Raw genomic sequence first — 50,856 nt, 5'->3', positions numbered from 1 at the left:
GAAAGCAATAGTGCCCGACACGGCCGTGCGTGACGAGCACCCCCCCCCGCGCATGACACAGCCCAACAATGCCCTGACAACCAATGCCCGCCACCCGCGCAGTGAACGAACCCCTTGTCCTAACCAACCCCCCCAACCAAAAGGAAGACTCCCCCCCCCCCGCGGGGGGGGAAGAGGGTCCAAACGGGGGGTGGGGGGCGAACGGAGCCTGCCACCCATCGCGCCACCGCACAGGCGCAACGCGCGATGCACTGACGCCCGCCCCCCCGTGTCGACAACGAGAAGCGCCCCTCATCCGCCCTCCGGGCACCTTCTCCCCGCACGCGGGGAGAAGGACAGCCATTCACTCGTTGCGCACATCCAGCCACCCGCGGTAATGCACCAGCAGGCCGGCGAGCGGCAACGAGGCCCACACATCGAACGCGTAACGCTCGCCGTCCGCGGACTCGCGCGCGCCGACGCCGGTGAACCAGCGGGGCGGTAGCGACACGCCGAACACGCGGACCCGCACCACGCGCCAGACTATCGCCTCGTTCACGACCTCCAGGTGGAACCCGAACGTCGCCACGCCCAGCCGCTCGCACAGCACGCTACCCTCGCGCCACAACCGCGAGGGCATGGCGCGGCCGCCGATGTAGCGGGTCCAGTACTCCTGGGACGGCGAGGCCTCGATCTCCACGCACAGCGGACCCGATCCGGCCGGCGGCAGACGCGTGGCGAAGACCGCCAGGCGAGACAGCAGGCCCGATCCGCGTTCGACCTCGACCGCACCGGCATAACGGCGCCGGCCCTGCGCGACATGCAACGCGCGCACCGGCGCCGGCAGCGCGTCGAACGCCGGCCCCAGTACCTGCGCGAACAGCGACCTTACGGCTGCATCCATGCCAGCGTGGCGATGCGTCCGCTGCGGCCGTCGCGTCGATGCGAGAAGAAGCGCGCGGGTTCGTCCATCGTGCAGAGATCGCCGCCGTGGATGTCGGCGGGCGACATGCCGCGTGCTGCCAGCCGTCGACGGGCAAGCGCCGGCAGGTCGGCCAGCCAATGGTCCGGCCGTGTCGGAATGAAACAGCCTGCAGCACCGGCGTCGTGGGCGACGAAGACGTCGAACACGTCCTTGCCCACTTCATAGCGCGCCGGCCCCGCCGCCGGACCGATCCAGGCGACGACGTCGGCCGCAGGCGTTTCCATCGCCGCCAGCGTGGCCTCCAGCATGCCTTTCGACAGCCCCGGCCAGCCGGCATGCGCCGCCGCGATCTCGCGGCCGTCCTTCGCGGCGAACACCACCGGCAGGCAGTCGGCGGTGAGGATGGCGAGCACGGCGCCCGGCGTCGAGGTCACCAGCGCGTCGGCGACGGGTTCTGTGGATTCCGGATCGGCCGGCGCGTCCACGCGCAACACGTCGATGCCGTGGACCTGTTTCAGCCAGTGCGGCGTCGACGGCAGTCCGGCCAGGTCGACCAGCAGCGCGCGGTTGCGTGCGACCATGGCCGGATCATCGCCATCGGCCGCATACCTGTTCCCGAGATTGAACGTATCGAACGGCGCGGCCGAATAGCCGGCCCCGTGCCGAAGGGTGGTGAATGCGTGCACGCCGGCAGGCGCCGGCCAATCCGCCGCCACCGCCGGTGCGCGATTCATCCGCGCTTGGCCTGGCTGTCCGCGCGCAAGGCAGCCAGCAGAGCCACCATGTCCGCGGGGACGGGCGCCGTGACCCGGACCGGCTCGCCACTGACCGGATGCGCGAATTCCAGCGTCTCCGCATGCAACGCCTGCCGGCGGAAGCTGCGCAACACGGCGATCAGTTCGTCGCTGGCGCCCTTCGGCAGGCGCAGCGGTCCGCCGTACAGCGGGTCGCCGACGATCGGGTACTTGATGTGCGCCATGTGCACGCGGATCTGGTGCGTGCGGCCGGTTTCCAGCCGGCATTCCAGCGCGGTGTGCGCGCGGAAGCGTTCGCGCAGGCGGTAGTGCGTGACGGCATCGCGACCATCCTCGCGCACCGCCATCTTCAGGCGGTCACGCGGATGGCGGTCGATCGGCGCATTGGCCGTGCCGCCGGACACCATCGCCCCGACCACCACGGCCAGGTACTGGCGGTGCACGTCGCGCGAAGCGAGCTGCACCACCAGCGAGGTGTGCGCCGGCAGCGTGCGCGCCACCACCATGACGCCGGAGGTGTCCTTGTCGAGGCGGTGCACGATGCCCGCGCGCGGCAGCGCCGACAGCGACGGGTCGCGGAACAGCAGCGCATTGACCAGCGTGCCGGTCGGATTGCCAGCACCGGGATGCACGACCAGCCCGGCCGGCTTGTCCAGCACGAAGACGTGTTCGTCCTCGTACAGGATGTCCAGCGGGATGTCTTCCGGCTCGGCGTGGGTCTGGGTATCCAGCACCACGTCCAGGCTGGCGGTCTCGCCGCCGCGCACGGGGGCGCGCGGACGCACCACCTGGCCGTCGAGCAGGGCGTTGCCGGACTTGATCCACTCGGTCAGGCGCGAACGCGAGAATTCGGGGAACAGCTCCGCCAGGGCGGCGTCGAAGCGGCGGCCGGCGGCGCTGGCGGGCACGATGGCCGTGCGCGGGGCGTCTGAGGTGTCGGGGGAATCGGGTTCGGTCATGCGGAAAGACGTCCAGGGAGGCCAGGATCCGGTCCGTATTGGCCGAATGTTCATGGCGAAGGCGGCGCCTAGGCTATCATCGACGGCCTGTTTCCCTGCCGCGGCCTGCCGCCAGCCCATGACCCAGCGTGCCTTCCCCCGCTTCTCCCGCTCCTTCGCGACCTCCCGCTTCGTCCTGCTGGCCCTGGTCGTCGCCTTCGCCGGCACCGGCTGCGGCAAGATCTTCAAGAAGAAGGCAGCGCCCGAGAACCAGCCCGTCGAGGTGATGTACGAGGAAGCCCACGGGGCGATGGTCAACAACAACTGGGACCGCGGCCTGCAGAACTTCCGCCGCCTGATCGCGCAGTACCCGTACGGCCCGTACACCGAGCAGGCGCTGATGGAAACGGCCTACGCCGAATACAAGGCCGGCAAGCTGGACGACGCGGTCACCACCATCGACCGCTTCATCCGCACCTACCCGACCCACCGCAACATCCCGTACATGTATTACCTGCGCGGGCTGGCCAACTCCAACCGCGACACCGTCTTCCTGCAGAAGGTATGGCGCCTGGACGCCAGCCGCCGCGACCTGGCCACGCCCATGCAGGGCTACAACGACTTCGCCCGCGTCGCCGAGAACTACCCGAACAGCCGCTACGCCGCCGACGCGCGCCAGCGCATGATCCTGCTGCGCGACCAGTTCGCGCTGCACGAGCTGGACACCGCGATCTACTACCTGCGCCGCGACGCATGGGTGTCGGCCGCCAGCCGCGCCCGTTACCTGCTGGAAACCTACCCGCAGAGCAGCTACCAGTACGACGCCGTCGCCGTGCTCGCCGAGGCCTACACCCACCTGGGCAACCAGACGCTGGCCGCGGACGCCAAGCGCGTGCTGGAACTCAACGATCCTCAGCACCCCTGGCTGGTGGGCAAGTTCCCCGACTATCCGTGGATGGTGCGCCGCCTGAACCCGTTTGCCGGCGAGAAGTCGAGCAACACCGTGGAAAAGCGCAACAAGGACTGACCGGTCCGCACCCGGACAGGAAACGAAAAAGGGCCTCGCGGCCCTTTTTCTTTGCGTGCGCTCCGACGCGATGCGGTCAGTCGGCCGCGGCGGCCTTGTCCCAGTCGAAGCGGGTCAGCACCGCCAGCTGCTGCGGTTCCATCACACCGTTGTGTTCGATGCCGTCGATGACCCAGGTCGGGAACACCGTGACGCCGGCCGCTGCGCAGGCGGACACCATCGGCGTGTTGCGGCCGCCGGGCGAGCACTCGACGTAGGGCAGCCGGTCCGCCGCATGGCCGAAGTGCCGCTTCTGCCGGCTGCATTCCACGCACCACGACGCGCCGTAGAACTTCGCGCCGTAGTCGGTCAGGTGCTGCGCCAGCGCGGCCGCGCGGCGGCTCTCCGGCCGCTGGTGCAGCAGGCCGCTCTGATGCACGTGCAGCAGCGCCACGACCAGCAGCACCGGCACCGCCTGCATGCCCCACCAGCGACCCCACGGCTGGCCCGGCGCGGCAGCGGGACGACGCACCTGCAAGCACGCGAACATCGCGATCAGCACGGCCAGCGACGCCAGGCAGCCGATGCAGAACGCATCCAGCACCAGCTTGCCGACGGCCGTCAGGTACAGGCTGATCGCCAGCCCCAGCAGCACCAGCCGCCATTGCCGCTGCCAGCGCAACAGCAGGGAGGCTTTGCGCGACAACGACACCAGCGCGACCACCGCATACAGGCCGAAGCCCCACAGCGCCATCGGCAGGCCGAGCAGCGTGGACCAGCCGCTGCGCTGGATGGCATCGCAGCTGCCATCGCCGGTGCAGAACGCGGAGGCCGATCCGCTGCCTGCGGTCCAGGCCAGATAGCCCGTGATCAGCAGGCCCAGCACCGCCATTGCCAGCATCACCCGGTCCGGCGGCGTTGCCGGACGCGGTGCGGGCGATGCCGGACGGTCGCGATGCGCCGTGCGCTTCTTCTTCCTTGTCATGCGGGTCTCCGTGTCGCGTCGCGCGGGAACGTGCTCACAGCGCGTACTTGTTGGTGATCGGATAGCGGCGCTCGCGACCGAAGGCGCGGCGCGAGACCTTCGGTCCGGGCGCGGCCTGGTGGCGCTTCCACTCGTTGATGCGCACCAGCCGCAGCATGCGGTCGACGGTGGCGGCGTCGAAGCCGGCGGCGACGATCTCGTCGCGCGACTGCTCCAGGTCCACGTAGCGGAACAGGATGGCGTCCAGTACGTCGTACGGCGGCAACGAATCCTGGTCCTTCTGGTTGTCGCGCAGTTCCGCCGACGGCGGACGGTCGATGACGGCCGGCGGGATCACCGGCGCGCCACCGACGGTGTTGCGCCAGCGCGCGAGCGCGAACACCTCCGTCTTGTACAGGTCCTTGATCGGCGCATAGCCGCCGCACATGTCGCCGTAGATGGTGGCGTAGCCGACGGCGTACTCGCTCTTGTTGCCGGTCGTCAGCAGCAGCCCGCCGAACTTGTTGCTCAGCGCCATCAGGATGACGCCCCGACTGCGCGACTGCAGATTTTCCTCGGTGGTGTCCGCGGGCTTGTCGCCGAACAGCGGGCCCAGCGCCTCGAGGAAGCCCTTGAACGGCGCCTCGATCGACACCGCTTCCAGCTTCACCCCCATTGCCGCGCACTGCTCGGCCGCCAGATCATTGGACAGGCCCGCGGTATAGCGGGACGGCAGGCGCACGGCAGTGACGTTCTCCGCACCCAGTGCGTCGACGGCGAGCGCCAGCACCAGCGCCGAATCGATACCACCGGACAGCCCCAGCCACACCTTCGAAAACCCGTTCTTGCCGCAGTAGTCGCGGATACCGCGCACGATTGCCCGCCACGCCAGTGCGTCGCGACTCTCGTCGCCGTCGTCCATCCACACGACCGGGCTGAACTTGCGCGTCGCCACATCGAAATCCACCACCAGCCACTGGTCGGTGAACGCCGCCGCGGCCGGATGCACCGTGCCGTCGCCGTCGGCGACCACGGACGCGCCGTCGAACACCACCGCATCCTGCCCGCCCACCACGTTGAGGTACGCCAGCGCCATGCCGGTCTCGCGCGTGCGCTCGGCGATCAGCGCATCGCGCTGCGCATGCTTGTCACGGTCGAACGGCGAGGCATTCGGCACCAGCGTCAGCACCGCGCCCGCCTCAGCGGTATCCGCCAGCGGTTCGGGGAACCACAGGTCCTCGCAGATGACCAGGCCCAGCGACACGCCCTTCACCTCGAAGGCGCAGGCGCCGCCATCCGGATCCACATCGAAGTAGCGGCGCTCGTCGAACACCGCGTAATTGGGCAGTTCGCGCTTGCGGTAGGTCGTTTCGACCACACCATCGCGCAGCACGCTGGCCGCGTTGTAGACCACGCTGCCGGCGCTCTGCGGCCAGCCGACCACCGCGACGATGCCGTGCGTGCTGGCGGCGATCTCCGTCAATGCGGTTTCGCAGTCGGCCAGGAAGCGCGGCCGCAGCAGCAGGTCTTCCGGCGGATACCCGCTGACCGCGAGTTCGGGGAACAGCACCACGTCCGCTCCGTACTCGTCGCGCGCCTCGGCGATCATGCGCCGGATGCTGGCGCTGTTCTGCGCGACGCCACCGACCGGGAAGTCGAACTGGGCCATGGCGATGCGGAGTGTCTGGGTCATGTCGGCCTTCTGGATCTGCCCCTTCCCCCGCGTGCGGAAGAAGGCTGGGATGGGGGCGAGTGTCCGAGCCGGCGGAGTATCAGCGCGCGGACACCGTCGAGGTTCGCCATGACCTCATTATTCCAGAAGCGCAGTACATGAAACCCTTCGCACTGCAGGAAGCAGTCGCGGGTGCGATCCGATGCGGCATCCATGTGCTGGCCGCCGTCGACTTCGATGATCAATCCGGCCTCGAGGCAGGTGAAATCGGCGATGTAGGGACCTATCGGAACCTGCCGACGGAAGCGGAAGCCTTCCAGTTGCCGCCGGCAGAGAATGCTCCAGAGCCGGCGTTCCGCAAGCGTCATGTCGCGCCGCAGTTCGCGGGCGCGGTCGCGTTTCTGTCCTTGGCGCATGGGCACGTCCTGTGCGGTGGCAGCGGACGCATTCTGCCCCCATCCCAGCCTTCCCCCGCAAGCGGGGGAAGGGGCTGACCGCGCCCGGATCAGGATCAGGATCAGGATCAGGATCGGGATCGGGATCGACAGGAGCAGCAGGAGCATGACTTGGATCTGGGGAACCTGTCAGATCGGGAGAATCTGCAGACCCTCCGGACAAGCCCCCTCCTCCGCTCGCGGGGGAGGGCTGGGGTGGGGGCGGACGGAGCCGATCTTCTTGGCGACCCGGCGACAGATCGAACGCCTTCCTTTCAGTCATCTGCACAGAAAGCAGAAAGCCGCCCGAAGGCGGCTTTCTGCGATACCCGACTGAGGCGAGCCTTACTTACTTCTTCAGACGCGCCGCAATCGCCGCACCCAGATCGCCCGGCGAACGCACCGTGGTCACGCCCGCGGCTTCCATCGCCGCGAACTTGCCTTCGGCCGTGCCCTTGCCGCCCGAGGCGATCGCGCCCGCGTGGCCCATGCGCTTGCCGGCCGGAGCCGAGGCACCGGCGATGAAGCCGACGACCGGCTTCTTCACGTGGTTCTTGATGTACTCGGCGCCGGCTTCCTCGGCGTCGCCGCCGATCTCGCCGACCATGATGATGCCTTCGGTCTGCGGGTCTTCGTTGAACAGCTTCAGGCAGTCGACGAAATTCAGGCCGTTGATGGGGTCGCCACCAATGCCGATGCAGGTGGACTGACCCAGGCCCACTTCGGTGGTCTGCTTGACCGCTTCATAGGTCAGCGTGCCCGAACGCGACACGATGCCGATCTTGCCCGGCAAGTGGATGTGGCCCGGCATGATGCCGATCTTGCACTCGCCCGGGGTGATCACACCGGGGCAGTTCGGGCCGACCAGCACGGTGTCCGGATGGGCGCGGGTCAGCACGTTCTTGACGCGCAGCATGTCCAGCACCGGGATGCCCTCGGTGATGCAGACGATGACCTTGATGCCGGCCGCGGCCGCTTCGAGGATCGCATCGGCCGCGAACGGCGGCGGCACGTAGATGACGGACGCGTCGGCGCCGGTGCTCTTGACGGCATCGGCGACGGTGTCGAACACCGGCAGGTCGATGTGGGTGGTGCCGCCCTTGCCCGGGGTGACGCCGCCGACGACCTGGGTGCCGTACTCGATCATCTGGGTGGCGTGGAAGGTGCCCTGCTGGCCGGTGAAGCCCTGCACGATCACCTTGGTGTTCTTGTTGATCAGAACGCTCATGGAATCTGTCTTCCTGTAGGACGGGCCCTGGCCCGCCGTCGTGATGTCTGGATCTGTCGATGGCGGGCCGGGGCCCGCCCTACGACGCGCGTGGGATCAGGCAGCGGCCTTGACCGCTTCAACGACCTTCTTGGCGCCGTCGTTGATGTTGTCGGCCGGGATGATGGCCATGCCGCTGTCGCGCAGCAGCTGCTTGCCTTCTTCCACGTTGGTGCCTTCCAGGCGCACGACCACGGGCACCTTGACGCCCACTTCCTTCACCGCGGCGATGATGCCCTCGGCGATCATGTCGCAGCGGACGATGCCGCCGAAGATGTTGACGAAGATGCCTTCGACCTTGTCCGAGGACAGGATCAGCTTGAACGCCTCGATCACGCGCTGCTTGTTGGCGCCGCCGCCCACGTCGAGGAAGTTCGCCGGCTCGCCGCCGTTGAGCTTGATGACGTCCATGGTGGCCATCGCCAGGCCCGCGCCGTTGACCATGCAGCCGATGTTGCCGTCCATGGTCACGTAGTTGATGTCCATCTCCGAGGCCAGCACTTCGGTCTCGTCTTCCTGCGACTTGTCGCGCATGGCGAGCAGGTCCTTGTGGCGGAAGCTGGCGTTGTCGTCGCTGTTGAACTTGCCGTCCAGCGCGTACAGGTTGCCGTCGTCCAGGATGGCGAGCGGGTTGATCTCGACCAGCGCCAGGTCCTTCTCGTTGAAGATGCGGTACAGGTTGACCATGATGTTGGCGAACTGGCCGGCCTGCTTGGCGGTCAGGCCCATCTTGAAGCCGAACTCGCGGCCCTGGTACGGCTGCACGCCTTCGACGAAGTCGACGTTGAGCGTGTGGATCTTGTCCGGCGTCTCCGCCGCGACCTGCTCGATCTCCACGCCACCCTCGGACGAGGCGATGTAGGTGATGGTGCGGGTGCCGCGGTCGACCAGCACCGACAGGTACAGCTCCTTGACGATCTCGCCGGCGGTGGTCACCAGCACCAGGTTGACCGGCAGCTCGACGCCGGCGGTCTGGTAGGTGGCCATCTTCGTGCCGAGCATCTTGCCGGCGGCCGCCTTCACATCATCCGTGGTCTTGCAGAACTTGACGCCGCCGGCCTTGCCGCGGCCGCCCGCGTGGATCTGGGCCTTGACCATCCAGGGGCCGTTGCCGAGGGACTGCGCGACCGCAACCGCTTCGTCCGCCGTGGAGGCGACTTTGCCGGCCGGGACCGGGATGCCGTACTCGGCCAGCAGCTGCTTGGCCTGATATTCGTGGAAATTCATGCGTCACCGTGGGTAGGGAACAGAAGACACCGCCCGGACCGGGGCCACATGGGCGGCGGCTGGGCGAGCCCCCTATTGTCGCCGACGCGGCCGGGGGGCGCAAAACCCGGGGTCTAAGCCTTTGGTGGCAAAGGGCCGGGCGCGCGATCCGGGGGCCGGCATGCCTATACTGTCGGCCTCGCTACAGGGGAAGTATGCGTTTGCGCCAGGCCCAGTCGCTCCTGTCCCGCATCGAATCGGTTCCGCGCCGCGAGCTCTATTTTTTCGCGCTGTACCGGGTGCTCGAAGCCGGCATCCTGGCCGCGCTGGTGTTCAGTCCGCTGGGCGAAATGCTGGGCCAGCCGCGCCATCCGGACCTGGGCATGGGCGTCGCCATCGCCTACCTGGTGCTGGCGCTGGTGCTGTTCTTCGTCGGCCGCAGCGTGCAGTGGCTGGTCTGGATCGTATTCTTCAGCGTCTCGGCCGACATCGTGGTGGCCGCGCTGATCACCCATGCGCTGCCCGACGCGACCGCCGGCGTGGCGATGATGCTGCTGTTCAACGTGTCGGCCGCCGCCCTGCTGCTGCCCTCCACGCGCATGGCGCTGGCGGTGGCGGCCATGGCCATCGGCGTGCTGTTCGGCGAATACCTGTTCACGCTCTTCCACGACCAGGGAAGCAGCCGCTCCTTGGCCGAAGTCATCATGTTCGCCGCCAGTTACCTGGCGCTGTCCTACCTGGCGCACCAGGCCGGCCAGAAAGCCCGCAACAGCCAGGCGCTGGCCGACAAGCGCGGCGAGGAAGTCGCCAACCTGTTCGAGGTCAACGAGCTGATCATCCGCCGCATGCGCACGGGCGTGCTGGTGGTGGATGCGGACAACCACATCAAGCTGGCCAACGAGGCCGCCAGCCTGCTGCTCGGCGACGGCGGCGATGGCCAGGGCGCCGACGGCAAGGGCGTGTCGCTGCTGCATGCCGCGCCGGAGCTGGCTCGCCGCCTGCAGCGCTGGCGCAACGGCTGGCAGACCGACGAAACCCCGATGCAGTTCACCCCCGACCAGCCGGAAGTGCAGCCGCGGTTCGCCCGCCTGCTGGCCGACAGCGAGACCTCGCTGATCTTCCTGGACGACGCCACGGTGGTGTCGCGCCGGGCCGAATCGCTGACGCTGGCCGCGCTCGGCCGCTTTTCCGCCAGCCTGGCGCACGAGATCCGCAATCCGCTGGCCGCCATCAACTACGCCGTGCAGTTGCTGGAGGAATCCCAGCAGGTCACCGACGGCGACCGCCGCCTGCTGCAGATCATCCACCAGCAGTGCCAGCGCACCAACGGCATCGTCGAGAGCGTGCTCGGCCTGGCCCGTCGCGAGCGCGCCACGCCCGAGCACGTCGACCTCAACGCCTTCGTCCGGCGCTTCGTCGACGATTACCAGCAGACGCTCTCCATCGAGACCGACACGCTGGAGACCATCATCGGCGCCAAGCCGGTGCCGGCCCTGGTCGATCCGCGCCACCTGCAGCAGGTGGTGACCGTGCTGGTGCAGAACGCGCTGAACTACGGCCGCCTGCCGGGCGAATCCGCACGCATCCGCGTCCGCGTCTTCAATGCCGAAGGGCGCCCGACCATCGACGTGATGGACCGCGGCCCCGGCATCCCCGAGGCGGTTGCCGCGCAGCTGTTCCGGCCGTTCTTCACCACCTCAGAGCACGGCACCGGCCTGGGTCTGTACATCGCCCGCGAGCTGTGCCGTGCCAACCAGGCCACGCTGGAGTACGTGCCCGTCCCCGGCGGCGGCTGCTGCTTCCGCGTCATCCTGCCCGGCCCGCACGCGCTGCTCCCCGCCTAACCCCGTAGAAGCCGCTTTTGCAGGAGCGGGCCATGCCCGCGATGCTCTTGCTTGTCGCGGCCATCCGGAAAAGCATCGCGGGCGTGGCCCGCTCCTACGAGGGCACCTCCCGGGGCGCGGGCATGGCCCCGCTCCTGCGGGTTCCCGGCGATCTCATGGATACGGGGCTTCGCCTACCATGTTTAACATTCACTGGGTACACTGCCGGCACAGGGGCAGTAGGGGGAATGCATGAATCAAAGCCGTAGCGCCCTGATCGTCGACGACGAACGCGACATCCGTGAACTGCTGACGCTGACGCTGGGCCGCATGGGCCTGCGCATCGACACCGCCGCCAATCTCGGCGAGGCCCGCGAACTGCTGGGCCGCAACGCCTACGACCTGTGCTTCACCGACATGCGCCTGCCCGACGGCAACGGCATCGACCTGGTGGGCGAGATCTCGCGCAATTACCCCAGCACGCCGGTGGCCATGATCACCGCGTTCGGCAACATCGAGCTGGCGGTGGAAGCACTGAAGGCCGGCGCCTTCGACTTCGTCAGCAAGCCGGTGGACCTGGCCGTCCTGCGCGGGCTGGTGAAGCATGCGCTGGAGTTGAACAACAGCGAACGCGCGCCGCCGCCGCCCCCGCCGCCGGAACAGGCCAGCCGCCTGCTCGGCGCCTCGGCCGCGATGGACGGCCTGCGCGAGACCATCGGAAAGGTCGCCCGCAGCCAGGCACCGGTCTACATCATGGGCGAGTCCGGCACCGGCAAGGAACTGGTGGCCCGCACGATCCACGAGCAGGGCGCCCGCGCGGCGGGCCCCTTCATTCCGGTCAACTGCGGCGCCATTCCGGCCGAGCTGATGGAAAGCGAGTTCTTCGGCCACAAGAAGGGCAGCTTCACCGGGGCGCATGCGGACAAGCAGGGCCTGTTCCAGGCGGCCAACGGCGGCACGCTGTTCCTCGATGAGGTGGCCGAGCTGCCGCTGCCCATGCAGGTGAAGCTGCTGCGCGCGATCCAGGAGAAGGCGGTGCGCCCGGTCGGTGCCTCCGGCGAGGTGCAGGTGGACGTGCGCATCCTGTCGGCCACGCACAAGGACCTCGGTGAGCTGGCCGCCGATGGCCGCTTCCGCCACGACCTGTACTACCGCATCAACGTCATCGAGCTGCGCGTGCCGCCGCTGCGCGAGCGCACCGGCGACCTGGCCCAGCTGACCTCGGCCATCCTGGAGCGGCTGGCCGCCCAGCACGGGCGGATGGCACCGTCGGTGTCGCCGGAGGCGATGGAGGCACTGGGCCGGTATCCGTTCCCGGGCAATGTGCGCGAGCTGGAGAACATCCTGGAGCGCGCACTGGCCATGTCCGAGGGCCACGGCATCGAGATCGACGACCTCTACCTGCCCCAGGCGCCGGCCGGCAGGAAGTTCGGCGGCGACTTCAACCCCGGCGAGGTGGTCCGCGATGCGCCCGATGCGGTGGACGTGGACCCGGCCGCCGGCGCCCTGCCCGACTACATCGAGCAACTGGAGCGGGCCGCCATCCAGAAGGCGCTGGAAGAGAACCGCTGGAACAAGACCAAGGCAGCCGCCCAGCTGGGCATCACGTTCCGGGCGCTGCGCTACAAGCTGAAGAAGCTGGGCATGGAATAGGCCGAGCCGGGCGCCTGCCCGGCCGTGCGCGCCCAACCGGGCGATCACATCAGCCCATCTCCCCCGACCTTCTGTAGGAGCGGGCCATCCCCGCGATGCTTTTCCAACACCGACCGGAAAGCATCGCGCCCAAGGGCGCTCCTGCATGCGCCTGCACCTGCGTGACGCCGGTCCGTCGCTACCTATATAGGTGTACCCCCGAATGTGCGCCGCATCCCACAGTGACCCGGGTGACGCGACGCGTCACTTTCTGACGCGAGAGGTCATCTCACCAAGGGAGCGTCAGAGGATTGGCGCGGAACCCGCCCGGACGGCTGATCGTTCAATCTGTGACACGAACCGGCATTGACCGCACGTCCCGGTACACAAGCCAAAAAAATGATGCGATAGTCCCGCCCGACTTCGGTGTCAGGGTTTCCTCCCGGGGAAGTGTGGGGGAATCGCTGGGGGTATCAGAAGTTGGCACGCATCCTGCTCTACATCCCTGCACGCGTCGTAAGCGGTTGTACGCGGCGCCCACGGTCCATGTAGGGACACGGGGCTTGTGTCCCTAACCATCAAGCCAATCCTGAAAGGGGAAATACCAATGAAGAAGAACGCCCAGGGCTTCACCCTGATCGAACTGATGATCGTCGTCGCCATCATCGCCATCCTGGCCGCCATCGCGCTGCCGGCCTACCGCGACTACACCCAGCGCTCCGCCAACGGCGGCTGCCTGGCCGAAGCCAAGGCTTACGTGAATGCTGCGGTGGCTGATGCTTCCGATGATCGCGCTCCGACTGCGTTCGTTCCGAGCGCATGTGCCAGCGGCACGCGTGCGACGACCGGTCAGTACAACGCTGGTACGCCCATCAATTTCGTGGCCAAGACGCGTGGTAATCCCGCCATCGCCACGGGTACCACTTGCAACATGGGTAGCGGCAGCTGCAGTCTGCAAGCTGAAGGCACCAACGCTCCGTAAGCGAGTTACAACTGACTCGACAAGTGTAGTTTTTTTGCCGAGAGCAGTTAGCGAAAAGCGCCGCAAGGCGCTTTTCGTTTTTGCGCGCAGCAATGCCTTTACCATGCTGCATCTAATACTCCGCAGGGACCTCCATGATCTTTTCGCGGTATCGCTTCCCGCTGTGGGCGGCCCTGTGTGCGCTACTGGCAGCTTTCATGCTCAGTCCCGGCCTGGGCGGCGGCTTCATATTCGATGATCGGCCTAACATCCAAGAGAATGGCGCGTTACACGTCACCCAACTGACTGCAGAAAACCTGCGCGACGCCGCCTATAGCTTTCAGCCCGGCCATGGCTCCCGGCCTCTCTCCATGCTCAGCTTCGCGCTGGATCACTGGCGCGCAGGCGGCCTTGACCCGAAGGCATTCAAGCTCACCAACCTAGTCATCCATACCCTGACGGCGCTTGCATTGGCACTGCTCCTCAGACGATTGCTGAAGCTCACGCGTTTGCCGAGCCGCCAAGCCGCGTGGACCGCGATCGCCATGGCGGCCCTCTGGGCCGTCCATCCGCTGCAAGTTTCTTCGGTACTGTATGTGGTTCAACGCATGCAGACATTGTCCACTCTGTTTGTCGTGCTTGCGCTATGGGCATATTTGACGGCACGACAGGCCCAGATCGAAGGCGTGCGTAGCAGAATTTATTTCGTGTTGACAGGGTTGTTCGCAGTGCTCGCCCTCGCCGCCAAGGAAGACGCGATCCTCCTGCCCGCCTACGCCTTCGTCTTGGAACTGACGGTACTGCGCTTCCGCGCCGCGGATCCCGCGCTCGCCGTGCGTATGCGACGCGGTTACCTATGGGCCACGGTGGCGGGATTTGCCGTGTACGTGCTTGTGATCCTTCCGCACTACTGGAGCTGGGATAACTACCCCGGCCGCACCTTCTCATCGTTCGAACGCCTGCTTACTCAAGGCCGGGTGCTAGTGATGTATCTCGGCCAGATCCTGCTGCCGCTGCCCGACCGGCTGCCCTTCTTCTATGACGAGCTGCAGATCTCCCGTGGCTTATGGGATCCTCCTAGCACCTTGCCTGCCCTGGGACTGATCGCTGCGCTTCTGATGCTTGCCTGGCGTTGGCGTAACGACCGACCCGTCTTCGCGTGTGGCGTACTGCTGTTCTTTGCTGGCCATGTCATCACCAGCAACGTGATCAATCTGGAAATGGCCTTCGAGCACCGCAACCAGTTGCCGCTGGTCGGGGTTCTGCTGGCTGCAGGCGATCTGTGCTTCGCGGCTATACGGCGATGGGGAATCAAGCCAGGCTGGGTCGCTGGCCTGGCTGCGGTGGCGTTGGTCACCACTGGCGCCGCAACGCTATCAAGGTCGTACATGTGGGGCGAACCCTTGCGCTTCGCGCAGTACAGCGTGGATATCGCGCCGCGCTCGGAAAGGGCTTGGCTCGCGCTCGGCGGTACCTACGCCGACTTCAGTGGCCTCAGGCCCAATAGCCCCTACCTGCAGAAGGCCATTGAAACCTGCGAACGGGGCGCACAGAAAATCGATTCCGCGCTCCTGCTGTCCAACGTCGTGAGTTACAGGACGATCCAAGGGACCGTGACGCAAGCCGACTGGCAGAGATTCCACCAACGCCTCGAGCGCGCTCCCATGACGCAACAGAACCGACAGGTCGTGTGGACGCAGATCCGGAATGCGAAGCGTGGCATTCCCATGGATGAACGCGGCGTACTGGACACGATGAAGATTGTATCTAGACGGGCTACCTTTTCAACGGAAGAGAACCTGCAGTTGGCGTCCTACGTCTTCAGTGACACGCAGCATTCCGACGAAGCATTCCCGTATCTGAAGCGCGCCGTAGAGCAGGCAAAACCGGACGATCCTCTGGTCGCCAAGACATTTTCCCAACTCCACGAAGCAGGTCGCGATGACTGGGTGGAACAACTCTCGTCCCTTGAGCACAAGGCGCCCTGATTTGTTCCCTGACGGCAGCAAGGCGCACTCCACGCCAGTCCGGTTCTTCCTGCTGGCGAGCCTGCTATTGGCTGCACTGTCGGGCATGGCCTTCCTGCCCGGCCTGCCGGGCGACTTCCTATTCGACGACATCCCCAACATCGTCAACAACCGCAGTATCCACCTGACCGAACTCACGCCGTCCGCGATCGTGGAGGTGCTCGCGACGCCCCAGATTTCCGGCAACCTTCGTGTGCTGCCGACGCTTACGTTTGCGCTGGACTACTGGCGTGCCGGCGGCAGTGCCGATCCGGCCACGTTCAAGACCACGAACATCGTGATCCATGTCTTCACGACCTTCGCGCTGGCCTGGTTCTTCCGCAGCCTGCCACCTCTGGCAGGCGTATCCAGCCGCCGTGTCGCACCCATCGCCGTCGCGCTCTCCGTCGCATGGGCCGTGCATCCGCTGCAGGTCTCAGCGGTGTTGTATGCGGTGCAACGGCTGCAGACCATGGGTACGTTGTTCCTGGTGCTGGCGCTATGCACCTACCTGCAAGCGCGTGCGGCGCAGATCCGTGGCCAGTCGGGTCGCACCAGCCTGATGGTGACCGTGCTGCTGTGGGCGCTGGCGATGGGGTGCAAGGAAGACTCGGCATTGCTGCCCGTCTACGCGCTGGCGATGGAGCTGACCGTACTGCGATTCGCCGCTGCCGATGCAAGCGTTGCCCGCTTGTGGCGCAGCGGTTACCTGATTGTCGTGCTCGCGGCAGCCGTCGCCTACGTCGTCTGGCTGTACAACGTCTGGCAACCGGCGGCCTATCCCGGCCGCGACTTCAACAGCCTGGAACGTCTACTGACCCAACCGCGTGTGTTGTGTATGTATCTGTGGCAGATCGTCGTGCCACTGCCGCAGCACATGCCCTTTCACTACGACTGGGTGCAGCCGTCGCGCCGCCTGCTGCACCCGTGGACAACCCTGCCCGCCTTCGCCCTGATTCTGGCCCTGGTAGCGACCGCATGGCGACTGCGCGTGCGACAGCCCCTGTTCGCGCTGGGTGTCTTCCTGTTCTTCAGTGCTCACTTCATCGCCAGCAACGCCATCGGCCTGGAACTGGCCTACGAACACCGCAACCATTTCGCGCTCATCGGCGCGGTTCTGGCGATTGGCAGCGCGCTGGCGCACCTCGCGTCACGACTGCCTATCCGCACGGCCGTGCAGACCGGGCTGTGCGCAGCGCTGCTGCTGGCCCTCGGCGCGACAACCGCGGTGCGCGCGCACAGTTGGCGCAATGCGCTGTCGCTGGCCCAGGCCAGTGCGTTCGCGGCGCCCGATTCGCCACGCGCTTGGATCGACCTGTGCGATACGTACTTCATGGTGGGCGGCGGCGTCACGGAGCGCAACCCGAATCTGAATCTCGCCATTTCCGCGTGCGCGTCCGGGGCAGACGCCGCTCCCGACTCGCTCAACAATCTCGCACTGCTGGTGGCACTCAAGAGTCTGCGTGGCGATGTGACACCACAGGACTGGCAGCGTCTCCAGCAGCGTCTGCGTGTCGTACCGATGACCGCCGACAACACCCGCGCGCCCCTGATCCTCGTCCACTACGCAACGCTTGGCGTTCCCGTAGACAGCGCACAGATGCGGTCGGCGCTCGCAACGCTCGACCGCAGGACCACGCTGGGTCCCCGTACCCTGATCTTCATCGGCGATGCGCTGCTCAACGCACTGGATGATCCGGAACACGCCGTGCCCTACTACCTCAAAGCGATCGCGGTACTGCCGCCGGACTCCCCCTTCGCATGGCAACTCGCTGCCGCGTTGCGCGACCGCGACCACCCCGAGTTGGCCGGCAACGTGGAGCAGGCCGCCGCGGCACGTCACCAAGCGGCACCCGGTTCACATCCTGAATCGCGGCCATGAGCGCACGGCCACCGTCCCTAGTGCGATGCGACGGCTCCTTTTCACTGTCCACTCGCAAGTACCCGATCCGATGACGCTCACCTCCGGACGCTTCCTGCTGCTATTGCTGTTAGTGGCGCTGTTCGCTGCGGCCCTGTTCGGCCTCGGCGTGGGCGGAGGATTCGTCCTGGATGACGGCCACACCATCGTCGACAACATGTTCATCCGCCTCGACACACTCAACAGCAACGCATTGTGGGATGCGGCCGCCAGCTTCCACGCAGGCGGCGGAGTGCGTCCGCTGTCGATGCTGACGTTCGCGTTGGACTACTGGCGCCACGGCAGCCTTGATGCCGCCACCTTCAAGACCACGAACCTGTTCATCCACGCGGTGACCGCCGTGCTGATGGCCGTGTTCGTCCGCCGCCTGCTCCTGATCGCCGGATGGACATCGCAACGCGCCGCCCTTTGCGCCCTGATCATGGCACTCATCTGGGCGATGCATCCGCTTCAAGTATCGAGCGTGCTGTATGTAGTGCAACGCATGCAGACCTTGGCGACGCTGTTCGTCGTGTTGTCGCTGTGGTCCTACCTGTGTCTGCGGCAGGCGCAGATCGAGGGGCGTGCGGGCTGGCCCTTCGGCGTGCTGGGAGCCGCGAGCTGGGTGCTGGGCCTAGCCAGCAAGGAAGACGCCATCCTGTTGCCGGTCTACACGCTGGTACTGGAATTGACCGTACTGCAGCTTCGTGCCGCAAGCGCACAACGTACGCGCGGACTGCGCAACACGTATCTGGCGCTTGCGTTGGCGGGCATCGCCGTCACGTTGTTCTGGGCGCTGCCGCACTTCTGGAGCAGCGAGGCGTATGCCGGCCGCGACTTCAACAGCGTCGAGCGCCTGCTCACCCAAGGTCGGGTGTTGATGATGTACCTGGGGCAGATTCTGTTGCCACTACCGAGCCACATGCCCTTCAACTACGACCAGTTGACGATATCGCGCACCCTGATTGAGCCGCTGACAACCCTGCCCGCACTGCTGGCGGTCATCGCCCTGCTGGCCTGGGCGGGCCTGTGGCGCACGCGTCGTCCCGTATTCGCCTGCGGCGTGCTGCTCTTTTTCGCTGGGCATCTGCTCACGAGCACGATCATCCCGGTGGAGATGGCATTCGAGCATCGCAACCACCTCCCCCTGATCGGCGTGTTGCTGGCATTGGCGGACCTGGTGGTCGCGGGCTGGCAGCGGCTGCATGCACGACCCGCTCTGCCGATCGTCTTCACAACGGCCATCGTGGCGTTGGTGGCCGTCGCCGGGGGTCTGCGTGCCTACGCCTGGGGAGAGCCCGTCCGGTTTGCACGCCACATGGTCGACATTTCGCCGGATTCTCCGCGCGCTTGGCTGGCCTTGGGCGGTGTTTACTTCGATCTCGCCGGTCGGAAGGCCGGGCGCGACAGTCCCTACATGGATCAGGCCATCGCGACCGTCGAAGAGGCCGCGGCCCGGACGGGCTCCGCATCGGCGTACTCCAACATCGTGATCTACAAGACCATCAAGCGCAGCGTCACCCGGGCCGACTGGGATCGCCTGGCGACGCGCCTGGAAGAAGTGCCCATGCTGCCGGCCAACAAGAACATCCTGTGGACGACCCTGGCCAACGTCCGCGCGAAGATCGGGCTGGACGAGGCACAGGTATTGCGCGTCGTCGATATCATTGCGCGTCGCGCGGAGTTCTCTCCGGCCGAACACCTGATGATCGGATCCAATATCTACCTTCACACGCAGCAGGCGGATGCCGCGCTGCCCTACGTCCTGCGCGCAGCAGAAGCACTGCCGCGTGGCGACCGCAACATCATCGCCCTGCGTGACGAAATGCGCGCGCAGGGGCGCGAAGACTGGGCCGAAGCCATCGAGCAGGCGAATGCACGATCGACCGAGAAGGAGGCAGGCGCGCGTTGAGTGTGCGAAGGACTTGTCCTGATCACGGCGTCGCAGACTGGCCGCCGATCAGTCGTCCATCGGGCCGTTCGCCGCACAGAGTATCTCTAGCCACACTGCACGGATCGCTTGGCTGGACAGATGGTCCGCGAAGTACTGGCCTGCGGCTTTCCCCAATGCGATTCGTTCGGCTCGTGATTCGATAAGCGTCCTGATCGCTGTCGCCACATCGCGCGCCCATTTCTGCCTGTCCGTGCCCGCAACCAGAACAGCGGGCAGGGGTGGAAGTCCATCGGGCAGCGAGTGCGCGGCCTGGGTGACGATCGCCTTCCCGGCCGCGAGGGCGCAGTACGACTTGAAGGGGAGTACGCGGGCTGCCTTGCCCTCGCCACCGAAGACGCCGAGGCAGACGTCGGCCTCTTCGATCTCGCGCGCGATGCCGGCGAGCGGCACCCACTCGCGTATCCACGTGAAGCCGGCGACCTTGCCAGTACGCACAAACGCTTCCACCAGCGCACTTTGCTGGCCGTCGCCAATCAACCTGAATTCGATTCCGTCAGATTTCGACAACTCGGCGGCGACGGCAAGCACGATATCGATGCCGTGCAAGGGCACCAGCGTCCCCACGAACAGGACGCGCGCTGGTCTGCCTGATGGCGCTTGTTCTCGACCGGACGATGAGAACAGGCGCTCATTGATGGCCAACGGGATGGACCTGACGCGTCGTGCGGTCAGCGCGAAATCCGCGATCATCTGCCGCTTGTTGGCTTCGGTATCGACCAGCACCAGCGCCGCGGCGCGCAGGCTGCGCGCTTCAAAGCGTCGCACGATGCGCGACACAACGCCCGTGGCATCGCCACCGCCGCGATCCCGGAACATGGAGTCCCAGAGGGAAATGTACGCATCGGCGATGCATCGGGGTCGCCAACGCTTCGGAACGAGTGCAAGCCACCACAACGTAAGCGGTGCTGGGTATGGCAGGTAGGCGACATCTCCAGGCCGACTCCTGATGCACAGGCATGCCGCTTGAGCAAACCCACCTGCCACCAAGCGCAGCATGAGCCGGACTCGCTGCCGGGCCGGTCCGCGTGCGAGATGCCAAAGCCTCGTCTCGGTCGGCAGCCAGTCGGCTTTGTCGGATATCACCCATTCCGGACTGCCCATCAACACTGCAACCGTATTCATCGCGTTCGGGTAACCATCACCACGCATGGCGACACCCGCGATCCAGAGGCGCTTCATGTGGTCGCGTCGCGCCCCTTCCGGCCGACGATGACGAGGTTGAGTGGATTCGGCGGATCCTCTTCAATCAGCATCGCCTTATCGTCGAAGCCGAAATCCGCAACAGGGATCTTCATCTTCGCGTCCACCTTTCCGGGATGGGTGCGCAACGCGTGGAGGAGATCCAGGCCACGCCGGCGCAGTACGTCAGGCAGCAGAGGCAGAGTGAAAGGCAAGGTCAGCCACTTGGTCCTCCGGTATCTCCGGATCTCAACGCCAGCAACATCCCATGCCGCCCCCATCTTCAATGACGCAGCAACATCGAAAAACTGGCTTACTTTTCGCTCGAGTTGCGCGCCTGAGTATTCCCGGACATGCCAACGATTCCAGGGACGCTGACCCGGCAGCAAGCGATGGGCGCGGTCAGGCGTGACTACCACCATAACGCCTCCGGGCCTCAGTACCCTATGCGCTTCTTTCAGATAGTTGCCATCGTCCCAGACGTGTTCAATCACCTGGAACGAAAGCACCACATCAAAGGATGCGTCAGAAAACGGAAGGCTTTCCCTGGCCTTGATCTGGGAGAACGAGACGTTTTCGCGCGAGTAGCGCCGCTGCGCGAAGGCCACAGCCTCTGCATCCACGTCCACGCCTTCCACTCTCTTCGCTTCTTCACCTATACGCGCTGCGCCATACCCGCTGCCACAACCGAGATCCAGCACAATATTCCCTGCACAGTATTGCTTCGCAAATGCGTAGGAAGCGGTATGCATGACATAGATGACGTACGACTCCAAGGAGTGCATATACGCATCTTCAATCATCCGCTCGCCGGAAACGTCAAGATCAGTCATCGACTCGCCTCTGCACGCCTGATGCGGGCTTGGAGGAGCACGGCTCCCACGAAACAGAAAGCATCACCCACCATGGTGACAACACGCGCCAGCAACACGAAAACAACAAGCCTTTCGGAATCGGCAGCGCCCTGCAGCAGCATGAGCATAATGCCCTCGCGTGCGCCCAAACCAGCCGGTGATCCGGGCGTCATGAACCCGAGCAGCCACGAAAGCGCGAACGCTGATGTCACCACCAAATAGGTCAGGCCCGTGGACTCGCCGAGAGCAATCGAAACGCCCCATAACCCGACTCCGATCAGCAGGTAGTTGAAAGCGTACGCCGAGAACGCCTTGCCTGTTGCCCTCCAACCGGGAAGGGTAGCCAAGGCGGCCAGCAACCCGGCGACCTTTCCTGACCGACGGAAGCGTCTCAGGCTCCTCGACCCCGGCAACAGCAACACGGCAATACAAAGTGCTCCCATCGAGACCGTGAGGACCAAGACGTGATCGGGCCCAAGGGACGCGAGACCGCGTCCACTAGCCAGAAGCGCAAGCACGCCGACAACAACACTGGCCGTTATGGCCAGCACCGTCTCTTGGGCAACGGTGGCGACCAGCGAGGTAGTCGCCATCCCCTGCCGCATCGCGATCGCCGCGCGTGCCGCATGTTGTGCGATGTTGCCCGGGATGTACTTTGCGAGCTGAGACAGGCCGATGGTCATCGACAATACTGACGGCGACCAGCACTCGGAACGCACACGCAGGAGCACTGACCATGCCCAACCGGTAACAGGCACGATAAAGGCGTAGAGAACCGCGGCGATGCAAACCGCCAACCAGACGCCGAAGGAGGAAAAGGCCTGCCGCAACAGGGCCGGATCGAGCGTCCTTGAGGCAACGACCAGGAAGTAGACCGTCAGGGCCAGCGCGAGGATACCGGCCGCGATACGCCAGTGCCGCCTCATTCTTTCCTGGCCAGCACGAGATAGCCGGTACCCCAATCCGTGCGGGACGCCAGGCTCTGGGTGATGTTGAAAAAGCGCAGGAGCGCGCGCGCCGGCGCCGAGTCCAGCCACTTGAACTTCCTGACGTAGTAATTTCTTTCGACACCGCTCTCGCTGGTCGCCTGCGATTTGTTCAGATTGCCCTGCCTATCGCGCAAGGCACGCCGATAGAAACGCTCCCCATACCACTCGGTGAGATTGCCCAGTGGGAATCCATAGCACTCGATGTGCTCGATCACGAAGCCCTTCGAGACCAGCAGCGCCTGGAGATCATGGCGGCCATACCGTCGCCAGTGCCCTGCCCACTCGTCCCCCGCCCCCCATCTGCGCTGATGGGCCGGCACGGACATGCAAAGTCTCCCTCCCTTCATCAGCCATCCCGCCCACTCTTCTAGAGCGGCACCATCGTGTTCGATGTGCTCCAGCACATCGAAGGCGCAGACGAGCTCACGATCCTGATTCCATTCGGGATCCGGCCCGGCAACGATCCGCTGCTTGCCTCGCCCCGCCTTGGCAATGGAAGAAGCCAGCGCGCGTGCGCGCTCAGAAGTTTCGATCCCAGTGGCGTGCTCACTCCGTTGCGCAAGTTCATGCAGCAACGAGCCCCCGCCACACCCCACCTCCACAAGTCTTCCCAATGACGGATCGGCCAGCAAGCGCATGATGCGATCCCTACGCAAAAGGAATCTCGGCGTGGGTACCCATCCAAGCTCAGGAGCCACTACGCCAAGCAGAGGATCGGTCCTCATGCGGATCTACCTGCCTCGCGGAGCTCGTTGATGATGGACACAACTATTCGCCGCCTTTCTCGCGGCGGCTATGCAGATACGTCAACCCGGTGATCTGCTCAGAGATCAGGCCGATCAGGAAGATGATGACCGCTGCACTGAACAGCAGTGCGCTCATGTTGGTGAAGCGACCCTGGGTGAGGAAGGTATAGGCGTAATAGCTGAGCCCCGTCAGAAAGAAAGCAGCCGCCGTCGGCGCAAACAACTTGAGTGGCGAGTACAGCGTCGCGATCTTGAAGATGATCAGCAGGAAGCGGACACCATCGCGAAGCGGCCGGATATGGCTTTTCCCCAGACGCTTCGCCACGGGAATCGGCATGTAGGCCACCGCATACGCACTCCGGAAGAACGCCATGGTACTGGTGGTGGGGTAGCTAAAGCCATTCGGCAACAGATGGATGAACTCAAGGAACTTGTCGGCACGCACCACACGGAATCCCGACGTCAGGTCCTTGACATCGAAACCCGTCATCCGGCTTGCGAGCCAGTTGTAGAACGCGTTCGCCGCCCCCCGGTGCACGCCCGCCTGCCCAGCCCAGTCGCGCGCACCCACCACCATGTCATAGCCCTCGTCCAGCTTGGCCAGCAGGGCTGGAATGCAGCCCGGATCGTGCTGGCCATCCGCATCCATGAAGATCAGGATGTCGCCTTTCGCCGCCCGCGCGCCGCGCTTGATGGCCGCGCCGTTGCCCATCGAGTACGGCGAGGAGAGGACGGTGGCCCCATGCGCCTCTGCAATGGCAGCGGTGTCGTCCGTCGACCCGTCGTCCACCACAATGATCTCCACGCCCGTCAGACAGGCGTTGAGCGCCGGCAGCGTCTTGGCCAGTCCGCCGGCTTCGTTTTTTGCCGGCAAGATGACGGAAATGGTCATGTTTGGTCCCCTTTCGGATTAGGGTAGCTGGAAGCTCTGTGTCGAGAAAGCTTCTTCACCCTCCTTCGCCGCGGTTCGGGGGCCTTGACCCACCCACAGAATGACGCTGACGGTCACATTTTGACGTTTCCGAGCGCCAGGATAGATCCGCTGCCCGGGATGTGGCGTACTCCTTGCTTGGTCCCAAGCGGAAACCTCCGCCTGGTGCCCCATGTCCCGCGACATCCGTGGATTCACATTGATCGAACTGATGATCGTCGTGGCGATCATCGCCATCCTTGTCGCCGTCGCACTGCCCGCCTATCGCGGGTTCGCCATCCGATCGGCGGACGCCGCCTGCCTGGGCGAGGCGAAGGGGTACGCGCAGACCGTGGTAGCGGCCATGGCGAACGACTACACGATTCCCGACCATGAAGCTGGCCGATGCCAGACCATCACGACGCCTGTAGCCAACGCCACCTCCTTCACCGCCACCCCCCTTTCGCCAGGCACGGGCACAGTGACCTGCGATCTGGTGAATGGCGGTTCTTGCAACCTGTAACTTCCGACGCCCCTGCGCCGGCACTGCCGAGGGCCGACAGGCAGGCGCGGTTCTTGCTTTAATGTCGGTGGCTCTAGCTCCCCGGATATCGTCATGAATGCAGTCGCCTCCGCCAATCTCGTCGGCATCACCGGCCTCGCACGCCGCCTGGTCCAGGACGGCGCACTGGACGAGACCGTCGCCCGCACGGCCATGGCCAACGCCACCGAAGCCAAGGTGCCGCTGCCGCAGTGGATCGCCGAGAAGCGCCTGGTCACGGCGCCACAGCTGGCCGCCGCCAATGCCATGGAATTCGGCATGTCGCTGCTGGATGCCTCGGCCTTCGACCCCACGCACAACGCACTGAAGCTGGTCAGCGAGGAACTGGTGCAGAAGCACCAGGTGCTGCCGCTGTTCAAGCGCGGCGGCAAGCTGTTCGTCGGCGTATCCGATCCCACCCGCAGCCATTCCGCACTGGACGAGATCAAGTTCCACACCAACCTGATCGTCGAGCCGATCCTGGTGGACGAGGATCAGCTCAAGCGCGTACTGGATCAGTGGCAGAGCGCCGCGTCCAGCATGGGCGGCAACTTCGGCGACGACGACGACGGCCTGGACAACCTGGATGTCGACGCGGGCGACGAGGAAGCGGGTGGCGACAGCGCCGTGGACGCCAAGGGCGACGACACCCCCGTGGTCAAGTTCGTCAACAAGGTGCTGGTGGACGCGATCAAGCGCGGCGCCTCGGACATCCACTTCGAGCCCTATGAAACCGACTACCGCGTGCGCCTACGCATCGACGGCATCCTCAAGCAGGTGGCCAAGGCGCCGACCAAGCTGAAGGACCGCATCGCGGCCCGCCTGAAGGTGATGTCGCAGCTCGACATCGCCGAAAAGCGCGTCCCGCAGGACGGTCGCATCAAGCTGAACCTGTCCAAGACCAAGCAGATCGACTTCCGCGTCAGCACCCTGCCCACGCTGTTCGGCGAGAAGATCGTCCTGCGTATCCTGGACGGCAGCGCGGCCAAGCTGGGCATCGACAAGCTGGGCTACGAGCCCGACCAGCAGAAGCTGTTCGAAGAGGCCATCCACAAGCCCTACGGCATGGTGCTGGTGACCGGCCCGACCGGCTCGGGCAAGACGGTCAGCCTGTACACCGCCCTGGGCATCCTCAACGACGAGACCCGCAACATCTCCACCGCGGAAGACCCGGTGGAAATCCGCCTGCCCGGCGTCAACCAGGTGCAGCAGAACAACCGTCGTGGCATGACCTTCGCCGCGGCGCTACGCAGCTTCCTGCGCCAGGATCCGGACATCATCATGGTGGGCGAAATCCGCGACCTGGAAACCGCTGAGATCGCCATCAAGGCAGCGCAGACCGGTCACATGGTGCTGTCCACGCTGCATACGAACGACGCCCCGCAGACCATCGCGCGCCTGATGAACATGGGCATCGCGCCCTACAACATCACCAGTTCGGTGACGCTGGTCATCGCCCAGCGCCTGGCCCGCCGGCTGTGCGGCAAGTGCAAGCGGCCCGTGCCGCTGCCGCCGCAGGCCCTGCTGGCGGAAGGCTTCAGCGAGGCTGAGATCGCCACCGGCTTCACCGTGTACGAGGCGGTGGGCTGCGACGATTGCACCAGCGGCTACAAGGGCCGGACGGGCATCTACCAGGTGATGCCGATGAGCGAAGCCATCCAGGAGATCGTGCTGGAAGGCGGGAATGCGCTGCAGATCGCCGAGGTCGCGCAGAAGGCCGGCATCAACGACCTGCGCAAGTCGGCACTGCTGAAGGTGCGCAACGGCATCACCAGCCTGGCCGAGATCAACCGCGTCACCAAGGACTGAGTCGCCGCGTGCCTCCAAGGGTGCAGGGCAAGATCTGTAGGAGCGCCCCAGGGCGCGATGCTTTCCGGTCCGTGCACGAAAGAGCATCGCGGGCATGGCCCGCTCCTACAAGGGTGCGGGGCGAAATCTGCAGGAGCGCCATCGGGCGCGATGCTGTCCGGCCCTCCGCGGAGGAAAGTGCATCGCGGGCATGATCCGCTCCTGCGGCCGTTCTGGCCTGCCGTCCTGGCTGCGGGGTACCCCATTCACCGAAACCCGGCCGCCGTCACAGGCGCGGCGCTTCCATTGGGCCGATAACCGGCTACCATGCGGCATTGACGTCCGGGTGGGGAAATCCGGACAGGGGACTACCGATGGCCGTGACCCGTTCCGCTGCGAAATCCGCCACCGCGCCCGCGCGCGAGAATCCGCTGAACCTGTTCGTCTGGGAAGGCACCGACAAGCGCGGCGTCAAGATGAAGGGCGAGCAGTCGTCCAAGAACGCCAACTTCCTGCGCGCCGAACTGCGCAAGCAGGGCATCACCCCGACCGTGGTGAAGGTGAAGCCCAAGCCGCTGTTCGGCACGGCGGGCAAGACGATCTCCGCCAAGGAGATCGCCTTTTTCAGCCGCCAACTGGCCACGATGATGAAGTCCGGCGTGCCGATGGTGTCCTCGCTGGAGATCATCGAAGGCGGGCAGAAAAACCCCCGCATGGGCAAGATGGTGCAGCAGATCCGCTTCGACATCGAAGGCGGTTCGTCGCTGTACGAGGCGATCAGCAAGCACCCGGTCCAGTTCGACGAGCTGTACCGCAACCTGGTGCGCGCCGGCGAGTCAGCCGGTGTTCTCGAGACCGTGCTTGAGACCATCGCCAGCTACAAGGAGAACCTGGAAGCGCTGAAGGGCAAGATCAAGAAGGCGTTGTTCTACCCGACCGCCGTCATCGCCGTGGCGATCCTGGTCTGCGCGGTGATCCTGATCTTCGTGGTGCCCACGTTCGAGGAGACGTTCGCGAGCTTCGGCACTGAACTGCCCTATTTCACCCAGTTGGTTATCGGACTGTCCCGCTTCATGGTCAGCTGGTGGTGGCTCATCCTCGCCCTGGTGGTGGGTGCCGGCTTCCTGGGCATGTACCTGTTCAAACGGTCGCCCGCGTTCCAGCATGCGGTCGACAAGCTGATCCTGCGCGTGCCGGTGATCGGCCAGATCATGCACAACTCGTCGATCGCGCGTTTTGCCCGTACCACGGCCGTGACCTTCAAGGCCGGCGTGCCGCTGGTCGAGGCGCTGGATACGGTGGCCGGCGCTACCGGCAACTCCGTGTACGAGAAGGCCGTCCATCGCATGCGCGACGACGTGTCGGTGGGCTATCCACTGAACATGGCGATGAAGCAGACCCAGCAGTTCCCCCACATGGTGGTGCAGATGACTGCCATCGGCGAGGAAGCCGGTGCGCTGGACAACATGCTGTTCAAGGTGGCCGAGTACTACGAGCAGGAGGTCAACAACGCCGTGGATGCGCTGTCGAGCCTGATCGAGCCCTTCATCATGGTGATCATCGGCGTGCTGGTCGGCGGCCTGGTGGTGGCGCTGTACCTGCCGATCTTCAAGGTCGCCGCGACGGTGGCCGGCTGACCGGTGGCGTTCCTCGATCAACACCCCGAACTGGGATACCCGGTCGTCGCAGGCCTCGGCCTGCTGGTGGGCAGCTTCCTCAATGTGGTCATCCTGCGGCTGCCCAAGCGGCTGGAGTGGGAGTGGAAGCGCGACGCGCGCGAAGTGCTGGATGAGCCGGAGCTCTACGACCCGCCGCCACCCGGCATCGTGGTCGAACGCTCGCACTGCCCGCACTGCAAGACGCCGCTGTCCTGGTACGAGAACATTCCGCTGTTCAGCTGGCTGGTACTGCGTGGCAAGTGCCGGCACTGCAAGGCCCCGATCTCGCCGCAGTACCCGCTCGTCGAACTGCTGACCGCCGTGCTGGCGGTGGCCTCGGTATGGCGCTTCGGCTTCGGCTGGCAGGGCTTCGGCGCGGCGCTGCTGAGCTGCTACCTGGTGGCGCTGAGCGGCATCGACCTGCGCACGCGGCTGTTGCCCGACCAGCTCACCCTGCCGCTGATGTGGCTGGGCCTGATCGGCAGCCTCGACAACCTTTACATGCCGGCCAAGCCCGCGCTGCTGGGCGCCATCGCCGGCTACGTATCGCTATGGCTGGTGTGGTGGCTGTTCAAGCAGGTCACCGGCAAGGAAGGCATGGGCCGCGGCGACTTCAAGCTGCTGGCGGCGCTGGGCGCCTGGGTCGGGTTGAGTGGCGTGCTGCCGATCATCCTGATCTCCTCGGTGGTGGGCGCGGTGATCGGCTCGGTCTGGCTGGGCATCAAGGGCCGTGATCGCGCGACGCCCATCCCGTTCGGGCCTTATCTGGCCATCGCGGGCTGGATCGTCTTCTTCTGGGGCGAGCAGATGGTCGACGCCTACCTGCGGTTCGCGGGACTGAAATAAGCCGGCCGGGGCCGGGCCTGCGTGCCCTGCCCCATACTCCGCCCATGAGCGATTACTTCATCGGACTGACCGGCGGCATCGCCTCGGGCAAGAGCGCGCTGGAGAAGGCGTTCGCCGCGCACGGCATCGTCGTGGCCGACGCCGATCTGCTGGCCCGCGAGGTGGTGCAACCGGGCACGCCCGCGCTGGCCGCCGTGGTGGAGCGGTTCGGACGCGGCGTGCTGCTGGCGGATGGCCAGTTGGACCGCGCTGCCCTGCGCCAGCGGGTGTTCGGCGACGACGTGGAACGGCGGGCGCTGGAGGCGATCCTGCATCCCGCGATCCGCGCACGCCTGCAAGAGATTTGCCAGAACGCGACCAGTCCCTACGCCATCGCGGTGATCCCGCTGCTGGCCGAAGGCGGCGGCCGTGAGGCCTATCCGTGGCTTCACCGGATCCTGATGGTCGACACGCCGACCGCCGTGCAGAAAGCACGGCTGATGCAGCGCGACGGCATCGACGCGGCACTGGCGGAACGGATGATGGCCGCCCAGGCCTCGCGCGCCGACCGGCTGGCGCTGGCCGACGACATCGTCGTCAACGACGGCGATATCGCACACCTGCAGCGCGCCGCCGACGCGCTGCACCGACGGTACCTGGCCCTGGCGGCCGCCACCCCGTAGAGCGGAGCTTGCTCCGCTGACCCGGTGACCATGCCTCCAGCCGAGCAAGCTCGGCTCTACATCGACTGAGGCGCTTCCCGAACCGTGGCCGGCCAAAGGCTCCGCATCGCCTCGGTCCCGCCTCGTAGAGCGGAGCTTGCTCCGCTGGCCTGGTATGGCCATGCCTCGCGGAGCCGAGCAACCTCGGCTCTACGTCGACTGAGGCGTTTCCCGAACCGTGGCTGGCCAAAGACTCCGGATCGCCTCGATTCCACCCCGTAGAGCGGAGCTTGCTCCGCTGCCCTGGTGTGGCCATGCCTCGCGGAGCCGAGCAAGCTCGGCTCTACATCGGCGAAGGTGCTTCCCGAACCATGGCTGGCCAAAGACTCCGGATCGCCGCGATGCCCTGCGCGCCGTGCCGGCGTGCCTCGTCGATATCCGCGGGCGTCATGCCGCCGATGGCGTAGATTGGCAGCGACACGCCTTCGCGCAGGTGGACGAAGCCGGGCCAGCCGAGCGATTGGCCGCCGGGGTGGCTGGGCGTCGGATGGAGGCTGCCGACGACCGCGAAATCGCACCCCACCGCTTCGGCCTGTTGCAGTTCGACAGCGGTGTGGCAGGACGCTGCGACCGCCAGGCCATCAGGCAGCGGCCTGGCCGTCAGTGCCGCGAGTTGCGATGCCCGCAGGTGCACGCCGACCTGCAGGTCGCGCGCCAGGTCGATGTCGCCGTTGAGCAGCACCTCCACGCCTGCATCGCGGCAGCGTGCGACGGCGCTCCGCGCCAGCGTCGTCCATGCCCCGCCGGACAGGCTGCGCACGCGCAGCTGCACACGACGGACACCGTCCGCGAGAGCCTGTTCGAGCGCGGCCAGCCAACGCGCCGGATCTTCCGGCTCCGGCGTGACCAGATAGCGATCCGGTTGCCGCAGTGCCGCCACCACGGGGCGGTCGGCCGGCGGCATGTCGTAGCGCATCAGCTTGTCGGGCGCGACCCAGGCCAGCGCCTGGCCCTCATGCCCACGCGGCGTGCCCGTCCAACCCGTCAGGTGGCGGACTTCCAGGCACAGCCGCTTGTCGGGGTACTGCTGCGGGACGCTGATGACGTGCTCGCCCACCCGCGCCTCGATGCCGAGTTCCTCCCGCAACTCGCGCACCAGCGCGTCTTCCGGACTCTCCCCCGGCTCCTGCTTGCCGCCGGGAAATTCCCAGCGCCCGGCCAGGTCGCGCCCCTCCGTGCGGCGGGCCAGCAGGATGCGGCCGCGCGCGTCGGTGATGACGGCGGCCATGACATGGATGGAACGCAACGGGGTGGGCATGGAAACAGCTTGCCGGGAACCGGCCGGTAGACGCAAATAGTCCCGCCTACCCAAAGAAAAAGCCGCGCAATGCGCGGCCTTTTCCGTCAGGCGATGCGGCGATGCCTCAGGCCAGCTGGCCGTGGCAGTGCTTGAACTTCTTGCCGCTGCCGCAGGGGCACGGGTCGTTGCGGCCGACCTTGGGTGCATCGCGGTGCGCCTGCACCGGGCCGGACTGCACGTAGCCGCCCTGCGCCGCCGCCAGGCGCTGCGCCTCTTCGGCTTCCTCGTCGGCACCGTAGCCGCCGGCATCCTGGTGCTGGAACTGCATCTGCCGAGCCTGCGCCTCGGCCATCGCGCGCTCCTGCGCCTCCAGTGCCGCGACCTCTTCCTCGCTGCGGATGCGCACGCGCGACAGCAGGGTGACCACTTCGCTCTTCACCCGCTCCAGCATGCTGGAGAACAGCTCGAAGGCTTCCTTCTTGTACTCCTGCTTGGGCTGCTTCTGCGCATAGCCGCGCAGGTGGATGCCCTGGCGCAGGTAGTCCATGCGCGCCAGGTGCTCCTTCCAGTTCTTGTCGAGCACGGTCAGCATGATGTGCTTTTCCAGCGCGCGCATGGTTTCGCCACCGATCGCGGCTTCCTTGTCCGCGAAGTGCTGGTCCATCGCTTCCTGCACGCGGCGCTCGATGGTTTCGGCGTCGAGCTCTTCGGCCTCTTCGCGCCAGCGGCTCACGGGGATCTCCGCGCCCATCTCTTCGCCCAGTTCGCTTTCCAGGCCGCGCAGGTCCCACTGCTCGTCCACCGAGTTCAGCGGCACGAAGCGGGCGACCGTCTCGGCGACCACGTCACCGCGGATGCCGTCGATGTTGTCCTTCACCGACTCCGCATCGAGCAGCTCGTCGCGCTGGGCGTAGATCACCTTGCGCTGGTCGTTGTTGACGTCGTCGAAGTCCAGCAGGTTCTTGCGGATGTCGAAGTTGTGCGCTTCCACCTTGCGCTGCGCCTTCTCGATCTGCCGGCTGACCAGCTTGTCCTCGATGACGTCGTCTTCCTTCATGCCGATCAGCTTCATCGCCTTCTGGACCCAGTCCGAGGCGAAGATGCGCATCAGGTTGTCTTCCAGCGACAGGTAGAAGCGGGACGAACCCGGATCGCCCTGGCGGCCGGAACGGCCGCGCAGCTGGTTGTCGATGCGGCGCGATTCGTGGCGTTCGGTGCCGACGATGTGCAGGCCGCCGGCGGCCTTCACGGCGTCGTGGCGCTGCTGCCACTCGGCCTTCACCGCGGCGCGCGCGGCCTCGTCGGCGTCTTCGCCCAGCGCTTCGTATTCGGCTTCCAGCGAACCGCCCAGCACGATGTCGGTACCGCGGCCGGCCATGTTGGTGGCGATCGTGATCGCACCCGGACGACCGGCCTGCGCGACGATGTGCGCTTCGCGCTCGTGCTGCTTGGCGTTGAGTACCTCGTGCGGCACGCCGGCCTTGTTGAGGAAGTCGGACAGCATTTCCGACGTCTCGATCGAGGTGGTGCCCACCAGCACCGGCTGGCCACGCTGGTAGCAGTCCTGGATGTCGGCCAGCACCGCCTTGAACTTGCCCTGGCGGTTGAGGAACACCTGGTCGGGCGAATCCTTTCGCACGGTCGGGCGGTTGGTCGGGATGACGATGACTTCCAGGCCGTAGATGCTCTGGAATTCGAAGGCTTCGGTATCGGCCGTGCCGGTCATGCCGGACAGCTTGTTGTACATGCGGAACAGGTTCTGGAACGTCACGCTGGCCAGCGTCTGGTTCTCGCGCTGGACCGGCACGCCTTCCTTCGCCTCGACCGCCTGGTGCAGGCCGTCGGACCAGCGGCGACCCGCCAGCGTGCGGCCGGTGAACTCGTCGACGATGACCACTTCGCCATCGCGCACGATGTAGTCGACGTCGCGCTGGTAGATGGCATGCGCGCGCAGCGCGGCGTTGAGGTGGTGCACGACCGACAGGTTGTTGGCGCCGTACAGCGGTTCCTCCTCGCTGATGATGCCGGCCTGCAGCAGCAGTTCCTCGGCGTGCTCCATGCCCGCTTCGGACAGGTGCACCTGCTTGCCCTTCTCGTCGACCCAGTAGTCGCCCTCGGCTTCCTCGCTTTCCTGCTTGATCAGCTGCGGCACGATGCGGTTGACGCGGATGTACAGTTCCGGCGACTCGTCGGCCGGACCGGAGATGATCAGCGGCGTGCGCGCCTCGTCGATCAGGATGGAGTCGACTTCGTCGACGATGGCGTAGTGCAGGCCGCGCTGGAAGCGGTCGGCGCGCGACATCGCCATGTTGTCGCGCAGGTAGTCGAAGCCGAATTCGTTGTTGGTGCCGTAGGTGATGTCGGCGGCGTAGGCGCCCTGCTTGTCGCCGTGCGGCATGCCCGGGTAGACCACGCCCACGCTCAGGCCCAGCCAGTTGTACAGGCGGCCCATCCAGGCCGAGTCGCGACGGGCCAGGTAGTCGTTCACGGTGACGACGTGCACGCCCTTGCCTTCCAGCGCATTGAGGTAGGTCGGCAGCGTGGCGACCAGCGTCTTGCCTTCACCCGTGCGCATTTCCGCGATCTTGCCCAGATGCAGCACCATGCCGCCGATCAGCTGCACGTCGTAGTGGCGCATGCCCAGCACGCGGCGGCTGGCCTCGCGGCACACCGCGAAGGCTTCGGGCAGGATCTTGTCGAGCGATTCCCCGCCCGCGATGCGCTGCTGGAACTCCGGCGTCTTGGCCTTCAGCTGCTCGTCGGTGAGCTTCTGCAGCTCCGCTTCCAGTGCGTTGATCTTGTCGACGGTGCGGTGCAACTGCTTGAGCAGACGCTCGTTGCGGCTGCCGAAGACACGGGTGAGCAGGTTGTTGATCATGTAGGGAACCGGAAAGGAAAAGGACGCCGGGGCGGCGCAGCGTGTGCGGCCCCAAAACGAAACAGGGCGCAAGGCGCCCTGTCTGGCAACACCGTATTGTAGCTTGGGGCGCCGCCCGGGGAATCAAGGCGGGCCGTCAGACCGTCCCGCCCCCGATTGGTTCCGCGCGATCAGCCGCGCTTGACCTGGCCCACCGGCGTCGGGCCTTCGCCCAGGAACTTGCGCGGATTGACCACGCGCCCGTTTTCCCACACCTCGAAATGCACGTGCGCGCCGGTCGAACGGCCGGTCGAGCCCGCCTTGGCGACTTCCTGCCCCACGCGGACAAGATCGCCCGCACGCACGCTGAGGCGCGAGTTGTGCGCATAGCGGGTGACGTAGCCGTTGCCATGGTCGACGTCGATGACGTTGCCGTAGCCGCCCTTCACGCCGGCGAAGCTCACCACGCCATCGGCCACCGACAACACGGGGTCGCCCACGCGCGCCTTGAAGTCGATGCCCTTGTGGTTCTGGCCGCCGCCGCCGAACGGATCGGCGCGACCGCCGAAGCCGGAGGTGATGTAGCTGTTGGTGATCGGCATGCGGCCGGGGGTCGCGTTCCTGTCCAGTTCGCGGTTGAACAGCAGCGCTTCCAGCACCGACAACTGGCGACCCGAAGCGGCGAACTGCCGCTCCAGCTTGTCCACGCCGTCCTTCAGGTCGGCGGGCTTCATGTCGAAGGAGACATCGTTGCCGCCGACGCCGACCGGCTCATTGAAGTCGAACTCGCCGTCCTGCAACTGGCCCACGCGGGTCAGGCGCTCGCCCAGGGCATTCAGGCGGTTGGCCTGCGCCTGCAGCTCGCCCAGGCGCGCGGCCATGGCATTGATTTCCTGCTGGGCGCCGCGGCGCACCTGCTCCAGTTCCGCATCGCGCTGCTCGGCCTTGGCCTGCAGCAGCGAGACCTGGCCCAGGCCGGCGGCACTGCGTCCGGCCGCGCCGACCAGCAGGCCGGCGGCGACCAGCACCGCGGCGCTGACCAGCGGACGTGCATGGAACGCGAGGCGGATACGGTAGGCACCATGGGCGGACGCATGGGCCCACCAGGTACGCGAATTGTTTACGATGGTCTCAAAGCTCATAGATACCGATGTCTGATTCGAAGTCCAAGCCGCGCCGCGCCGGCATCGCGCAACCTGCCCTGCAGGCTGCCCTGACGGATGCCGCCACCGACCCGGTGCGTCGCGCCCTGTGGCTCGACGCCTTGGAACAGCAGCTTCGCCCCTGCCTTCCGCCTGCCCTCGCGCCGCATTGCCGGTTGGCGAACGTGGCGGGCAAGCGGCTCGTTTTTATCGTCGACTCCCCCGTGTGGAACGCCCGGCTACGCCTGGCGGCACCCGAATTGATCAACGTGGCCCAATCCATCGGACTGGCAGTCACCGAAGTCACTGCCAAGACGAGTCTGGCGCCGCTTCATCCCCGGAAGCCTGCGCAGAACCCGGTCGTACCCGTATCGGAAGCGTCCCGCAAAGGCCTGCAAGCCGCCCTCGACCTCCTGTCGGCATCGGACTCCGCCGACGCGCCGGCCCCTAGGGGCATTCATCGTGGGAGGCGGAAAATTTGACCCGGCCATCACGAAGGACGGGGCATGGTACCGGCCACCGCCGGTCGGGACGTTAGCCGGAAGTTAAGGACGCGTTATTTTCGGACCCATTCCCTGACTGACGTCACACTTTCGTCAAGGCGTAACCAATCGCACACCACCGCGTGACGGGGGTGGGAAACCGGGCGACAACGGATTCACCGTCCCGGCGGGACGGACGTCTCAGACAGCGAGGGCCGGGGTCACGTAGGCGACCGGCGACGGCGTGGCGCGGTCCTCGAAGGTCACTTCTTCCCAGGCCGAGGTCTCGGCCAGCAGGGCACGGACCAGCTTGTTGTTCAGCGCGTGGCCCGACTTGAAGCCCTCGTAGGCGCCCAGGATGGGCTTGCCGGCGAGGTACAGGTCGCCGATGGCGTCGAGGATCTTGTGGCGGACGAACTCGTCCGCATAGCGCAGGCCGTCCTCGTTCAGCACGCGGAACTCGTCCAGCACGATGGCGTTGTCCATGGAGCCGCCGAGGCCCAGGTTGCGCTCGCGCATGTACTCCAGGTCGCGCATGAAGCCGAACGTGCGCGCGCGCGCGACTTCCTTGATGTAGGCGCCGGTGGAGAAGTCCACTTCCGCACGCGACTGCGAGGCCGGGATCATCGGATGGTCGAACTTGACGGTGAAGCCGAGCTTGAAGCCGTCGTAAGGATCGAAACGCGCCACCTTGTCGCCCTCGGTGACTTCGACCGGACGGAGGATGCGGATGAAGCGCTTCGGTGCGTCCTGCTCGGCGATGCCGGCGGACTGGATCAGGAACACGAACGGACCCGCGGAGCCGTCCATGATCGGCAACTCGGCCGAGGACAGTTCCACATAGGCGTTGTCGACGCCGAGGCCGGCCATGGCCGACATCAGGTGCTCGACGGTCTGCACCTTGGCGCCTTCACAGGTCAGGCCGGTGCACAGCGTGGTCTCGGTGACCAGTTGCGCGCTGGCAGGAATCTCCACCACCGGCGACAGGTCGATGCGACGGAACACGATGCCGGTATCCACGGGGGCCGGGCGCAGGGTCATGTAGACCTTTTCGCCACTGTGCAGCCCCACGCCCGTCGCGCGGATCACGTTCTTGAGGGTGCGTTGCTGGGCCATCGGCAGGAATTCGCAGGTGGGGGGAACCTGAGCGGGCAGCGAGAATATCACGCAGACCACTGAATCTTAACGGAAGAACCTGTCTGTCCCACCCCTGCAACAACGGTCTGCTAAGGCCGCCGGGAAAGGGCTGCCGGACCGGCGAAGGTCCGGCAGCGAAGGGACATGGCAGTACACAGCCCCTTCCCCCGCATGCGGGGGAAGGTTGGGATGGGGGCTCCGAAGACCGCTCGCTCGAACCCACTGGATGGCATTCGCGTCGACCGACTCCGCTTGCCCCCCACCCTGCCCTCCCCCGCAAGTGGAGGAGGGTTCCACTTCTATGCGATCAGTCCGCCTGGCGGCGCAGGAACGCCGGGATGTCCAGGTAGTCCGACGGCAGTTCCGCCGCGACCGGCGCGGACGGTGCCGGCGAGGCCGAACCACGGCGCAGGCCCAGGCCGCTGGTGGCGGCGCTGATCGGATCCATCGGGAAACCGTCGTCGATCGGCATGCCGGTGGTGGCGTCGCGGACCAGCTTGATCGGCGCGCGCATCGGCTCGCGCAGATCGCCGCCACGGCCGACCGGCTGGCGAGCCGCGTTGCGGTTCAGACCGGTGGCCACCACGGTCACGCGCACTTCGTCCTGCATGTCCGGGTCCAGCACGGTGCCGACGACCACGGTCGCGTCTTCGGAGGCGAAGCCTTCGATGGTGCGGCCCACTTCGTCGAACTCGGCCATGGTGAAGTCCGGGCCGGCGGTGATGTTGACCAGGATGCCGTTGGCGCCATTGAGGTTGACGTCGTCCAGCAGCGGGTTCTGGATCGCGGCCTCGGCGGCGGCCTGCGCGCGGTCGTCGCCGCGGGCGGAGCCGGTGCCCATCATGGCCAGACCCATCTCGCTCATCACGGTGCGCACGTCGGCGAAGTCGACGTTGATCAGGCCCGGACGCACGATCAGGTCGGCGATGCCCTGTACGGCGCCGAGCAGCACGTCGTTGGCGGCGCGGAACGCCTGGATCATCGTCGCGTTGCGGCCCAGCACGGTGATCAGCTTCTCGTTCGGGATGGTGATCAGCGAGTCGCAGTGGTGGCTCAGTTCCTCGATGCCCTTCAGCGCGACCTGCATGCGGCGACGGCCTTCGAACGGGAACGGCTTGGTGACCACGGCGACGGTCAGGATGCCCATTTCCTTGGCCAGCTGCGCTACGACCGGCGCGGCGCCCGTGCCGGTGCCGCCGCCCATGCCGGCGGTGATGAACACCATGTCGGCGCCGTCGAGGGCGTCGATGATGCGCTCGCGGTCTTCCAGCGCGGCCTGGCGACCGACTTCCGGATTCGCGCCCGCGCCCAGGCCCTTGGTGACGTTGCTGCCCAGCTGCAGCTGCAGCTTGGCGCCGCAGTTCTTTATCGCCTGCGAATCGGTGTTGGCGGTGATGAACTCCACGCCGTCCACGCTGCCGTTGACCATGTGCGCCACGGCGTTGCCGCCGCCACCGCCCACGCCCACGACCTTGATCACCGCATTCGGGGCCATCTTCTCAACCAGTTCGAAATGTGCCATGTCCTTGTCCTCGTTTATTTAGTTATGTAGTGCTTGTTGGAACGAACGTCGTGACGCCTTCAACTTCGCGGTAGGTGTCGCCTCACTCAGAACTCGCCGCGATACCAGTTCTGCAGTTTCTTGAACCAGCTGCCCGCCTTGCCCGTGGGCAACGAGGGACGCCGGGGATGTTCGATCTGGCTGCCCATCAGCAGCAGGCCGACGCCGGTGGCATGCACCGGGTTGCCGACCACTTCGCCCAGGCCGGTGACGTGCTGCGGGATGCCGACGCGCACGGGCATCTGCAGCATCTCCTCGGCCAGTTCGACCACGCCTTCCATCTTCGCGGCGCCGCCGGTCAGCACCATGCCGGCACGCACGCGCTCTTCGAAGCCGGAACGGCGCAGTTCGGCCTGCACCATCTCGAAGATTTCCTCGTAGCGCTGCTGCACGGCCTGCGCCAGCGCATGGCGCGGCAGGCGGCGCGGCGGACGGTCGCCGACGCTCGGCACCTGGATGCTTTCTTCCGCAGTCGCCAGCTGCGCCAGCGCGCAGGCGTAGCGCACCTTGATCTGCTCGGCTTCCGGCGTCGGCGTGCGCAGCATGTGCGCGATGTCGTTGGTCACCTGGTCGCCGGCGATCGGCAGCGACGCGGTGTGGCAGATCGCGCCCTGCACGAACACCGCCAGGTCGGTAGTGCCCGCGCCCATGTCGACCAGCACCACGCCGAGCTCGCGCTCGTCGCTGGTCAGCACGGCCACGCTGGAGGCCAGCGAGGAGAAGATCAGGTCGTCGATCTGCAGGCCGCAGCGCTGCACGCACTTGCTGATGTTGGCGGCGGCCGACTGCGCGCAGAACACCAGGTGCGCGTCCACTTCCAGGCGCACGCCGGTCATGCCGACCGGATTGCGGATGCCTTCCTGCGAGTTGTCCAGCTTGTACTCGCGAGGAATGGCATGGAGGATCTTCTGGTCGGCCGGGATGGCGACCGCCTTCGCCGCTTCCAGCACGCGATCCAGGTCGCCCCAGGTCACTTCGCCGTCGCGGATCGGCACGATGCCGGGCGAGTTGCGGCACTGCACGTGGTTGCCCGAGATCGAGGCGTAGACCGAGCGGATCTCGCAGCCCGCCATCAGCTCGGCTTCCTCGATCGCGCGCTGGATCGACTGCACGGTGGACTCGATGTCCACCACGACGCCGCGCTTGAGGCCGCGCGACTCGTGCGAGCCGATGCCGATCACCTCGATCGGATTGCCCGGCGCGTACTCGCCGACCAGCGCCGTCACCTTGGAGGTGCCGATGTCCAGCCCGACGATCAGCGATTTGTCACCCTTGCGATTCATGTAATGCCCTGCAGAAGACGACCCGCGACCGCGATCGGCGCAGGCAATGGAGTCGGTGTGGCGGCCGGTGGCGGCGCCTTCGGCGCGTCGCCCCAGCTCAGCGCGAAGCCGTTGGTGTAGCGCAGGTCGGCGCGCACCAGCGGTTGCGCCTGCGCGGCCAGCAGCTGCGGCAGCATCCGCGCGAAACGGCCCAGGCGCGGGCGTGCGTCGGCGCGACCCACCACCACCTGCGTGCCGTTGCCGAGCAGCAGCGACCAGCTGCCGCGGGCGTCCATCACCAGCGTGGTGACGTCCAGGCCCATCGGCGCGAACAGCTGGCGCGATTCGTTGTACAGCGCGGTCACTTCCTGCACCTGCGAATCGGGACCACCGAGCTGTGGCAGGTCCAGGCCCGTGAGTTCCTTCGGCATCGGGAACAGGCGGCCGTGCTCGGACAGCAGCTTGTCGTTGCCCCAGCGCGCGAACGGCTTGTGCTCGGTGATGCGCACTTCCAGCACGTCCGGCCAGCGCTTGCGCACGTCAGCGCGCTCCACCCACGGCAGCGTCTCGACGGCGTGCTTGGCATCTTCCAGCCGCACGGCGAAGAAGCCACGGCGCGCATACGGCAGCACCGTCGCCTGCAGCTGGGCGGGATCCACACGCGCCAGTTCTCCCTGCACGCGCAGGCGCGACAGCGGCCAGCGGTCCGCGCCGATCCAGCCGTTGACCACGGCCACGACCGGCAGCGCCACCAGCGCCAGCGCGATCAGCCAGGTCAGGATGCGCAGGGCGGCGTTCATCGGCCTGCCACCTCCGGCACCGTCTGTTCGAGGATGCGCCAGCACAGGTCTTCGAAGCCGATGCCGACCTGCGCCGCTTCCTTCGGCACCAGCGAATGGCTGGTCATGCCCGGCGCAGTGTTCACTTCCATCAGCAGGAAACGGCCGTCGGCATGGCGCATCACATCGACGCGGCCCCAGCCGCTGCAGCCGGCCGCACGGAAGCCGTCCAGCGCCAGCGCACGGATGCGCGCTTCGTCGCCGGCGTCGTCCAGACCCGGGCACAGGTACTGCGTGTCCTCGGCGATGTACTTGGCGTGGTAGTCGTACCAGCCGTTCGCCGGGACGATACGCACCGACGGCAGCGCCAGGTCGCCAAGGATGGCGACGGTGAATTCGCCGCCGGTCAGCATCTGCTCGGCCAGCAGTTCACCGGGGTACGTCGACGCGAACGCGACCGCTGGCGCCAGGTCGGCTTCGCCCTCGATCTTGAACACGCCGACGCTGGAGCCTTCGGCCGACGGCTTCACGAACACGGGGAAGCCGAGCGTACGCACCGCTGCGAGCAGATCTCCGCCGGCGGGAATGCGCACGAAGCTCGCCGTGGGCAGACCTGCCGCCTGCCACACCTGCTTGGTGCGGATCTTGTCCATCGTCAGCGCGGAGCCCAGCACGCCGGGGCCGGTGTACGGCACGCCGAGCGACTGCAGCAGGCCCTGCAGCACGCCGTTCTCGCCATCGCCGCCGTGCATGATGTTGAAGACGCGATCGACCTTGCCGGCCCGGATCGCCTCGACCAGCGCCGGCACGCCGTCGACGGCGAACGCCTGCACGCCCCCCGCGAGCAATGCGTCGAGCACGTTCTGCCCGGAGTTCAGCGACACCTCGCGCTCGCTGGACACGCCGCCCAGCAGCACGGCGACGCGGCCGAAGCGCAAGGCGTCGGTGATGCGCAGCGGCGGCACGGCAATGTCGCTCATGCGGGATCCTTCGCGGTGAAGCCGTGCGACGCGAGGTGTTGCGACAGGTGGCCGATGTCGCCGGCGCCCATCAGCAGCAGCAGGTCGCCGTCCTGCAGGACGTCGGGCAGCACGTCGACCAGGTCGCTGACCTGGCTGACCACCACGGGTTCGTTGCGGCCACGCGCGCGGATCGCGCGCGCCAGCGACTTGGAATCCGCACCGGCGATCGGCTGCTCGCCGGCCGGATACACCTCGCTCAGCACCAGCGCGTCGGCTTCGGACAGCACGGCGGCGAACGCGTCGAACTGGTCGCGCGTACGGCTGTAGCGGTGCGGCTGGAACGCGACCACGAGGCGCTTGTGCGGCCAACCGCCGCGCGCGGCGGCGAACACTGCCGCAAGTTCCTTCGGATGATGGCCGTAGTCGTCCACCAGCTGCACGCGTGCGCCCTGCGGCGTGGCGATCTCGCCGAGGTCGTTGAAGCGGCGGCCGATGCCGGCGAACTTCTCCAGCGCGGCGGCGATGTTCTCCGGCGACACGCCGAGCTGCCAGCCCACCGCAGCGGCAGCCAGGGCGTTCAGCACGTTGTGGCGACCGGGCAGCGCCAGGCTGACGCGGATGCTGGCGTCCTCCGGCAGGCGCAGGGTGAAGTGCATGCGCCCGCCTTCCTGCTCCACCTCTTCGGCGCGCACGTCGGCATTCTCGGCGAAGCCGTAGCTCATCACGTGGCGCGGCGTGTCGGCGGCGATGGCGGCGACTTCCGGATCGTCGATGCACAGCACGGCCAGGCCGTAGAACGGCAGGCGCTGCAGGAACTCGGCGAAGGCGGCCTTCACGCGTTCGAAATCGTTGCCGTAGTTCTCCAGGTGATCGGCATCGATGTTGGTGACGATGGAGATCAGCGGATTCAGGCGCAGGAAGCTGCCGTCGCTCTCGTCGGCCTCGGCCACCAGCCACTGGCCGTCGCCGAGCTTGGCGTTGGCGCCGGCGGCGAGCAGCTGGCCACCGATGACGAAGGTCGGATCCAGGCCGCCTTCGCTCAGCACGGCGGCCGTGAGGCTGGTGGTGGTGGTCTTGCCGTGCGTGCCGGCCACGGCGATGCCGCGACGGAAGCGCATCAGCTCGGCCAGCATCGCGGCGCGCGGCACGATCGGAATGCGCTGGCTGCGCGCTTCCATCAGCTCGGGGTTGTCGTGCTTGATCGCACTGGACACCACCACGCAGTCGGTGCCCAGCACGTTGGATGCGTTGTGGCCGCGCATCACGCGCGCACCGAGCGAGGCCAGGCGACGGGTCGCGGCGTTGTCGGCATTGTCCGAGCCCGACACCTCGTAGCCCAGCGTGCACAGCACTTCGGCGATGCCGCTCATGCCGGAGCCGCCGATGCCGACGAAGTGCACCCGGCGGAACGCCTGGGCCAGGTTGCCGGTGTGCTGCAGGCGGCGCTCGCGTGCGGCGGCCATCATCATGCCTGCGTCCTCATCTTGACTGCTTCCTCGAGAATCGTGTCGGCGATGCGGTCGGCCGCATCGGGTTTGGCCAGCGCGCGCGCGGCCTGCGCCATCGCGAGGCGCCTGGCACCGTCGTCGATGAGTGGGCGCAGCGTGGCGGCCAGGCTGTCGGCGAGCGCGTCGTCCTGCTTCAGCAGCACGGCGGCGTTGCGCTCGACCAGGTATTCGGCATTGCGGGTCTGGTGGTCGTCGACGGCCTGCGCGAACGGCACCAGCACGCTGCCCACGCCGACCGCGCACAGTTCGGCCAGCGTCGAGGCACCGGAACGGCAGACCACGAGGTCCGCCCACGCGTAGGCGGCGGCCATGTCGGTGATGAAGGCTTCGACGCTGGCGGACACGCCGGCATCGGCATAGGCCTTGGCCGCTTCGTCGCGCAGCTTCTCGCCGCACTGGTGGCGCAGGTCGATGCTGCCGGCAGGCAAGGCCGCGATGGCCTTCGGCACCGCCAGATTTAGCGCCCGCGCGCCCTGGCTGCCGCCGAGGACAAGGACGCGCAGCGGACCGCTGCGACCGGCGAAGCGTTCGGCCGGCGGCGGCAGCGCGGCGATCTCGTCGCGCACCGGATTGCCGACGACCTCTTCGCGCGACGGGAAGGCGCCCGGGAACCCGGTCATCACCCGACGCGCGACCTTGACCAGCACGCGATTGGTGAAGCCGGCCGCACGGTTCTGTTCGTGTACCAGCAGCGGCAGGCCCATCAGCTTCGCCGCCACACCGCCCGGCCCCGACGCGAAGCCACCGAAGCTGACCACCGCGCGCGGTGCGCGGCGGCGCAATGCGAAGCCGGCGGCACGGATCGCGCGCAGCACGCGCACGGGCGCACCGAGCAGCGCCAGCGTGCCCTTGCCACGCAGGCCGGTGATGGCCAGCGTGTCCAGCGGGATGTCGTGCTGCGGCACCAGCCGCGTTTCCATCGCACCGTCCGCACCCAGCCAGACGACCGGCACGCCGCGCGCACGCAGCACCTTGGCTACGGCCAGCGCGGGAAAAATGTGCCCGCCGGTGCCGCCGGCCATGATCATCACGGGAGCCGCCATCGTCGCGTTCATGCCAGCCTCTCGAAGGTCGGCTCGATGCGCGGCTGCAGGCGACTGGTGCCACGCAGCGTCTGCGACAGCGATGCAGCGGCAACCGATGCCGACGCGGCCGGTGCGGGACGCGGGTCGGCCGGCGCGCGCGGCGCCTCGCCTGCACCCTGGACCGCCTCGCCACGCAGCGCGACCTGGCGCTGCGTGCGCTCCAGTTCGTACGACACGCGCAGCAGCAGGCCCATCGCCACGCAGGTCATCAGGATGCTCGAACCACCCGACGAGATCAGCGGCAGCGTCAGGCCCTTGGTCGGCAACAGGCCCAGGTTCACGCCCATCGACACGAAGCTCTGCACACCCACCCACAGCGCGACACCAAAGGCGATGTAGCCGGCGAAATGCCGACGCATCTCCACGCAGCGCAGGCCCACCCAAAACGCGCGGCCCACCAGCAACGCATACAGCGCGATCACCAGGCAGACGCCGACGAAACCAAGCTCCTCGCCGATCACCGAGAAGATGAAGTCGGTGTGCACTTCCGGCAGGTAATTGAGCTTCAGCACCGAGCCACCCAGGCCGATGCCGCCCCACTCGCCACGCCCGATGGCCATCAGCGCGTTGCTCAGCTGATAGCCGGAACCCAGCTGGTCGGCCCACGGGTCCATGAACGACGTGACGCGCTTCATGCGGTAGGGCTCGAACACCACCAGCGCCACCAGTGCCGGCAGCAGCAGCAGGATCGGCAGGATGATGCGCTTGATCGGCGCACCGCCCAGCACGAGCATGCAGGCCGTGATGCTGAGCAGCAGCATCGAGGAACCGAAGTCGGGCTGCAGCAGCAGCAGGCCGACCAGCAGGCCGACCACCACCACCGGCTTCAGCATCGCCTGCCAGGTGACGCTGACCTCATCGCGGAAACGCACCAGATAGCTGGCGATCCAGATGATGTAGAGCACCTTGACCGCTTCGACCACCTGGAACTTGGACACGCCGAGGTTGATCCAGCGACGCGCACCGTTGACGCTGCTTCCCAGGCCCGGCACGAAGACCAGCGCCAGCAGCACGAAGCAGGCCAGCAACAGCAGCTGGTTGTGGTGTTCGATGCTCTTCAGTTCGGTACGCATCGCCCAGGCCGCCAGGCCCAGGCCGACGCCCAGGAACATGCCGTGGCGGATCAGGTAGTAGAACGGGTTGCCGTGCTGGTAGATCGACGCGGAGGCGACCATCACCACGCCGAGCGAGGCCAGCGCCAGCATGGCACCGAGCAACCAGGGGTCGAAACGGCCCCCGATGGCTTCCAGTCGCGTGGCCTGGCGCGGCGTGTCGTTCATCAGCGCACCTTCAACGTGGCCAGGCCGACGAGGACCAGCACGACGGAGATGATCCAGAAGCGCACGATCACGCGCGGCTCCGGCCAGCCCTTCAGTTCGAAGTGGTGGTGGATCGGCGCCATCCGGAACACGCGCTTGCCGGTCAGCTTGAACGACGCGACCTGGATCATCACCGACAGCGTCTCGATGACGAAGATGCCGCCCATGATCACCAGCACCAGTTCCTGGCGCACGATCACCGCGATGGTGCCCAGCACGGCGCCCAGCGCCAAGGCGCCGATGTCGCCCATGAACACCATGGCCGGGTAGGTGTTGAACCACAGGAAGCCGAGGCCCGCGCCGGCGATCGCCGCGCAGATGATGGTCAGTTCGCCCGCGCCCGGCACCGGCGGGATCTGCAGGTAGTTGGAGAACACGGCATTGCCCGACGCGTAGGCGAACACGCCCAGCGCGCACGCGACCAGCACGGTCGGCATGATCGCCAGGCCATCCAGGCCGTCGGTCAGGTTGACCGCGTTGGAGAAACCGACGATCCAGAAGTAGGCGATGGCGACGAAGCCGACACCTGCCAGCGGCAGCGCGATCGACTTGAAGAACGGCACATAGAAGGTCGTTGCCGCCGGCACGTCCGCGTACAGGTACAGGTACAGGCCGGCGGCCAGGCCGAAGATCGACTGCAGCAGGTACTTCCAGCGCGACTTCAGGCCGTTCGGGTCGCGCTTGACGATCTTGATCCAGTCGTCGTACCAGCCGATGGCGCCGAAGGTCAGCATCACCAGCAGCACCACCCACACGTACTTGTTGCGCAGGTCGCCCCACAGCAGCACCGAGGCGGCCACCGTCATCAGGATCAGCGCGCCACCCATCGTCGGCGTGCCCGCCTTGGAGAAGTGCGACTGCGGGCCGTCCTTGCGGATCGGCTGGCCACCCTTCAGCTGGCCGAGCTTGCGGATCACCGCCGGACCCAGCCACAGCGACAGCGCCAGCGACGTCAGCGCGGCCAGGATGCCGCGGAACGTCAGGTAGCCGAACAGGCCGAAGAAGTTTTCCAGGCTCTGCAGCCAGCGAGCCAGTTCAAGCAGCATGCGATGCGTCCTCCCCGGTGGACAGCAGGGCGGCGACGATCCGGTCCATCGCGCTGCCGCGCGACCCCTTGACCAGACAGCGCACGCCGGCCCGCAGGTCGGCGCGCAGGGCGTCGGCCAGCGAGGCGTGGTCTTGGAATGAATGCGCGCCTTCGCCGAAGGCGGCGGCGGCGGCGGCGCTGAGCGGGCCCAGCGTGTAGAGGCGACGCAGGCCGGCGTTCTTCGCGCGCATGCCCATGTCGGCGTGCAGCACTTCCTCATCGGCGCCCAGCTCGCGCATGTCGCCCAGCACCAGCCAGCCCTCGCCACCCCCCTGTTTGCTCGCAGCCGCGAGCGTGTCGATGGCCGCGGCCAGCGAACCGGGATTGGCGTTGTAGCTGTCGTCGATCACCACCGCGCCGTTCGGCAGCGTGTGCGCGATCTGGCGACCGGCGACCGGCTGCGCGGCCGACAGGCCCTCGGCGATGATGGCGAGCGACACGCCGCACGCCATTGCGATGCCGGCGGCGGCGAGTGCGTTGAGCACGTTGTGGCGGCCCGGCAGGTGCAGTTCGACCGCGACCTCGCCGTGCGGCGCCACCAGCACGAAGTCCGAGCCGTCCGCGGTCGCGCGGATGTCGCGCGCGGTCAGGTCGGCGGTCGCCTCCAGGCCGAAACGCAGGATGCGGCGGTCGGGCACGCGGCTGGCGAAGTACTCGGCGAAGGCGTCGTCGGCGTTGATCACCGCCGTGCCGTCGGCCGGCAGTGCGTCGTAGATCGCACCCTTGGTCTCGGCCACGCCCATCAGCGTGCCCATGCGCTCCAGGTGCGCGGCGGCGATGTTGTTCACCAGCGCCACTTCCGGGGTGACGATGTCGGTCAGGTAGGCGATGTCGCCCGGCTTGCCCGCGCCCATCTCGTAGACCGAGAAGTCGGCGTCGTCCGGCCCGTCGATGACGGCCATCGGCAGGCCGATCTCGTTGTTGCGGTTGCCCGGGTTGAAGTAGGTGACGCCGGCGCGCTGCAGGATCGACACTACCAGCGTCTTCACCGAGGTCTTGCCGTTGCTGCCGGTGATGGCAACCGCCTTCTCCACGCGGTCGCGCTGGAGGCCGGCGGCGATGCGCGCCAGCGCCAGCAACGTATCCGGCACCACCACCTGGGGTACGTCGACCTTCACTTCGTGGTCGACCAGCACCGCGGCGGCGCCGCGCATCGAGGCGTCGTAGGCGAAGTCGTGGCCGTCGAAGCGCTCGCCGCGCAGCGCGACGTACAGGCTGCCGGGCACCAGCGCGCGGGTGTCGTGGGTCAGCGAACCGATCACCAGGTCGTCGCCCAGCAGTTCGCCGCCCGCCCAGTGCGCAAGCAGGGAAAGGGGAAGCCGCTTCATCGACGGTCCTCCAGGGCCTGCCGCGCGACGGCGGTGTCGTCGAACGGATGCTTCACGCCGTGGATGTCCTGGTAGGGCTCGTGACCCTTGCCCGCCACCAGCACGATGTCGTCGGGTCCGGCCTGCGCGACCGCCTGCGCGATCGCCTGCGCGCGGTCGCGCTGCACGAGGACCGCATCCGGCGTCGCGAAGCCGGCCATGATGTCGGCGACGATGCGGTCGCCGTCCTCGGTGCGCGGATTGTCGTCGGTGACGAGCACCACGTCCGCCAGGCGCTCGGCGATGGCGGCCATCTGCGGGCGCTTGCCCGTGTCACGGTCGCCGCCGCAGCCGAACACGCAGATCAGCCGGCCCTGCACGTGGTCGCGCAGGCTGGCCAGTGCCTGTTCCAGCGCGTCCGGCGTATGCGCGTAGTCGATGACGACCAGCGGGCGACGGTTGCCCGCCGCATCGCTGTCGCCGCCGAGCCGGTTCATGCGGCCATGGATCGGTGCCAGCCGCGACAGCGTGCGTGCGATCTCGGCCGTCGTGTCGCCCAGCGCATGCAGCACGCCAGCCACGGCGAGCAGGTTGTCCACGTTGAAGCGGCCCAGCAGGCGCGACTGCACCGGCTGCAGGTCGTCGCCGATGGCCAGATCGAAGGCGATGCCGTTGCCGTCCAGACGCAGCGCGTCCGCGCGCACGACGGCGTCGCCCTGCCCGCGTGAAGTCACGCCGATGCGCTGCAGCCCATGCGACAGGCGCGCGAACAGTTCGCGACCGTAAGCATCGTCGAGATTGACCACGCCGGCCTTCAGGCCCTCGCGCGAGAACAGCAGCGACTTGGCGGCGCCGTAGCGCTCCATGTCGCCGTGATAGTCCAGGTGGTCACGGGTGAGGTTGGTGAACACGCCGACATCGAAATGCACCGCGTCCACGCGCCCCTGGTCGAGCGCGTGCGAACTGACTTCCATCGCGACGGCCTTGGCGCCCGCATCGCGGAACTGCGCCAGCAGCGCGTGCATCTGCAGCACCAGCGGCGTGGTGAAGCCGGTCGGCACCACTTCGCCGTACATGCCGGCGCCGAGCGTGCCGACGGTCGCGCAGCGCACGCCGCGCAGGTGCCAGGCCTGCGCCAGCAGCTGCACGGTCGAGGTCTTGCCGTTGGTGCCGGTGACGCCGACCATCTTCATGTCGTGCGACGGCGCGGCATGGAAGCGGTCCGCCATCGTGCCCATGCGCGCACGCAGGCCGGGTACGGCGATCGCATCGCGCGGCGCTTCCAGCCCGTCCGGCACCGGCGGTTCGAACAGGATCGCGCTGGCGCCGTTCTCCTTCGCCTGCGCGGCGAAATTCAGGCCGTGCGCGCCGAAGCCGGCGATGGCGACGAAGGCATCGCCCGACTGCACGCTGCGGCTGTCCAGCGTCAACCCGCGCACGACGATGTCGCGCGGCACGTCGACGTCGGGCAGCAGTTCGGCAAGGGCCATCATCCGCCTCATCGCGTCGCCCCCGTCGCCGGCAAGGCGGCCTGCGGCGCATCGAACGCGGACGGGTCCGTCGTGTCGATGACGTCATCGGCGATGGGGGTCGGCGCGGCAGCCGGCGCTGCCGCCCCGGGCTTGTGCGTGTTCTTGGCCTGTGCGGCGAGCCAGGACTCGATATCGTCCGGCGGCACGTCCATCAGGCGCAACGTCCCGTCCATCACGTCATGGAACACGGGGGCCGCGACCAGACCGCCGTAGTAGCCGCCTTCCTGCGAATCGTTGATCACCACGACGGCGGCGAAACGGGGGTTGCTGGCCGGCACCAGGCCGGCGAAGAACGACGCGTAGCGGCCCTTCGCGTAGCCGCCGCCCGAGGCGATGCGTGCGGTACCGGTTTTGCCGGCCACACGGTAACCGAGCACGCCGGCGCGCTTGGCGCCGCCCTGCGTCACCACGGTTTCCATCATGCCGACGACTTCGTGCGCGATGGCCGGGTCCAGCACCTGCGGCGCTTCGCCGCGCTGGCCCTTCACGAACGTCGGCGTCACCAGCTTGCCGCCGTTGCCCAGCGCCGAGTACGCACGCGCGATCTGCAGCGGTGTGACCGCCAGGCCGTAGCCGTACGACATCGTCGCCTTCTGCAGGCCGTTCCAGCGGTCCGGCGGCGCCAGCATGCCGGCGGACTCGCCCGGGAAGCCGCTGCCCGGCTTCTGGCCGTAGCCGAAGCTGTGGATGCTTTCGTAGAAATAGGCGTTCGGCAGCTTCTCGGCGATCTTGATCGAGCCGATGTTCGAGCTCTTGGTGATCACGCCGGTGACCGTCAGCACGCCGTTGTTCCGCGGCACGTCGCGGATCGTGTAGCGGCTGTTCAACGCCAGGTAGCCCGGATTGGTATTGATCAGCGTCGACGGGGCGACCACGCCGGCCTTCAATGCCGTGGACACGGTCAGCGGCTTCATGGTCGAGCCCGGCTCGATCATGTCGGTCAGCGCGCGGTTGCGGCGCGCATCCGGCTTCACCCGGTCGATCGCGTTGGGGTTGTAGGTCGGCAGGTTGGCCATCGCCAGCACTTCGCCGGTGGCCACGTCCATGATGACGATGGAGCCGCTGCTGGCCTGGTGCGCGAGCAATGCATTGCGCAGCTCGCGGTGCGCCAGGTACTGGATGCGGCGGTCGATGCTGAGCGTCAGGTCCTTGCCCGGCTGCGCGGAGCGGATCAGGTCCACGTTCTCGACGATGCGGCCACGGTTGTCGCGGATCACCTTCTGCGCGCCCGGCGTCCCGCTGAGCCATTCGTCGAACGCCAGTTCCAGCCCTTCCTGCCCGCGGTCGTCGATATTGGTGAAGCCCAGCACGTGGGCCATCGCCGGCCCCTGCGGGTAGAAGCGACGGAACTCGCGCTGCGAGAACACGCCGGGAATCTTGTGCGCGAGGATCTTCTGCGCCTCGTCCGGATTGATCCGGCGCTTGAGGTACAGGAATTCCTTGTCGGCCTTCTGCGACAGGCGGTTGTTCAGGTGATCGAGCGGCACGCCCAGCGCCTGCGCCAGTTCCGGCAGGCGGTCGGGCGTCTTCAGCAGTTCCTGCGGATTGCCCCACACCGATTCCACCGGCGACGACACCGCCACCGGCTCGCCGTTGCGGTCGGTGATCATGCCGCGCGAGGTCGGGATGGGGATCTCGCGCAGGAAGCGTGCATCGCCCTGGCGCTGGTAGAAATCGTGGTTGATCAGCTGCACGTACGCCGCGCGCCCGACCAGGCTGACCGAGCACAGGCCCATCGCACCGAGCACCAGCGCCAGGCGGCCGCGCAGGTTGAAGCGCGCGCGGTTGCGGTTCTTGGCGGGCGCGGCATTCATGGGCGGATCACCACGATGTCGGTCGCTTCCGGAAACTTCATGCCCAGGCGCACGCGCGCGACCTGGTCGATGCGGGTGGCTTCGGCGACCGTGGCCTGTTCGAGCTGCAGACGGCCGAACTCGACGTTCAGTTCGTCGCGTGCGCGCT

General features: G+C 66.9%; 41 protein-coding genes (1 of these 41 running past the window's edge). 12 read left to right on the top strand and 29 right to left on the bottom strand.

Translation table 11 applies throughout. The annotated features are described in order from the left end of the window. Positions 1–343: 343 nt before the first annotated feature. Genes CSC78_RS05415 through rluD form a run of 3 tightly spaced genes read right to left on the bottom strand, consistent with a single transcriptional unit; the run spans position 344 to position 2,618 of the window. Complete coding sequence (locus CSC78_RS05415) at positions 344–883, bottom strand: DUF4166 domain-containing protein (RefSeq protein ID WP_162336878.1); 540 nt, start codon at positions 881–883, stop codon at positions 344–346. Further along, the gene (gene pgeF / locus CSC78_RS05410) at positions 868–1,638 is read right to left on the bottom strand and encodes a peptidoglycan editing factor PgeF (protein WP_162336877.1); all 771 of its coding nucleotides are present in this window, start codon (positions 1,636–1,638) and stop codon (positions 868–870) included. Before pgeF ends, CSC78_RS05415 begins: the two co-directional genes overlap by 16 nt. After that, positions 1,635–2,618: a 23S rRNA pseudouridine(1911/1915/1917) synthase RluD gene (gene rluD / locus CSC78_RS05405; RefSeq protein WP_162336876.1), complete on the bottom strand. Its 984-nt coding sequence runs from the start codon at positions 2,616–2,618 to the stop codon at positions 1,635–1,637. The genes pgeF and rluD overlap by 4 nt, the downstream gene beginning before the upstream one ends. A gap of 118 nt (positions 2,619–2,736) precedes the next feature. Here rluD and CSC78_RS05400 point away from each other — a divergent pair, with 118 nt between their 5' ends. Beyond that, entirely contained in the window at positions 2,737–3,624 is an 888-nt protein-coding gene (locus CSC78_RS05400; RefSeq protein WP_162336875.1) for an outer membrane protein assembly factor BamD, read from the top strand. 76 nt (positions 3,625–3,700) lie between these two features. Here the strand turns inward: CSC78_RS05400 and CSC78_RS05395 are convergent, their stop codons facing one another. From CSC78_RS05395 to sucC, 5 genes are all read right to left on the bottom strand, one after another. Further along, entirely contained in the window at positions 3,701–4,588 is an 888-nt protein-coding gene (locus tag CSC78_RS05395; RefSeq protein WP_202924122.1) for a vitamin K epoxide reductase family protein, read from the bottom strand. Positions 4,589–4,622: 34 nt separating this feature from the next. Further along, positions 4,623–6,260 (bottom strand): NAD+ synthase, encoded by a 1,638-nt coding sequence (locus CSC78_RS05390; protein ID WP_162336874.1) that lies wholly within the window; start codon positions 6,258–6,260, stop codon positions 4,623–4,625. Next, complete coding sequence (locus CSC78_RS05385) at positions 6,257–6,655, bottom strand: endonuclease domain-containing protein (RefSeq protein WP_162336894.1); 399 nt, start codon at positions 6,653–6,655, stop codon at positions 6,257–6,259. The genes CSC78_RS05390 and CSC78_RS05385 overlap by 4 nt, the downstream gene beginning before the upstream one ends. Before the next feature lie 367 nt (positions 6,656–7,022). Continuing rightward, positions 7,023–7,901: a succinate--CoA ligase subunit alpha gene (gene sucD / locus CSC78_RS05380; RefSeq protein ID WP_162336873.1), complete on the bottom strand. Its 879-nt coding sequence runs from the start codon at positions 7,899–7,901 to the stop codon at positions 7,023–7,025. Positions 7,902–7,997: 96 nt separating this feature from the next. Beyond that, positions 7,998–9,167, bottom strand: a complete 1,170-nt coding sequence (gene sucC / locus CSC78_RS05375; protein WP_162336872.1) for an ADP-forming succinate--CoA ligase subunit beta — start codon at positions 9,165–9,167, stop codon at positions 7,998–8,000. 200 nt (positions 9,168–9,367) lie between these two features. Here sucC and CSC78_RS05370 point away from each other — a divergent pair, with 200 nt between their 5' ends. The 5 genes from CSC78_RS05370 (at position 9,368) to CSC78_RS05350 (ending at position 19,380) form a co-directional block, all read left to right on the top strand. Continuing rightward, on the top strand, positions 9,368–10,990 hold the full coding sequence (locus CSC78_RS05370) for a sensor histidine kinase (protein ID WP_162336893.1): 1,623 nt from the start codon (positions 9,368–9,370) through the stop codon (positions 10,988–10,990). A gap of 231 nt (positions 10,991–11,221) precedes the next feature. Then, a complete protein-coding gene (locus CSC78_RS05365; protein WP_162336871.1) occupies positions 11,222–12,622 on the top strand; it encodes a sigma-54-dependent transcriptional regulator in 1,401 nt (466 codons plus the stop codon). 586 nt (positions 12,623–13,208) lie between these two features. Further along, complete coding sequence (locus CSC78_RS19165) at positions 13,209–13,583, top strand: prepilin-type N-terminal cleavage/methylation domain-containing protein (protein WP_162336870.1); 375 nt, start codon at positions 13,209–13,211, stop codon at positions 13,581–13,583. A 134-nt stretch (positions 13,584–13,717) separates the two neighbouring features. Continuing rightward, positions 13,718–15,550 carry a hypothetical protein gene (locus CSC78_RS05355; RefSeq protein ID WP_162336869.1) on the top strand — a complete coding sequence of 611 codons (1,833 nt, stop codon included), beginning with the start codon at positions 13,718–13,720 and terminating at the stop codon, positions 15,548–15,550. A gap of 1,709 nt (positions 15,551–17,259) precedes the next feature. Next, on the top strand, positions 17,260–19,380 hold the full coding sequence (locus tag CSC78_RS05350) for a tetratricopeptide repeat protein (RefSeq protein ID WP_162336868.1): 2,121 nt from the start codon (positions 17,260–17,262) through the stop codon (positions 19,378–19,380). A 48-nt stretch (positions 19,381–19,428) separates the two neighbouring features. Here CSC78_RS05350 and CSC78_RS05345 read toward each other — a convergent pair whose 3' ends face one another. From CSC78_RS05345 to CSC78_RS05325, 5 genes are all read right to left on the bottom strand, one after another. After that, entirely contained in the window at positions 19,429–20,601 is a 1,173-nt protein-coding gene (locus tag CSC78_RS05345) for a glycosyltransferase family protein (protein WP_162336867.1), read from the bottom strand. Beyond that, positions 20,598–21,434 (bottom strand): class I SAM-dependent methyltransferase, encoded by an 837-nt coding sequence (locus CSC78_RS05340; protein ID WP_162336866.1) that lies wholly within the window; start codon positions 21,432–21,434, stop codon positions 20,598–20,600. The genes CSC78_RS05345 and CSC78_RS05340 overlap by 4 nt, the downstream gene beginning before the upstream one ends. Beyond that, entirely contained in the window at positions 21,431–22,381 is a 951-nt protein-coding gene (locus CSC78_RS05335) for a lysylphosphatidylglycerol synthase domain-containing protein (RefSeq protein WP_162336865.1), read from the bottom strand. Before CSC78_RS05335 ends, CSC78_RS05340 begins: the two co-directional genes overlap by 4 nt. Beyond that, the gene (locus CSC78_RS05330) at positions 22,378–23,082 is read right to left on the bottom strand and encodes a class I SAM-dependent methyltransferase (RefSeq protein WP_162336864.1); all 705 of its coding nucleotides are present in this window, start codon (positions 23,080–23,082) and stop codon (positions 22,378–22,380) included. Before CSC78_RS05330 ends, CSC78_RS05335 begins: the two co-directional genes overlap by 4 nt. Positions 23,083–23,212: 130 nt before the next feature. Further along, entirely contained in the window at positions 23,213–24,082 is an 870-nt protein-coding gene (locus CSC78_RS05325) for a glycosyltransferase family 2 protein (protein ID WP_162336863.1), read from the bottom strand. 211 nt (positions 24,083–24,293) lie between these two features. On the opposite strand from CSC78_RS05325, the gene CSC78_RS19160 reads away from it, so the two are divergent. The 5 genes from CSC78_RS19160 to coaE all read left to right on the top strand — a co-directional run bounded on the left by CSC78_RS19160 (position 24,294) and on the right by coaE (position 29,595). Next, positions 24,294–24,623, top strand: coding sequence for a pilin (locus CSC78_RS19160; protein WP_162336862.1), 330 nt, complete (start codon positions 24,294–24,296; stop codon positions 24,621–24,623). A 93-nt stretch (positions 24,624–24,716) separates the two neighbouring features. After that, on the top strand, positions 24,717–26,450 hold the full coding sequence (gene pilB / locus CSC78_RS05315; protein ID WP_162336861.1) for a type IV-A pilus assembly ATPase PilB: 1,734 nt from the start codon (positions 24,717–24,719) through the stop codon (positions 26,448–26,450). A gap of 353 nt (positions 26,451–26,803) precedes the next feature. Next, positions 26,804–28,066 (top strand): type II secretion system F family protein, encoded by a 1,263-nt coding sequence (locus tag CSC78_RS05310; RefSeq protein ID WP_162336860.1) that lies wholly within the window; start codon positions 26,804–26,806, stop codon positions 28,064–28,066. A gap of 3 nt (positions 28,067–28,069) precedes the next feature. After that, complete coding sequence (locus CSC78_RS05305; protein WP_162336859.1) at positions 28,070–28,933, top strand: prepilin peptidase; 864 nt, start codon at positions 28,070–28,072, stop codon at positions 28,931–28,933. A gap of 44 nt (positions 28,934–28,977) precedes the next feature. Continuing rightward, positions 28,978–29,595 (top strand): dephospho-CoA kinase, encoded by a 618-nt coding sequence (gene coaE / locus CSC78_RS05300; protein ID WP_162336858.1) that lies wholly within the window; start codon positions 28,978–28,980, stop codon positions 29,593–29,595. A 322-nt stretch (positions 29,596–29,917) separates the two neighbouring features. On the opposite strand, the gene CSC78_RS05295 is transcribed toward coaE, so the two are convergent. The 3 genes from CSC78_RS05295 to CSC78_RS05285 form a co-directional block, all read right to left on the bottom strand. After that, the gene (locus CSC78_RS05295; RefSeq protein WP_162336857.1) at positions 29,918–30,892 is read right to left on the bottom strand and encodes a Nudix family hydrolase; all 975 of its coding nucleotides are present in this window, start codon (positions 30,890–30,892) and stop codon (positions 29,918–29,920) included. 106 nt (positions 30,893–30,998) lie between these two features. Then, positions 30,999–33,752 carry a preprotein translocase subunit SecA gene (gene secA, locus CSC78_RS05290; protein WP_162336856.1) on the bottom strand — a complete coding sequence of 918 codons (2,754 nt, stop codon included), beginning with the start codon at positions 33,750–33,752 and terminating at the stop codon, positions 30,999–31,001. Between the two features lie 170 nt (positions 33,753–33,922). Then, a complete protein-coding gene (locus CSC78_RS05285) occupies positions 33,923–34,873 on the bottom strand; it encodes a M23 family metallopeptidase (RefSeq protein ID WP_162336855.1) in 951 nt (316 codons plus the stop codon). Between the two features lie 8 nt (positions 34,874–34,881). On the opposite strand from CSC78_RS05285, the gene CSC78_RS05280 reads away from it, so the two are divergent. Beyond that, the gene (locus CSC78_RS05280) at positions 34,882–35,355 is read left to right on the top strand and encodes a DUF721 domain-containing protein (RefSeq protein WP_162336854.1); all 474 of its coding nucleotides are present in this window, start codon (positions 34,882–34,884) and stop codon (positions 35,353–35,355) included. 201 nt (positions 35,356–35,556) lie between these two features. Here the strand turns inward: CSC78_RS05280 and lpxC are convergent, their stop codons facing one another. The 13 genes from lpxC to ftsL form a co-directional block, all read right to left on the bottom strand. Next, positions 35,557–36,471, bottom strand: a complete 915-nt coding sequence (lpxC, locus tag CSC78_RS05275) for a UDP-3-O-acyl-N-acetylglucosamine deacetylase (RefSeq protein WP_162336853.1) — start codon at positions 36,469–36,471, stop codon at positions 35,557–35,559. A 328-nt stretch (positions 36,472–36,799) separates the two neighbouring features. After that, entirely contained in the window at positions 36,800–38,014 is a 1,215-nt protein-coding gene (gene ftsZ / locus CSC78_RS05270; RefSeq protein WP_162336852.1) for a cell division protein FtsZ, read from the bottom strand. Between the two features lie 86 nt (positions 38,015–38,100). After that, positions 38,101–39,336 (bottom strand): cell division protein FtsA, encoded by a 1,236-nt coding sequence (gene ftsA / locus CSC78_RS05265; protein WP_055940270.1) that lies wholly within the window; start codon positions 39,334–39,336, stop codon positions 38,101–38,103. Continuing rightward, on the bottom strand, positions 39,333–40,115 hold the full coding sequence (locus tag CSC78_RS05260; protein WP_162336851.1) for a cell division protein FtsQ/DivIB: 783 nt from the start codon (positions 40,113–40,115) through the stop codon (positions 39,333–39,335). Before CSC78_RS05260 ends, ftsA begins: the two co-directional genes overlap by 4 nt. Continuing rightward, the gene (locus CSC78_RS05255; RefSeq protein WP_162336850.1) at positions 40,112–41,074 is read right to left on the bottom strand and encodes a D-alanine--D-alanine ligase; all 963 of its coding nucleotides are present in this window, start codon (positions 41,072–41,074) and stop codon (positions 40,112–40,114) included. Before CSC78_RS05255 ends, CSC78_RS05260 begins: the two co-directional genes overlap by 4 nt. After that, positions 41,071–42,522 (bottom strand): UDP-N-acetylmuramate--L-alanine ligase, encoded by a 1,452-nt coding sequence (gene murC / locus CSC78_RS05250; RefSeq protein ID WP_162336891.1) that lies wholly within the window; start codon positions 42,520–42,522, stop codon positions 41,071–41,073. Before murC ends, CSC78_RS05255 begins: the two co-directional genes overlap by 4 nt. Continuing rightward, positions 42,522–43,619: an undecaprenyldiphospho-muramoylpentapeptide beta-N-acetylglucosaminyltransferase gene (murG, locus tag CSC78_RS05245; protein ID WP_238391163.1), complete on the bottom strand. Its 1,098-nt coding sequence runs from the start codon at positions 43,617–43,619 to the stop codon at positions 42,522–42,524. Before murG ends, murC begins: the two co-directional genes overlap by 1 nt. Further along, on the bottom strand, positions 43,616–44,929 hold the full coding sequence (ftsW, locus tag CSC78_RS05240) for a putative lipid II flippase FtsW (RefSeq protein ID WP_162336849.1): 1,314 nt from the start codon (positions 44,927–44,929) through the stop codon (positions 43,616–43,618). Before ftsW ends, murG begins: the two co-directional genes overlap by 4 nt. Continuing rightward, positions 44,929–46,014, bottom strand: a complete 1,086-nt coding sequence (gene mraY, locus CSC78_RS05235) for a phospho-N-acetylmuramoyl-pentapeptide-transferase (RefSeq protein ID WP_162336848.1) — start codon at positions 46,012–46,014, stop codon at positions 44,929–44,931. The genes ftsW and mraY overlap by 1 nt, the downstream gene beginning before the upstream one ends. Beyond that, positions 46,004–47,383, bottom strand: coding sequence for a UDP-N-acetylmuramoyl-tripeptide--D-alanyl-D-alanine ligase (locus tag CSC78_RS05230; protein WP_162336847.1), 1,380 nt, complete (start codon positions 47,381–47,383; stop codon positions 46,004–46,006). Before CSC78_RS05230 ends, mraY begins: the two co-directional genes overlap by 11 nt. Continuing rightward, positions 47,380–48,864 (bottom strand): UDP-N-acetylmuramoyl-L-alanyl-D-glutamate--2,6-diaminopimelate ligase, encoded by a 1,485-nt coding sequence (locus CSC78_RS05225; protein WP_162336846.1) that lies wholly within the window; start codon positions 48,862–48,864, stop codon positions 47,380–47,382. The genes CSC78_RS05230 and CSC78_RS05225 overlap by 4 nt, the downstream gene beginning before the upstream one ends. After that, positions 48,861–50,708, bottom strand: coding sequence for a peptidoglycan D,D-transpeptidase FtsI family protein (locus CSC78_RS05220; RefSeq protein ID WP_162336845.1), 1,848 nt, complete (start codon positions 50,706–50,708; stop codon positions 48,861–48,863). Before CSC78_RS05220 ends, CSC78_RS05225 begins: the two co-directional genes overlap by 4 nt. Beyond that, positions 50,705–50,856, bottom strand: partial view of a cell division protein FtsL gene (gene ftsL, locus CSC78_RS05215; RefSeq protein WP_162336844.1) — the 3' portion only. The gene runs 112 nt beyond the window's last position; the window shows 152 of its 264 coding nt (coding positions 113–264); the start codon falls outside the window, past its right edge; the stop codon is at positions 50,705–50,707. The genes CSC78_RS05220 and ftsL overlap by 4 nt, the downstream gene beginning before the upstream one ends.

It is taken from the genome of Pseudoxanthomonas japonensis, from assembly GCF_010093445.1.
Lineage (GTDB): Bacteria > Pseudomonadota > Gammaproteobacteria > Xanthomonadales > Xanthomonadaceae > Pseudoxanthomonas_A > Pseudoxanthomonas_A japonensis.
The sequence above is the reverse complement of the archived record's forward strand: the minus strand, read 5'-3'. Positions and strand labels throughout refer to the sequence as shown.

Excerpts from the sequence above, each read along its gene's own strand:
- CSC78_RS05395 (WP_202924122.1), bottom strand. The coding sequence starts at position 4,588 with ATGACAAGGAAGAAGAAGCGCACGGCGCATCGCGACCGTCCGGCATCG.
- CSC78_RS19160 (WP_162336862.1), top strand. The coding sequence starts at position 24,294 with ATGTCCCGCGACATCCGTGGATTCACATTGATCGAACTGATGATCGTC.
- mraY (WP_162336848.1), bottom strand. The coding sequence starts at position 46,014 with ATGCTGCTTGAACTGGCTCGCTGGCTGCAGAGCCTGGAAAACTTCTTC.
- coaE (WP_162336858.1), top strand. The coding sequence starts at position 28,978 with ATGAGCGATTACTTCATCGGACTGACCGGCGGCATCGCCTCGGGCAAG.
- murG (WP_238391163.1), bottom strand. The coding sequence starts at position 43,619 with ATGAACGCGACGATGGCGGCTCCCGTGATGATCATGGCCGGCGGCACC.
- CSC78_RS05415 (WP_162336878.1), bottom strand. The coding sequence starts at position 883 with ATGGATGCAGCCGTAAGGTCGCTGTTCGCGCAGGTACTGGGGCCGGCG.
- CSC78_RS05365 (WP_162336871.1), top strand. The coding sequence starts at position 11,222 with ATGAATCAAAGCCGTAGCGCCCTGATCGTCGACGACGAACGCGACATC.
- ftsW (WP_162336849.1), bottom strand. The coding sequence starts at position 44,929 with ATGAACGACACGCCGCGCCAGGCCACGCGACTGGAAGCCATCGGGGGC.
- lpxC (WP_162336853.1), bottom strand. The coding sequence starts at position 36,471 with ATGGCCCAGCAACGCACCCTCAAGAACGTGATCCGCGCGACGGGCGTG.
- CSC78_RS05325 (WP_162336863.1), bottom strand. The coding sequence starts at position 24,082 with ATGACCATTTCCGTCATCTTGCCGGCAAAAAACGAAGCCGGCGGACTG.
- CSC78_RS05350 (WP_162336868.1), top strand. The coding sequence starts at position 17,260 with ATGATCCGGAACACGCCGTGCCCTACTACCTCAAAGCGATCGCGGTAC.
- rluD (WP_162336876.1), bottom strand. The coding sequence starts at position 2,618 with ATGACCGAACCCGATTCCCCCGACACCTCAGACGCCCCGCGCACGGCC.
- CSC78_RS05295 (WP_162336857.1), bottom strand. The coding sequence starts at position 30,892 with ATGCCCACCCCGTTGCGTTCCATCCATGTCATGGCCGCCGTCATCACC.
- CSC78_RS05400 (WP_162336875.1), top strand. The coding sequence starts at position 2,737 with ATGACCCAGCGTGCCTTCCCCCGCTTCTCCCGCTCCTTCGCGACCTCC.
- CSC78_RS05255 (WP_162336850.1), bottom strand. The coding sequence starts at position 41,074 with ATGAGCGACATTGCCGTGCCGCCGCTGCGCATCACCGACGCCTTGCGC.
- sucC (WP_162336872.1), bottom strand. The coding sequence starts at position 9,167 with ATGAATTTCCACGAATATCAGGCCAAGCAGCTGCTGGCCGAGTACGGC.
- sucD (WP_162336873.1), bottom strand. The coding sequence starts at position 7,901 with ATGAGCGTTCTGATCAACAAGAACACCAAGGTGATCGTGCAGGGCTTC.
- CSC78_RS05345 (WP_162336867.1), bottom strand. The coding sequence starts at position 20,601 with ATGAAGCGCCTCTGGATCGCGGGTGTCGCCATGCGTGGTGATGGTTAC.
- CSC78_RS05310 (WP_162336860.1), top strand. The coding sequence starts at position 26,804 with ATGGCCGTGACCCGTTCCGCTGCGAAATCCGCCACCGCGCCCGCGCGC.
- ftsZ (WP_162336852.1), bottom strand. The coding sequence starts at position 38,014 with ATGGCACATTTCGAACTGGTTGAGAAGATGGCCCCGAATGCGGTGATC.
- CSC78_RS05335 (WP_162336865.1), bottom strand. The coding sequence starts at position 22,381 with ATGAGGCGGCACTGGCGTATCGCGGCCGGTATCCTCGCGCTGGCCCTG.
- secA (WP_162336856.1), bottom strand. The coding sequence starts at position 33,752 with ATGATCAACAACCTGCTCACCCGTGTCTTCGGCAGCCGCAACGAGCGT.
- pgeF (WP_162336877.1), bottom strand. The coding sequence starts at position 1,638 with ATGAATCGCGCACCGGCGGTGGCGGCGGATTGGCCGGCGCCTGCCGGC.
- ftsA (WP_055940270.1), bottom strand. The coding sequence starts at position 39,336 with ATGAATCGCAAGGGTGACAAATCGCTGATCGTCGGGCTGGACATCGGC.
- murC (WP_162336891.1), bottom strand. The coding sequence starts at position 42,522 with ATGATGGCCGCCGCACGCGAGCGCCGCCTGCAGCACACCGGCAACCTG.
- CSC78_RS05280 (WP_162336854.1), top strand. The coding sequence starts at position 34,882 with ATGTCTGATTCGAAGTCCAAGCCGCGCCGCGCCGGCATCGCGCAACCT.
- CSC78_RS05355 (WP_162336869.1), top strand. The coding sequence starts at position 13,718 with ATGATCTTTTCGCGGTATCGCTTCCCGCTGTGGGCGGCCCTGTGTGCG.
- CSC78_RS05385 (WP_162336894.1), bottom strand. The coding sequence starts at position 6,655 with ATGCGCCAAGGACAGAAACGCGACCGCGCCCGCGAACTGCGGCGCGAC.
- CSC78_RS05330 (WP_162336864.1), bottom strand. The coding sequence starts at position 23,082 with ATGCGCTTGCTGGCCGATCCGTCATTGGGAAGACTTGTGGAGGTGGGG.
- CSC78_RS05285 (WP_162336855.1), bottom strand. The coding sequence starts at position 34,873 with ATGAGCTTTGAGACCATCGTAAACAATTCGCGTACCTGGTGGGCCCAT.
- CSC78_RS05230 (WP_162336847.1), bottom strand. The coding sequence starts at position 47,383 with ATGAAGCGGCTTCCCCTTTCCCTGCTTGCGCACTGGGCGGGCGGCGAA.
- CSC78_RS19165 (WP_162336870.1), top strand. The coding sequence starts at position 13,209 with ATGAAGAAGAACGCCCAGGGCTTCACCCTGATCGAACTGATGATCGTC.
- CSC78_RS05340 (WP_162336866.1), bottom strand. The coding sequence starts at position 21,434 with ATGACTGATCTTGACGTTTCCGGCGAGCGGATGATTGAAGATGCGTAT.
- pilB (WP_162336861.1), top strand. The coding sequence starts at position 24,717 with ATGAATGCAGTCGCCTCCGCCAATCTCGTCGGCATCACCGGCCTCGCA.
- CSC78_RS05220 (WP_162336845.1), bottom strand. The coding sequence starts at position 50,708 with ATGAATGCCGCGCCCGCCAAGAACCGCAACCGCGCGCGCTTCAACCTG.
- CSC78_RS05225 (WP_162336846.1), bottom strand. The coding sequence starts at position 48,864 with ATGAGGCGGATGATGGCCCTTGCCGAACTGCTGCCCGACGTCGACGTG.
- CSC78_RS05390 (WP_162336874.1), bottom strand. The coding sequence starts at position 6,260 with ATGACCCAGACACTCCGCATCGCCATGGCCCAGTTCGACTTCCCGGTC.
- CSC78_RS05260 (WP_162336851.1), bottom strand. The coding sequence starts at position 40,115 with ATGAACGCCGCCCTGCGCATCCTGACCTGGCTGATCGCGCTGGCGCTG.